Below are 57,671 nucleotides of genomic sequence, written 5' to 3' on the forward strand. Positions count from 1 at the left end.
CTGCTTCGTTGTCCGATGCTCTATATGCGCGCGTAATAGCGTTTCCGTACTCTCATCGCCCGCAGGTATATCCAGTCGGGTATGATCGATACTCATAGTGTGATTCTTATACGGCACGAGAATTTTATTATTATGCAATAAAATTTGTGCAATGAATTCAATACGGCCTGCCGGGAATACAGGTTCTGCTTTAATGATCGCGCCACAGGCAATTGTGCCATCAGGCTGGATAAATAAAATAGAATGAAATGTGTCGAAAATCTCTGATTTCCAGTCTGGTGCCGAAAATTGATTGTAATCGATCCCTTTATTTTCATCCTTATTAAAGGTGGTGACATAAAACGGGATAAAGTCATTCATAGTCAAACACAGTGCCATTAATTGCTCGTTACCCGCATTCTGGATAGTGTTTGTCAGCAGACTGAGAACATATTCTATTTGCGTATAGTCTAAGACCAGTAACAGATTTTCACCATTCTGTAATAAAAATAAGAAATTAATTCTGTCCTGCCGCTGCCTGAGCACAAAATTCGTTACGCAACGTTCAGCACTGGTGCTTTGTACCTCATCGAGAGAAATTGCTGGAACATGGGTGCTCAATGTTTGTGAGTGAGCGTTCACCTGCTCACGAATCTGGTCTGGCGATTGTTGGTAGAGCCGATGCAAAGAGCGGTAACAGCTAAACAGAGCAAACATCACCTCCTGCAACTGATTAGGTGGCAGTAAAAGTAACTGCTCGCTATCGGTAGAATCAATCACTTTCAGCGCAATTACAGGTACACCATCTGCCGAGTTGATAACTCCCGTGTTTATTCCCTTTAACATATTCATTTATCATTCTCCTTTATAGCGATGATATTTTGGAAAGATCAATAACCCTGTCTGCACAGGCAATAGTAGACGGACGGTGAGCCACAATAATGCGCGTAATATTTAATGACTCAATCGCGTTGTTAATCATTCTTTCATTATTTGCATCAAGGTGGCTGGTGGCCTCATCCATAAATAAAATATTAGGTTTCTGATAAAGTGCACGAGCGATCAATAAACGTTGTTTCTGACCACCAGAGATGCCACTGCCTAATTCACCGATAATCGTCTCGTAACCCATTGGCATGCGCATGATCTCTTCATGGATATTGCACTTTATGGCACATTCAATAATCAGTTGCCGATCGGCATTATATTCAAAGCCGGAAATATTATCGGCAATAGAACCTGAAAAAAGGCGATCTTCCTGCAATACACAGGCAGTACAAGCGCGGTAATTATTTACACCGATTTTTTTGACGTCAAAATCACCGACGAAAATATCTCCCTGATCGGGTGTAAGCAGGCCGGACATCACTTTCAGCAGAGTGGTTTTACCAATTCCGGAGGCACCCGTTAATGCCACGGATTCGCCTGCGGCGACGGTAATATTCACATTGGAAAACACCGGCCTGGTCAGTTTGTCATATTGATACGACAAATTCTGCACCTGCAGCGGGACGCCAGCGCTGTCCTCGAAAACTTTCCGCGGCGGTGATTCCGCTTCCGGTTTGCTGAAGATAATTTCTGAAATACGCTCGTTATGCAGCGACAGCATCTTGAACTGCATTGCCAGGTCAATAAGCGATGAGGCGCGCTGGGCAAACTGGCCACGATAGGCGTTAAACGCCATAAACATACCGATGGTCATGGTGTTATCCATTACCATCAATGCGCCAAGCCACAGAATGACTACCTGATCGACAGAGTTGATAAAAGTATTGATACCGCCGAATAACATATCAAAGCGCGTCTGCCTCAGGCTGGCGTTGCTGACGTCGATATTGGTATTAAGCCAGTGCTGAGAGCGGCGGTTTTTAAGGTTCAGCGATTTTATAGTCGCAATACCGTACAGCGTCTCCATAAAATGGGAACCCGAACGCGCGCGTTTAACGATCAGCTCTTCGCTGATCGTACGGTAAAATTTGTAAGTGATAATACGCATTGCCGCGTAACACACGGTAAAGCCGAGCACGACCCAGACCAACCAGCCACCGTACAGACTCATCATAATCAGCACGCCCACGGTCATAATGGAGTCGATTGTTCCCATCACAATGTTATTTGTGAAGGTGGCGCGGATGGTATCCAGAGAAGAAAATCGTGACTGGATATCGCCCAGATTGCGCTTTTCAAAAAAGGCGAGCGGCAAACTCAACAGATGATCAAAAAAGCTGGTCTTCCACTGTATATCGGTTAGCGTATTCAGCTTCAGAGATACCCATGCCCTTATCATGCTGACTGCGGTCTTGAATAGGGTAAAAAACAGCAGCCCGGCGCAGATCACCAGCAGCAGGTTGTTGTCATGGGCGGTGATAACGTGGTCGGTGACCAGCTGCGTGCCCATTGGCATGAGAAGGTTGACCGCCTCAATGACAATGGAAAGCATAAAGATTTTACTCAGCGCCGATTTCAGGCCAACAATATTGCGCATTAAATCCAGTAAGTTGAGCCGCGAGCGCTGTTTTTCCTGTGTAAAATGGCTGTCGGGCCACGCTTCGAGGGCGATGCCGCTGAAATTCTCAGACATCTCTTTCTGATGAATAACGCGCCGACCCATTGCCGGGTCGTTAATCACGAAACGTTTGCCTTTTATCGCGACCAGTACCACAAAGTGATTCAATGACCAGTGCAGGACACAAGGAAGGCGTAGCTCTTTTATTTCATCCATGTCGAGTGAGAGGGCGCGTGTTTTCAACCCTGTCGTCTGCGCAACCTGGTTAAGATCGGTTAACGTTGCCCCTTGCGCGGGCGAACCATAGCGATTGCGAAAATTAAAGAGATCGATGTTTTTACCGTAGTAACCGCAGATCATGGATAAACAAGCATTGCCGCACTCTGCCGCTTCAGACTGAATAATAACGGGTACTTTATTTCTAATGGAGAAATTGATTCTTTTAAATATAGTATCAATAATTGCTTTATTCATTTTTTGGCCCTGTCAAACTCTGTGCAACTTTATACGCGGGCGAGAACAGCCACTGATAAAGTGGTCTTTCTTCCATGAAGACAATACTTTTGGCTTTCAGGCCATTTGATAATGCTAGTTTTTTATTTTTATAAATAAATTCATTTTCTTTGATATCTATTATTGCTTTGTAAAGTGTAAGCTGTGAATTGGTGTTGGTCTGGCCTGCGCTATATTCAGACAGTTCTCGCCGTGTTGCCGGTATGGATGATATTGATTTTATCTTTCCAGAGAACTGTCCAAATTTATCTGAAGGGAATGCATCATAGCGGATATTCACAGTGTCGCCGATTTTCACATAAGGCAGGCTGTTATCGGGAAGCCATAATAATAAGTAGTACTTAATATCTGTTAATTGTTTGATCTGGGCCAGACTGCTTCCTGCATCAACCATTTGGCCAGGAGTAACAGCAATGGACTCCACTCTGCCAGCAATGGTCGATTTTACCAGAATTTTTCCATTAGCATTCGTTTCAATAAGCTGAGACTGGAAATCACTCAACTGGTTATATTGCGATGCAATCTGGTTATCCAGTTCTGCAGATTTAACCGTAATATCACTGCGCGACTGGGTGAGTTGTAGTTCAAGCTGCATTTTCTGCGTCGATAATGACTGAAAGGCATTCTGCTGCTGCACATAAAGTGAATGCTGGTTATTGTACTGATCTTTGTTAATGAGCCCTTTCTTCAGGTACTGATTATAGTTCTGAAGCGCGCTCTCCATTTTCGTTAAACCCTGCTTCGCCGTAGTTAGCAGCCCATCAGTTTCCGCAAGTGAACGCTCATAACGCTGGATTTGCCGTTTTGTTGTAGCGATAAAATCATCTTTGTTCACTTTCAGTTTATTGATGATTTCTTCGGCATTGGCAATTTTAGCCTTTATCATCGAAATATTCGTATCGGATACATTACCCGCATTGGTGCTTTTAGATACATCCAGTTCAAAAAGCATATCGCCTTTTTTAACCGTATCACCAACCTGAATAAATTGTTGAGATATAAAACCCATCTGCGGTGATGAAATATTTAATGGATGGGGGAGGGTAATCACTTCACCTACAACATCGATGCGTTGTGTGAATTTAAAGAAGCAAAGCATGACGATAAGAATCGCCATAAAAGCGATGCAGCACGCTGAAATAATAAAAGGTGATACGCCTTTAAATAAAATGACCTTGCCTTTCCAGTAACTTCGTTGGTGATCGACGGCTTCTTGTCTGAATAATTTTTGGCCCATTGGCATATTACCTGGAGGTTAAAAAAGGCCCGAACATGTCGGGCCTGGATTCAGGATTAAAACTTAATCACGGAACAAAAGTACCGCTGAAAAGACCATCCAGGAATTTTTTAGAATATTCCCAGGTTTTGTCGAAACCTACAATCGTTGCGCCAACTGCACATGAAATGCTACCGATAATACCTGCGCCAATCATACCAACACCCTGTCCGATTGAACCAATACCCAGCAGACCGCCGCCGTCACCACCATGTTTACCACCAATGGCGGCACCACCAGCAAAACCCATAGCTGCGCCCATAGCTGCGCTTGCAATGGCTTCAACAGTGTTACTAAAAATAGAAGTCCAGTTATTCCAGGAATAAGCCCCAGACACATTATTCATGTCTTGAACAGATAATGTTTTCATAGTTTACCTTAAGTGTGTTTTCAGATAATTGTAGTATTGCAAATTTTTCAACTGACAAAATTCAGCGTTCGGTAATGAGTCCCGTGCTGATAGTCGTTATTTTCAGAATGTCATATCTTAAAAACAACTTAAATTTTGTGAAATCCAGCCATTTAATATTTAATGAAGTCTCTGAAAATACTTGTTGTTAAATAACATGTGTGTTGTTTAAGACTTTAAAAAAGAGGCTAACGCTCGTTAATTGTAATAGTCATCCCTGCATTAGCCTGGCCTGGTGTAATCATGGATGAGATTTTTTTGTACCTTGCAGCGAGTGAGATATAAATTTCTGTTTCGTTGTTCAAGTGATATTTAGTTTCTTTTGCAAATTTTAATGGTACGTGGCTATAGGCATCAACAATCTCTACTGCAACACCTGTCGCCGGATTGGCAACGTTTGAATCGATGTTTAATAGACCATCACCGCTGCTGCCATGGAGCGCATCAAACTGGACATATGCAGGAACAGAATCCGCCTGGCAGGTGAGTGTTAATGTAAAAGGAACATCTTTAGATGTTGGATTTATATCACGCAAATTAAGTTTTCCCAGGTTAATCGTGCGATTATAGCTGCCATCAATAGTGCAACTTTTAAATTTTAATGTTGAACTGTAGGCAGAAACTGTCATAACAGTTACCCCGTCCATCGAATATGTTGCTACAGGACCATTGGGCATACTTCCGGAGCCAATCTTACCAACTTTAATAAAGTCAATGCGCGTGTAACTGTTACTTGTCCAGTCTGAGGTTTGTGGTGCTGTAGGCCAGGCTTTATTGGGAACAACTCTGTTAGGTTGGTAGAGATCGCTGATCTGAATACCAAGCCCCTCTACACCCGTCGAATAAATATTCCCTCTTGTATTGCTACCAATAATCGTCGAGTATGCCGGGCCCATTGATGAAATATAGGGGCGTTGTGCAGTGGAATTGCAACTCCATTTCCTTCCCGAAGTATCTATATTGCGGGTCCATAATATTTCCCCTATGGGGGCATTCGGATCAATGGCAATTAAGGGACTATTCAGACGGTACTCGAGCTTATTGCCTTCCACTCCCATGCCAGAAGCTATGGCTCTACATCCAACAGCCCAGGACGAAGCAGAATGGAATAGTGATAACATCACTACGGATGTGATAAAAATATATCTCTTCATATATTAACTTTCCTGAAATACTTACTGGCAGATAGCCTCAACTTGCTGGATGCCAGTTGGTGGCGTAGGGGTGTCACGGAAATCGTAAGAAGCTTTGCACTGTTTATTGGCTTCATTGCCCCATTTTGCGAGAAGAGAACCTTGTTCGCTCAGACCAGTTAAATAGACTTGCCCATCTTCACCCACGAAGTTGGACTCGTTATTTTCTGCGTCCTGTAGCGTTACTGTCGCACCGAAGGGGAGAATTTTTCCTGAACGGTCCAGTAATCTGATGAATCCTTTTATCCCCACTTTGCCGGCAAAACTTGAACGCACAACCGCCCCGCGCGTCGGTACAACCGTTGCAGTGTTGCTGTTCAGTTCCATGTTATCGGGAAGCGTCTCGCTGTTAAGTACAATATCGTTCAGGCGATACGGGGTAACATACGGCACCACGGTATAACCCCGGAAATCTGTCTTCACGCCGGTATGATTTGACACACTGGTTCCCGCTGCTCCCGGTGCTTCAACCAGAGCCACGCTTTCCCCAAGCGACTGACTTAACGTCAGGCCGCGTTCATGGACAACCATTCCCCCTGAAGCGCCATAGCTGAAGCGGCGTGACTGCTGGCTGTAACCATAAGAGGAAACCAGTTCGCCATACGTTCCCTGCCAGGAGAGATCGAGGTTGCCGCTGGCATTCGATTTATTCCCATAGCCCTGCTGGATGCTCCAGTTGAGGTTATTCTCTTCAAGCGCGGTACCGGCCAGACCAGCCATAAACGAGGCCTCACCAGGCCTGGCGATATTCATGTTATTAAAGGCATAGAGACTATGATTTGTGTGCAGCCACTGATCGAAAGGAAGACTAACCGTCAGGCTAATTATCTGATCATTGTACGTTTTCTCGAAATGCCCTCTGTTCTGTATGGATCGCACGTAGCTATAGTTCAGGCTGTAGCTAATGTTGTTCCAGCTATTGCTGTAGCTGGTACTGATCGATCTGTTTTGCCGGTTATTATCCCAGTAATCTTCAACGACCCCGCCTACGGAAACGTAGCCAAGGCGATCGCCAATGTTCTGGTTGATATTCATTTCGGTGCGGTTTCTGACACGATACATCTGATATCTGCGGTGATCATCGCGGTACGTATTCAGCACATCAGCGAGCGTATAGAAACCAGAGGTTGAGTATCGATAACCCGCAATAGCGAAATTAGTACCTGTCTGGGTAACATTTTTGCTATAGCGAATACGCCAGGATTGGCCATCACTTTTATCGGTATCCTGTTTTTTTGACCACGCCTGCGTCACGTCAACTGATACTGCGCCAATTTTTCCCATATTTTTCCCAATACCGGTAGCCAGAGCCTGATATTTCGACGCAGCCTGAATCCCGCCGTAGAGGGTGGCATTAAACGGTAGACCATAGCTGGCGTTGGCCTGTGTAAAGGGCGTTTTAGCAATACTGTTGTCATAGGTGCGATAAACACCAGAGGTCAGGCTGTACTTGAGACTGCCTTCCCGGCGCATGATGGGTAGCGAGGCGTAAGGCACCGTGAAGATTTGCTGACTACCATCGGACTCCTGGACGGTAACTTGTAAATCGCCATTAGAGTTCGTTTGGTACAAATCATCAATTTCAAATGCACCAGGAGAAACATAAGTTTCATAAATCTGGTAACCGTTTTGTCGAATAACAATTTTGGCATTACTTTTAGCAATACCCCGGATGATTGGAGCATAGCCAGTAACGTTTTCGGGAGACATTGTCTCGTCTGTTGCCAGTTGCATACCCGTAAAACCAACGCTGTCGAAAATATCCCCGGGTGACGTACTCTGTCCTAAAACGAGAGAGCTACGTAACGGAATAATATCGCGCTGCGCGTAGGTATAAATGTTATCCCACGAATCATTATTTCGATAATTATCGGTTGTTCTTGACCAGGTAGAATAATGACGTAAACGCCATGCTCCAATATTCAGACCTGGCCGCAGGTTCAGATGGTAACTATCCTGTCTGGCAGAGGTTTGCCTGGAACTTGTCTGGCTGGCCAGAAATTTATAATTTAGCAGAAATGCCGGAATCCCCTGATCAAATTGTTCAGGAGGAACAATATTCAGGTTTTTACGGACTAATGCGGCTTGAGGTATGCTTAAATTAAGACGTTGGTGTTCCGTATCATACTGTGCCGTAGCTTCTGGAATAAGTGAAAGAATATCACAACGCTGAGGGTCTTTTGCCAGCCATGCATTCTGCTTGATGTAATTTCCATTTAAACCTAATGAAATCAATTTTTGCAGATTAAGGCAAGGAGACAGCTCAATAGCATCGCTTGTTTCATCTTTCTGGGCCCTGAATTCAACGTCACTTGTTTCAATTGCTTTACCATTTAACCAAATGTCAACACGGTAGGTACCAGGGATCTGGCGCAATCCCATGTCAAAATAAGAGAGGTCGCCGACTTCATTTTGCTGATCGCTATTTTTTAAAAATTCAGGGTTGAAGAAGCTTTTGGCTGCGACACAATCTGAAAAAAAAAATGACACAAGAGTAACGCGAATCAACAGGCTTAACCCCGTCTTATAATTGGCGCTGAAAGACTCATCTTTCATTTTTATAACCTCATGTATTACTATAAGTTTTTCCTGTGGAGAGGGCCAGCCGAACCATAATCATTTATGATTTTCCAGCTAATTTGATTACCATTGATGGCACCAATATCAAACCAGGTATCTGTAAAAGGGGCTGCATAGTTTTTATCTTTCAGCTCAATGTCTTTATCATTGATTTTGATAAACATGAAATTCTGATAATACGGACCAGGATTTGTGACTTTTAATTTATTACCCGTTCTGCTCCAGATTAATTCCTCAGTTCGGTTCTCTGGTGTTTCTTTTTTCAAAGCTGTAGGGCGATAAATAAGTTTTAAACGATTGCGGATTGCAATCTGCAACGTGTTGCTGTCCGGCATGCCGCCTGGAATAGATTTTGCGTTAAGGAAAAAGAGCGATTCCCGGTCGACTGGGAGTTCTTTTACCAGTTTAAAAATACGTAACGCATTTTTTTTATCACCGTCAAGGCGAAATAATGGCGGAGTTACTAAAAAATCACCGGTTTTCACTCCATCCTGATTTTCAACCCAGGATTGAATGAGATAAGGCACTGACCCTTTATTTTCGATGTCGATGGAGACTTCTTTTTTCCCTTCTTCATAAATGATGCGCGTACCGCCAAGCACCACGCCAGCCTGTGCCGAAGCGCAGCAAAAAATAAGGGAAAGTGCATATGCAGATATTTTGAGCATGGTTAACATCTTTTAAAAAAGAGGCCTGTTCCCTCACGAGAACAGGCCAAAGGTGATTAGTAGTTAACGGTAAAGGTCGCAACAGAGTTAGCCGGACCGGTGGTTACCGTATTTTGAGTCTGGATGTATTTGGCGTAGAACGGCAGGGAGTTGGTGCTGCCTGCGCCAGTGTTGGTAATGGTGTACGGTGCGGAAGCTTTAGCCAGCTGGATAACATTACGATCTTTATCGTACAACTGGATGCCAACGCCGGTAGCGGAATTAGCGCCTGCGGTCAGAGCAAGTACAGTGTCGTCGCCATTTTCGTTCTGACCATCAAACTTGAAGGTTACAGACGTTATGGTAGACGGGCAGTCATCCATTTCGATGGTGAAGCCAGTGCTGCTTGCAGAACCGTCAACAGTTGAACCAACGCCTTTAAAGGAAGTTTTTACAACTTTACCCATATCAACGTCGCCAGTCGTAGCGCTTGAACCGTTAACGGAAGTGTTGCAACCTGCATCGGTAATTTCACCGGTAAAGTTAATTGTACCGTCAGCTGCACTTACAGAAGAAATAGAAGATAATGCCAGTACAACAAATGATGCCAGTGCGGTAGTTTTCAGATTTTTCATAACATAGTCCTTGTTTAATAAAGATGACGAATCTAATGATTATCATCAGGTATATAAAAGATATATTTGTGTAGCGCGTCAGAGATAATCGCAGGCTGTTTTATCATTTTTATTGTCGCATTCTTTTATGCGGCATTATGATTTGCAGCTACGATATTTTACATTTCGAAGAATCATCTCGTGATTGCAGTGAGAATTCTATATGCAGTTTTTTATATTGCAAAGATGTCTTTTCTTAGTTGTTCTATTTTTAAGAAAATTATTATCTGGTCACAATTGTCTGTATTGGTTCTTATCTAAAAAATATCTTCATTTTCAATGGCTAGATTAAGTTGTGGAGGGGGCGTGCAGGATTTTTTATACGTGTGTTTTATATTTATTTAAGGTCATTTCATAATGGTTTACGAACTAAATATTACTTTTTGTTTGGTTATTATAGTGAATGGTATTCTTTGGCGGAAAATATTAATGCACCAAATTATAGTGTCTTGCAGAAGATGATTTTTTTTTGACTGGGGTAATTTTGATTTGCGGCTATTCATAGTTTGTTAAAAAGGCAAGTGATGAAGTTCGTGTGATAACTGAAGAGGTGATAAGTGTGATTTGATTGCCTGATATAGAAGGGAGGCTGGACGAGTGCCAGGCATCCGATAAGTATTTTCATAACGGATGCTTGAGTTATTTTCTGCATTATTGACTGGCGTGCTCAACACACAACCATATTATGGACGGGGAAAAATAAGAGCAGATAATGCGTTTACGAATGATGATCTAGAGCTTTTTAACCACACGATGAAAAAGAATGCAACAGAGTAACGATAAGAATACGGTAAGAAATAACAGCGACATGAAATCAGGTGACATTTCATTCAGAGCGTAACCCTTCAGCATAATCCCTCTGACAAGGCGTAAAAAATATGTGAGCGGAAGCACTGAACCCAACAGTTGCGACCAGAAAGGCATGCCATAGAACGTGTTCATGAAACCGGAAAGCATGGTTGATAATAAAAAGTAAAATGAAGCCAGTTGCATCACCTGGAGCTGACTTTTCGTGACCGTAGAAAATATGACGCCGATTGCCAGACAGAGAATGATGAAGATCGTTAGCAGCAATGCCAGGGAAATAAACGATCCCATGATCGGAACATCCATGACATAAACCGCCATCATAACGATAAACGCAGCTTGTAACAGACCAACACAAAAATAGGGGAAAACCTTACCCAGCATGATTTCCCATGCGGTGACTGGCGAATTGATGATGTGCATGATGGAGTCTTTCTCTCTTTCACGAATGATGGAAAGACTGGTCATCAGAATCAGGATCATGGAGAGTATGACCCCCGCAAGCCCTGGTACAATATTTAGACGGGTTATTCCCTCCGGGTTATAGAGTTTATGCACTACAACATCGACCAACTGTATGTTCTCTTTTTGCAGACCCGGTAAGTTTTTCGTATCGTGTCTGAACACATCGTTAAGCAATGTTGTCAGTGCCTGTGTAGCGTTTGCTGTGGCAGCGGGATCGCTGGCATCGGTCTGGACTAACAGCTGTGGCTTCCTGGCGGCGATGAGATCTCTGGAAAACCCGGCTGGAATAATGACGACCAACTGCACTGCACCTTCACGAAATAGCTTATCGGCCTCTTGCTCACTGGTAACCCGCTGGATGGCAAAATAATCCGTATTGGTCATCCCGGTTACCAGCGTACGGCTGAAGGAAGAGACGTCGTGATCGATCAGCGCGGTGCGTACAAATTTAGGGTCAGTATTTACCGAAAAACCAATAATACAGAGGTTGATTAACGGAATCGCAAAGATCATCAGCAAGCTGACCTTATCGCGGCGTAGCTCGAAGAGCTCTTTCACGATAATTGCCATGACGCGCTCGTATATCAATTTTAATTTATTCATATTGGTACAGCCTGTTTCATCAAATGTGCGAACGAATCTTCAAGTGTGGTGGCAGTTTTTTCAACGTGGTAGTTATCGGGCAAGGCGCCAACAATAGTATTAAGTGTGTTGCTCTGTTTGCTGGTAACAAACAGCGTGTTGCTGAAGATCACTGTCTGTTCGATCTCGTCGATATCGCTGAAGCGGTATTCCAGATCGTGCAGATTCGGACCTTTAATAGCGAATGTTGTCAGCCCCTGGGATTGAATAATGCTTTCGGCCGAACCAGAAGCCAGCAAATTACCATAGGACATCCACGCCAGATGGTTACAGCGTTCAGCCTCGTCCATATAGTGCGTGCTGACCAGAATCGTCATGCCTTTGCTGGAAAGATAATGCAAAATTTTCCAGAATTCCCGGCGGGCATAGGGATCGACACCCGCCGTCGGTTCATCCAGCAATATTATCTTCGGATCGTGCAAGATGCTGGCCGAGAGCGAGACGCGTTGTTTCCAGCCGCCGGATAAATGGTGCGTCAGAACATCCCGAAAGCGCTGTAGAGCAAATTCGTTAATAAGCTCTTCGACGCGTTTTATCGGTTGGGGAATATTCCGTATTTTGGCCAGAAATAGCAGGTTTTCCCGGACCGTAAGATTTTCCCACAGTGAGAAATACTGCGTCATATAACCGATCATCGGTTTAATGGACTCTCGCTGCTTAAAAATATCGAAATCAAAACAGCTACCTGAACCGCTGTCCGGCTTCAGTAGCCCGCACATCATGCGCATTGCTGTTGTTTTCCCGCTGCCATTTGGCCCGAGAAAACCGGTGATTTTACCGGTAGGGATATTCAGCGTGAGATCTTTCACGACATGCCTGGAGCCGAATGACTTATTCACGTTCTGAAGTTTGATGCAATAATCCATCATAATATGACCTCGACGGGCTGACCCGGATGGAGCTTTTCATCCGGTTCGATCGGCATCGCTTCGATCATAAAGACCATTCGCTCTTTGTGCGCAGAGGTGAAAATAACCGGTGGCGTGAATTCGGCTTTGGGCGAAATATAGGTCACTTTTGCTGGCACCGGTTCTTCACGGCCTTCGATTTTGACTGCGATTAGCATACCCTGCGCGATTTTATAAAGCTGAGGGTTGCGGACAAAAAAGCGGATTTTAATGGTATCTTCCGGCAGTAATGAGATGAGTGGCGCGCCAGGTGAGGCCACTTCGCCAGTGTGATACATAATGTCGTAAACCTTGGCGCTACCGGTGCTGCGTAAAATGCGTTTGTTCAGCGCGATTTGGCTCTGTTTGACCTGTAATAAAGAACTTTCCACTCTGGCCTTTTGAGCCTCAATTTGATCGACGCGCGAAGGCAGGGATTTATTTTTCAGTTGGGAGGTCAATTCCTGCACTCTGTCCCATTTCATTTTGTTATCTGCCTCGGACTGCTCAAGTTCCTGCTCGGACACGTAGCCTTTGGATTGCAGCTTCTGGTAGCGGCCAAATTTCGAACGGGACACTTCGGCGTCATGCTGCGCCTGTGAGAGCTGTGCTTTCAGAATTTCCAGTTCGGTATCGCGACCGCCTTTACCCAGATCGGCCAGAGTCGAGACCTCGCTTGCATGCGTTTGATTCGCTATTTCGACCTGTTTTTTTTCATAATCATCATCCAGAACAATCAACGTTTGTCCTGCAGCTACATTTTGGCCACGCTTAACCATCACTTTTGAAATCAGCGCGGAACTTTCAGACGAAATATAGACGAATTCACCTTCAATATACCCTTGCAGATTTTTTTTATTTTCATCACGGCAACCAGTGATAAAAACCAATGCCATACAATATATGGCGGTCATTTTATGAGAAAAAAGTTTCATAGCATTAATTATTTCATAAATTCAGTAAATGTTAGGTGTATTATTCAGACTGGTAATGTTATTCGATTTTTTTCAGATGCTGCGGGCCAGTCTGAGTTATTCATCGCTTCAATTAATATAGATTCCGAATCAAGGTCGGGAGCGTGAGCGTCGATACTCAATAAAAGTGAGCCACTCTACGTTCCATCAATCCGTAACAAAGGTTGTTCGTGGGAACATAAAACCCCAGGTTGTCAGCGAAACCATCATCCGTATTATTGTCATGCTTTGTTAACATTATCAGTGTGTTATAAAATAATGCGCTGTTTCTTCTTCTCCGTGATCTTTGTAATTGAATACTCCCACAAATATCTTCCTTGTCAAATGTCAATAGGGACAAGCTCTGTTTTCGACATCAATAAAAACAGAGTAGTAACAATTTAGCTGTTGCAATACCAGGATGATATTACAGGCGGAGTAACGAGATCAATTAAATTAAACTTCATTCACAGCATTTACAGACATACTGGAATGATGCGCAGATGTTTATTATGACGTTTTTTCTATCATGATTTTATATAGTTACGAATATTTTACAAATCTAAACTGATATGATTTTTTAAATGGTTCTTAATTATTTGTCTGTAATTGGTTATGAGGTTTTAAGAACTAATAATTAAGATTTTTTCGAGCAAATGAATGGGTAATAAATACGAATATGTTGTTGACGCTTTTCTCTCTATCCTGTCATGAGCCCATTGCTGACCACAGGCCTTTGACGCGTTATCGAAACAAGGGGCGGCTGAGAGCATCTGGCGTAAACTTGTAAAAAAGTTGTATTAGATTAAGCGTATTCATAACCACCAGACAATGCCGATTTGAGCGTGATAAGCAGAGCATCTGTCACCGCGTTGATTGCCGGTGGTATTGTTTTTCATCCTTTTATACAGACGCAAGGGCAGTGAAAGATCATCTGGAGGAAGTTCATGATTTCTGAAAATCCTAAAGTGGCCCTCATTGGGCCGGGGGCCATCGGAACGACTGTGGTTGCGGCCCTGCACGAAGTAGGTCGAACTCCTGTAATTTGTGGACGTACGGCGTATCCTCAGCTCGAATTACGTTTTGACGAGGGGCGCATTATTGTGCCGGGCCCGGTGTTGACCGAGCCTGCCGAAATCAAACAGCCGTTTGATCTGGTGTTTGTCGCAGTGAAGACAACGCAACTGGACGCCACCGCGGCCTGGCTGAATGTTTTGTGCGACGAGCATACGGTGGTTTGCGTGTTACAAAATGGCGTTGAGCAGAAATTACAATTTGCCGCTTATGTTGCAGGTGCGACGATTCTGCCATCAGTGGTATGGTTTCCTGCGCAGCGAGAACCCGATGCTTCTGTCTGGCTGCGTGCTAAGCCGCGCCTGACATTGCCTGATACGCCAGCGGCCCAACGTGTGGTCGAGGTGTTGCAGGGCACGCGCTGTGAAGTCGATCTCGCTGCTGATTTCACCTCTATTGCATGGCGCAAGTTGTTGCAGAATGCGGTTGCGGGCTTGATGGTGCTGTCAGGGCGTCGCGCCGGAATGTTTTCACGCTCCGATATCACAGAGGTGGCATTAGCTTATTTACGCGAATGTCTTGCGGTGGCGCGTGCGGAAGGTGCGGTATTAAGTGATGACGTGCCGCAGGAGATCGTTGATGTTTTTCATCGTGCACCGGCGGATCTGGGTACCTCTATTCTCGCTGACCGCCAGGCCGGACGAGTGCTTGAGTGGGATATCCGTAACGGCGTTATACAGCGGTACGGGCGGAAGCAGGGTATTCCAACGCCGTTAAGCGATCTGATTGTGCCGTTGCTTGCGGCGGCCAGCGACGGGCCAGGTTGATAAAAGTCGCGTATATATAAAGGAGAAACGATGGCGCATTCTGCACCAACTCTGCATATCCTGTGCGGCAAAATTGCGTCCGGTAAATCAACGCTTGCCGCTGAGCTGGCAAAAACACCGGGCACCGTGCTCTTAAGTGAAGATCGCTGGCTGGCGTTGCTGTTTAAGGATGTGATGAGCAGCGTAGGGGACTACGTTCACTACTCGGAAAAACTCAGGAGCGCTATCGGTCCGCATACCGTTGCACTGCTTAAAGCGGGTGTCAGCGTCGTGCTGGATTTTCCTGCTAATACGCTTGCCAGTCGCCAGTGGATGATGTCTTTGATTCACACTTCGGGCGCAGCGCATTGCCTGCACTATTTGCCGGTGGCTGACGAGGAGTGCAAAGCGCGATTGCGGCGGCGGAATGCGGTGGGTAACCATGATTTTGCTGCTTCTGATGCACAGTTTGAAGCGATCACCCGCTACTTTGTTGAGCCGGGTGCTGAAGAAGGATTTCATATCTTGCGTCACGATATTCACAATCCCGTAACAAGGTTATGATGTCTTCAACACCCGATAAAAACAGCGGAGGCAATGTCGTGGATAAAGATCTACTGGACGCGGGTTATCGCGTGTATACCGGTGAAAAAATTGATGTTTACTTCAATACGGCCATTTGTAAGCACTCAGGAAACTGTGTACGCGGTAATGCGAAGCTTTTTAACCTGAAACGTAAACCGTGGATCATTCCGGACGAAGTGGATGTTGAGACGGTGATCAACGTGATTGATACCTGCCCAAGCGGTGCGCTCAAATACCGCCATAACTGAGTGAGAAAAAGATGGAAATACTGGAAGGTCACAACAAATTTTACGTCAACGACGCCCAGGGCGTTCAGGTTGCCGAGATTGTATTTGTGCCGACGGGCGAACATCTCAGTATTATTGAACACACTGATGTTGATCCCAGCCTGAAAGGGCAAGGCGTGGGTAAACAGCTTGTGGCGCGCGTGGTGGAAAAAATGCGGGCCGAGAACCGTAAAATTATTCCGCTGTGCCCGTTTGCCAAACACGAGTTTGATAACACTCGTGAATATGACGATATCCGCGCATAAAAATGTGCACCGGTGTTAGCCGGTGCACACCCTTCATCGTTACCGTCGGTAGCGAATCAGTACGGCCATTACCAGCACCAGCGCCATAAACGACACACTGTATAACGCTTGTGCTGCCCCCCATTTTTCGGACAAAAACGCCGCCGTCAGCGTTGCCAGAGCCGCACTCATCGCCTGCCAGCGCCACGCTTTTGCGCTGGCGGCAGAGACCGACTCTTCCGGGAATGTATGCAACAAACTGAAGGTTCCAAGAGCGAATACGACATTCGACGCCAGATGCGCCAGAAAGATCATCACCAGCGCAGCAGCCGTCCATGCCGATAATCCCGGCAACAGACAATAGGCGGCAAGAAAAGCCAGCAGGCAACAGAGCAGATAACGATTACTTGCGGCGTACTGTTCCAGCCGGTTGGCCTTCAGCAGTAGTGGACCGCACAGTTGCCCCAGGCTGCGGGCAAAAATTAGCGGCAGCGCCAGCCCGGCGGCGGTATCTGGCTGAATTTGCTGTATCAGCGCGGGCAAGAGTGCCATCGCAGGCGCGCCAACGGCGGCAAGAGCAGGCAACATAACCAGGCTTCGTTGCTGCAAGGTGGATAACCTGCTCCAGCTCACTTTGTGACGCATCTCTTCTGCATCCCCCGGGGGCAACCGTAAATAGCGAGAGGTGATACCTAACAGTGCGATCGCCAACACAAAACTTGTGGCATCGATGCCGAGCAGGACGAGCGGCGACATTTTGCCGAACAGCAAAACGCCAATCCCGGTTCCGAGCAGAACCTGCGCGGCGAAGATCACGGTCTCCATGCTGGTCGCCGCGGGCAGTTCCGCAGTACTTAAACCACGTTTGAACACCAGGCTCATGGCGGGCCAGGATAACCCGGCGACAAACGCTTCGATGGATTGCAAAGCCAGAAGCGCGGGGATGCTGTGTGCCAGCAGACCGTAAAGTGGTAGCAGTAAACCGGCCAGTCCCGCCAGCTCGCTTAGCAGCAGTAAACGCAGCGGTGAAACATGGCGGCATAAACGCTCGCCGAGGAGGCTGCCAAAAAAACCAGGCAGCGTCGCCAGCATATAGGTGAGCGTGAGCGTCGCTGGAGAGGCGTGCCAGCGCAGAAGCTGGCCCAGAATAATGGTCTGCGTCAGCCCATTACCGACAGAAGAGAAAATATACGCGCAGCCGAAAAGGCACAGCCAGCGGTGCAGGCGTAGTGCCTGCACTAATACCATCAATAACGTATTCATTGTTAACATCTCAGGCAAACAGAACTCTGCGTACAGCATGCGCTGCACGATGAAAAAAGTGTGTTTACAACGAGATGTCGTTACATTGGCTGGCCGGGTTGGATGTTATTGCTGATAAACGTAGCATCCCGAATGGCGAATGAGAAGGGCGGGTTATTGTGATGGGGACTTCCCTTTTCCCCTAAGTGCAAACGTCAGGCGATAAACAGGCTAAGCAGCAGCACCATGCCTAACCCGACAACCGAGTTAATCAGTTCCAGCAGCCCCCAGGTTTTAAAGGTATCTTTCATGGAGATGCCAAAGGTTTCTTTAAATAGCAGGAAGCCGCCGTCATACATCAGTGTAATGGTGTTACTGCCGCAGGCGACAGCCAGGCACATCAACGCCGGGTTTAAATGAAAAGCGCTGACCATCGGCGCGACGATGCCTGCGGAGGTAATCGCCGCAACGGCACCTTGCCCGGTCAGAATACGGATGATGGCCGTGATGATCCACGCTACGATAAACGGTGACAGCGGGACGTTACTCATAATGTCCACGATATGATTGCCAACGCCGGAAACCACAATCACCTGCTTCAGGATCCCTCCGGCGCTAATCACAAACAGGACGTTGGCAATTTTAGCAATCGCATCGCTGACGCAATGGGTTACTCCGTCCGGCGTCATGCCGCGCTTAATGCCGAGAAACCAGATTGCCGCAAGCGTTGCAAGCAGCATACTGATTTCCGCGCTGCCGAAAAAAGCACAGACCTTTACCAGCTCCGAGCCAGCGGGCATCAGACCTTTTACCAGCGAGGCCACAATCATCAGTACCGCCGGGATCAGCGGAATCAAAATACTGATGCTAAACGGCGGCAGATCCTGGGTTGTTTTTTCCTCCACGGGCTTTAGCAGTGAATTTAGCGGGATCGTTTTGATTCCCGGTAAATATTTCGGCAATAAAATACCTGCACAAAACAGCGCCGGAATAATGACCAGGATGCCATACAGATAGACCTGCACAATATCGGCATTAAACGCACTGATCAGCGCGACCGGTCCTGGCTGCGGTGGGAACAAACTGTGCCCCATGGTTGCGCCGACCACCGTTGGCACAACCAGTTTCATATAGGGGATATGGGCTTTTTTGGCGATGTTTAATACCAGCGGCATGGCAATCAGGAAGGCGACTTCATAAAACATGGCGATGCCGAAAATCACGCCAATAAACATCAAACCGACGGTGAGGAAACGTGTGCCGCAGTGCTCAATAACACTATCGGCAATCCTCTGGCTGGCACCGGATTCGGTCATAAATTTACCGATAATCGCGCCGAACAAAATAATAAGTGCAAGATGGCCGAGAATACTGCCCAGACCGTCCTGAACGACAGACACAATTTTATCGAGTGGAATACCTTCCATGATTGCGACAAATATACCTGCAATCAGTAGCGCGAAAATATTGTGAAATTTGTATTTCAGGTTCATAAGAACCAGAAGTGCAATACCTACCAGCACCCAGAATAAGGCTAACAGCGGGGACATAGAGAATACCTTACGGATTGGCTATCAAGAAAAGCCGGTGGAACCACCGGCCCGAATAAAATTAGTTTTGTTTTTCGAGTGCTTCCCAGAGCCCGTGTAAATAGGTTACGCCGAGCGCCCGATCGTAAAGACCGTAGCCTGGCCGACCGGTTTCGCCCCAGATGAAACGCCCGTGATCCGGACGGATGTAACCGTCAAACCCGTTGTCATGCAAGGCTTTCATGACCTCGTACATATCCAGCGAACCGTAGCGGGATAAGTGCGCGGATTCATAGAAATCTTTATCTTTAATCAGTTTGATATTGCGCACGTGCGCAAAGTGGATACGTTTTCGGCGTGTAAATTCGGCCAGGATTTGGCACACGTTATTTTCGGGATCCTCGGCAATCGAACCGGTACATAAAGTAATACCGTTGGCTTCAGAATCGACTGCATTACAAATCCAGTCGAGATCGTCACGATTTTTAACGATGCGCGGAAGACCAAAAATAGAATACGGCGGATCGTCCGGGTGAATCGCCATTTTAATACCGACTTCTTCACAGACCGGAATAACGCGCTCAAGGAAGTAAACCAGGTTTTCACGTAATTTCTGGTCATCAACATCTTTATATTTGGCAAACAGCTCTTGTACTTTCGCCAGACGTTCTGGTTCCCAACCTGGAAGCGCAAAGCCGTTGGAATTTTCCAGCACCTCTTTAACCACTTCATCCAGCGTTTTATCGATGCCTTTCTTTTCGAACGCCATCGTCAGCGAGCCGTCCGGCAATACGTAATTCATCTCGGTCTTCATCCAGTCAAAAACCGGCATAAAGTTGTAGCAGATGACTTTTAGCCCTACTTCTGCAAGGTTGCGGATGGTTTGCTGGTAATTGGCAATCAGCCGATCGCGGCTGGGGAGACCGATCTTAATATCGTCATGAATATTAACGCTTTCAATGACTTCCATCTTAAGCCCGGCATCACGGATTTGCCCGGCAAGCGCGTTGATTTTCTCTTTTGGCCATACTTCACCTACCGGCACATCGTACAACGCTCCTACTACTCCTTCGACGCCCGGTACCTGGCGGATATATTCCAGTGGGATTTTGTCTTCAACTGGCCCAAACCAGCGCATTGTCATTTGCATGCTCATTGCACCTCTAAAAGAAAACACTCAACTACCATACTAGTATTTATAGTAACGTTTGCCTGTGCCTGGTTTTGCGATCGGCTTCACACATAAGCCGTTTGGTTTGCGGTTGCTGGCAAGAGAGTGCCCGATGTGTTTGGTTATGTTGGTGAAAAAGGGCGCTGACAAATTTTTTAAAATTAACGCTTGCGAAATAAGTGCAGCCATGAGTTAATGCGTCGTCGGTTTGATAAATCATTATCTCCAGTAGTTCACTAAAGTCTTTCTCATCTCTAAGTACCTCCTTGCTACTTCTTTTTGGGTCTTCGCTTTACACTCTGATAAAAAATAATGTCTCAGACCATTACTGCCGTATTCGGCGAACAAAAAAGAAGGTAACAAGCATGTCTACTAAAATGAACGGTATCGTTAAATGGTTCAACGCTGAGAAAGGCTTCGGTTTCATTACTCCGAAAGATGGCAGCAAAGATGTATTCGTACATTTCTCTGCTATCCAGAGCAATGCGTACCGTACTCTTGAAGAAAATCAAGAGGTTGAATTTACTATCGAAAACGGCCCGAAAGGTCCGGCTGCGGCCAACGTGGTTCCGCGCTAAGGATTTACCATTACGAATCGTATCCATTTTCGCTGCCCGTGCTGCCACGGGTCGCAATACCGAATTTCCAGTTTTGATGTCACTGAGAAAAACCCGGTCGGTGCTAAATGTATTTTTTGCAAATCTGCAATGAACACATTTGATAATATCGCCGCGTTTTTCCAGGCCGGTTCGAATACTGTCGAATTCCGTAAATAAAAAAAAGCAGGTCAGATTTCTGATCTGCTTTTTTTATTCTGCATTATTCCGCCATTAACATAATCATTTTGATCGCGCGATTACTGGTTAATTGCCAGGTCATCTGCCGGAAATGCAGCTCCCCCTGCTGCGGATGATGAAAAACGCGTTCGCCGCCTTCGCGCACCACCACCTGCTGGCGCGACCAGAAAGTGCGAAACAGTTCGCTGTCGTTACTCAGACTCTGCACTAAATGATTCAATCCCTGATCGTGCGGATAGTGCATCGCATCGGCACGCAATTCTGCGACAATCCGGCTGGCGCGCGTCTCCCAGTCAACCACCAGCGTTTGCGCAAGGGGATGACGAAACATAAAACTCATCATATTCGGCTGGGTATCCTTATCCAGCCAGCCGCTAAATAGCGCTTCAGCGGGCGTATTCCACGCTACCATATTCCAAGTTACATCCAGCAAATAACAGGGGCACTGCACCTGATTCACCGTCGCCAGCACCGATTCTTCCACGGTAATGACATGCTCTTCCTGCGGATCGTTTTGCAGCGCCAGGTGGAACAGATACTTCCGCTCCGCCTGCGTCATTTTTAATACGCCAGCAATATTGGACAAGGTTTGCGGTGACACGACAATGTCGCGCCCCTGTTCAATCCAGGTATACCAGGTGGTGCTGATACCGCTGAGCTGCGCCACTTCTTCCCGGCGTAATCCACGGGTGCGCCGCCGACCTTGCGCCGGCAGGCCAATATCGGCCGGCGCGGTTTTTTCCCGCTGTGCACGTAAAAAGGCGCCGAGAGTTTTTGGCCCGGCAAAGAGAGTATTTTCCATGGTGGTACTCATTAATACCAGTATAAGTAGCCATATTGTACCCCTATAAAGAGGGTCGTATAGTCGGCAAAGAGCAAATTTTTGTCGTGCTAAAAAAGGAACAAGAGAATGGCGGTCAATCATCATGAATTAACGAAACAACAGTTTGGCGACCAGGCGCAGGCCTACCTCACCAGCCAGGTTCACGCGCAGGGCGCAGATTTGGTGCGGCTGGCGGAGTGGCTCAGTGAAAATCCTGCTGCCGCAGTTCTGGATCTGGGCTGCGGTGCCGGGCATGCCAGTTTTGTCGCGGCTGGCGTCGTCCGTGAAGTGACGGCTTACGATCTGTCAGAAAAAATGCTCGACGTGGTGCGCCAGGCGGCCCGCGATCGTCAACTGAGCAATATCAACACGGTACATGGCGCGGCGGAACAATTGCCCTTTGCCGATGGCGCGTTTGATGTGGTGATCAGCCGTTACTCTGCTCATCACTGGCATGATGTTGCGCTGGCGCTGCGTGAGGTGAAACGTGTGCTGAAGCCTGGTGGTAAATTTATCTTAATGGATATCGCCTCGCCGGGCCGTCCGGTGCTGGATATCTGGCTGCAAACTATCGAAGTACTGCGCGATCCGTCTCACGTGCGCAACTACTCGGCGGCGGAGTGGCTGCAAATGACGCAGCAGAGCGGGATGACGGTCGATAAGCTGTTAACCGATCGCCTGGCGCTGGAATACAACTCATGGGTTGAACGCATGAAAACGCCGGAAGTATTGCGTGCGGCAATTCGCTTTCTGCAACAGCAAACGTCGGAAGAGGTGAAGCAGCACTTCCTGATCGGCGAAGATGGCTCGTTTACGTCGGACACCATCATGTTCCAGACTCAGGCCTGACAATCTGCGCCCACGATAAGTGGGCGCACACTTTCCTTAGCCCAGCGCCTCGCCGATGACTTCGCGAATGCGTTGTGCGATGTAACCGGCATGGGTTTCCAGCGCGAAGTGGCCAGTATCGAGCAGTTCGACCACTGCGTTTGGGTTATCGCGTTTCCAGGCTTCAGCCCCCGGCGGAATAAAGAACGGATCGTGTTTGCCCCAGATAATCAGCGCTGGTGGCTGCCAGGCGCGGAAGAAAGCCTGAAATTCCGGATAACGTTTCAGGTTATTGGCATAATCCAGAAACAGATCCAACTGGATCGCTTTATTGCCGGGCCGTTCCATCAACAGGGCATCCAGTTGGTAACCTTCTGGCGCAACCTGCGCAGGATCGCTAACGCCGTGCAGATACTGCCATTTCGTGCCTTCTAAATGCAAAATCGCATCATTCACCGCCTGGCGGTTTTCGGCTGTGGGTGCATCCCAGTAAGCGCGTACTGGCGCCCATGCATCCCCTAATCCTTCCAGATAGGCATTACCGTTTTGCGAAATGAGCCCTCTGATGCGTTCGGGGTAATGCAGCGCCAGACGCAGGCCGGTCGGCGCGCCGTAATCAAAGACATACATCGCAAAACGTTGCAGATCCAGCGCATCGACAAAAGCCACCATCGTCGCAGCCAGCGTATCAAAACGGTAAACATAATTCCGTTCGGCGGCCACTTCCGTAAAACCGAAACCTGGCAGATCCGGAGCGATGATGTGGAACCGATCCGCCAGCAGCGGGATCAGCTCTCGATACTGGTGTGATGAGCTGGGAAAACCATGCAGCAGCAAAAGTACCGGGTTACCCGGCGTACCTGCTTCACGGTAGAAAACCCGGACGCCATCGGCGTCAACGAACTGATAATGAACAGGGAAATGGGTGTTGCCAGCCATATCAATACCTCACTTGAAACCGTTTAAATTGAATTTAAGGGGTTACGTCGGGATTGAGTATGGTGGATTAATGTAACTGTGTAAAATTAATTTTATCGGTTACAATGGCGAGATAAATACCTCACTGGAGTCGCAAAATGGCATCACCTTCGACAACAGGTACCGAAGGCCCGTGGTTTATCGCCGAGCAAGGCGCGCTGGACTTTATCAATACGCAGGCCTGGGCGGAGCAAGGCACGCACGACTTTTGGCAGTCCGATGAGGATGTCAAAAACTGGCTGCAACAGAGCGGGCAGGGAACACTGTCAGACACCTTTATCGCTAAACCGGGAGAGCTGCTGGCTGAAGCGCGTAAGTTGCGCGCGTTGATCCTGCAACTGGTAGAAGAGAAAAAAAACGGCCATACGCCGTCGCTGGCGCAGCTTAACGATTATCTGGCGCAGGCGCAGAGCTATTTGCAGGTGAATACTGACGCCGAAGGCGCGTTACAGATCCAGCGTTTGTATCAACAGGATACGCCGCTACGGGCGTTGGCACCGGTGGCCGAGCAGGCGGCAGAGCTAATCACTCATGGGCAATTTGAGTATGTTCGCCAGTGTGAGCATCCGGAGTGCATACTCTGGTTTTACGACCGCACCAAAGCGCATCGCCGCCGCTGGTGCAGCATGGCGCTGTGCGGCAACCGGGCGAAAGTGGCCCGTTTCCGCGCCAAAAGCTGAGAGCCAGCCAGCAAATTTTTCATCGGCAATCGTGCTGATATTGAGGTGTACGGTCAGCATCAATAACCCGGCTTACTCGCCAAACTTAGCCGACACTGCGCCCGGAGCGCGTTGCGCCTCCGGGCATTGTCTTAGCGCGGAATAATATTTTCCGCTTTCAGGCGATCGAACAGCGCGGTGAACGCATCCAGCGTGCTGCGATAACCAGTAAAGCCCGCTTTGCGGCTTTTGCTCATATCGGCGAACGCCTCCATTGGACGACCAAGATCGGCGTCGGTATGCCACCAGGAGGCAAGTTTGCTGATATCCGCTTCGCGCAAATGGTATTTCGCTGCAATCTCTGTCCACGCGGCTTGCGCATCCTGCATTCTTCCTTCCAGCGGTTGCATGCTTTCCGGGTAGGGCGCAGATTCAATGGCAAAATAAGCAGCCAGCCGCGGCCAGAGCCAGTTCCAGCGGAAAACATCGCCATTAACGGCGTTAAAATCTTCATTTGCCGCGTTTTCGCTTTGCGCCGCCCAGCTCAGCTGTTCTGCCAGCAGGCCAGCGTCCGTCACGTCCGACACGCCGTTCCACTGCTCCGGCGAGCCGGGGAAGATAAACGGCCAGCCTTTTTCACGACAAAGTGTGGCGTAAACCGCCAGCGTCAACCCCATATTCATTGCATTGCCGACGGCATAACCAATGATGCTGTGCGGGCGATGAACACTCCAGCGATAGCCATATTTTTGCGCCCCGGCGAACACTTCATCCTCCTGGGCATAATAGAAATTCTCCACATCCTGGCGGCCCTGTTCCTCGCGAAACGGCGTGACCGGAACATTGCCCTTGCCATAGGCCTCGAACGGGCCGAGGTAGTGTTTCATGCCAGTGACCAGCGCCACGTGTTTCCCGGCCAGCCGTTCACCCAGCGCTGCAATAACATTTTTCACCATCGCGCCATTGACGCGAATATTGGCTTTTTCGTTTTCCTGGCGTGCCCAGACACTGAAAAACAGCGCATCCGGCTGCTGCGTTTGAAGCGCCGCAGCCACGGCTGCCGCATCGGTCAGATCCGCCGTCAGGCTGATGCAGCCTGCGGGGACAGCGCCGCGCCCGCGTGACAATCCGCAAACCTGCCACCCTTCGCTGAGCAGTTGTTCGGCCAGTGCGCGGCCAATAACGCCGCTGATGCCGACAATTAATGCTTTCTTCTGCATATGAATGTTCTCCTCTATCGTGATGAGTACAGACTAATGAAGAATTTATTTCTTATCTCTGGTATTAATTCACACTATTACTGACCTGAATTCACGAATCTATGCGCGACCAACGTCTTAAAGATATCATCCCCTTTGTCGCCTGCGTCGAAGCAGGGAGCTTTACCGCTGCCGCCGAAAGGCTGCATCTGACGGGATCGGCGATCAGTAAAAGCATCGGCCGTCTGGAGGCCCGGCTTGGTTCGCGGCTGCTGGAGCGCACCACCCGGCGGCTGGAGTTAACCGACGCCGGGCAGGCTTATTACCAGACCTGTCTGCGCATTCTGGAAGACCTGGCGGAAGCCGAATCGGTGCTGGCGGCGCACCGCACCATCCCTTCCGGTCGTTTGCGGCTGGCGGTACCGAATACTTACGGACGGCTGGGCGTGATGCCACTGCTGATCCCTTTTTGCCAGCAGCACCCGGAGATCGAACTCAGCCTGACCTTTTCCGATCGCTTCGTCGATCTGTTTGAAGAGGGCATCGACGTTGCCGTGCGGATCGGCCAAACCTCTGAACTGCCCGCCTCGCTGGGGTGCCGACACATTGGGCGCGAAAAGATGGTGTTTTGCGCATCGCCCGATTACCTGCAACGTGAAGGCATGCCGCAGGATGAGGCACAACTGTTGCGGCATAAAGCGATCCTTTACGAGCGGGTCGATGGCAGCAGCAAACCCTGGATCTTCACCACCGCCGACGGCTATCCGGAGTGGCGCACGGTGCCCTGGCGCATGGCGCTGGGCGATGTTGATGCGCAGGTGCAGGCGATTTGCGCCGGGCTGGGCGTCGGCCAGTTGCCCACCTGGCTGGCGCATACGCAATTGCAGCGCGGCGAGCTGGTAGTGATCCTGCCACAGCATCAACCGGAGGGGCTGGCGCTGACCCTGGTGTGGCCGCGACGCAAGCAGCTACTGCCGAAGGTGGATGCGTTACTTGCGGTGTTGGGCCAACTGGATATTGCGCCATCATAAGTCCTGCATGCGCTTGACCAATGACAAGGCGGGCAACCCGTCGCGCTCTTTATAATCTGCCGGTGTCCCTTCTTACTGGTGTGAATCCATGGCTTACCAACTCAACCTGAACTGGCCGGAATTTCTTGAAAAATACTGGCAAAAGAAACCTGTCGTTCTGAAACGCGCCTTCCCGGACTTCGTTGATCCGATCACGCCTGATGAACTGGCTGGTCTGGCGATGGAACCGGAAATCGACAGCCGCATTGTCAGCCACAAAAATGGGCAATGGCAGGCGTGGCATGGTCCCTTCGAGGAGTTTGATCATCTGGGCGAAACCGACTGGTCGCTGTTGGCGCAGGCGGTAAACCACTGGCACGCACCTTCCGCCGAACTGGTGAAGCCGTTTCGCGTGTTGCCGGAGTGGCGCTTTGACGATCTGATGATCTCTTATTCCGTACCGGGCGGCGGCGTTGGTCCGCATATCGACCAGTACGATGTGTTTATCATTCAGGGGATGGGCAGCCGCCGCTGGCGCGTGGGCGATAAGTTGCCGATGCGCCAGTTTTGCCCGCATCCGGCGCTGCTGCACGTCGATCCTTTCGAGCCGATCATTGATGAAGATCTGGAGCCGGGCGATATCCTCTACATTCCGCCTGGATTCCCGCACGATGGTTTCACTCACGAAGCGGCGTTCAACTACTCGATCGGTTTTCGCGGGCCGAACGGTCGCGATCTGATCAGCAGCTTTGCCGACTACGCACTGGAAAACGATCTCGGTAACGAGCACTACAGCGATCCGGATTTAACCTGTCGTGAACATCCGGGGCGGGTGGAAGAGTATGAACTCGATCGCCTGCGCGGCATGATGATCGACATGATCAACGATCCGGTTCATTTCAAACAGTGGTTTGGCAGCTTTATTACCACGCCGCGCCATGAACTGGATGTGTCGCCCGAGCCGGACGACTACAGCGCCGACGAGATTGTTGCGGCGTTGCAGGAAGGGCAGGTGCTGACTCGCCTGAGCGGGCTGCGCGTACTCCATATCGGCGACAGCTTCTTTGTGAACAGCGAATGCCTGGAAACGACCGAGCCGCAGGCCGCCGACGCGCTGTGCCGTTATACGGTGATCGGGCAGAAAGAGCTGGGTAACGCGCTGGACAACCCGGACTTTGCCGAAGAGCTGGCCTGGCTGGTAAATCAGGGCTACTGGTTCTTCGACGAGTAAGCTACGCCCTCCGCGCCGCGCCTGGCCGCGGAGGGTTTTCTGTCAGGCGCTTTCGCCGGAGCAGACCAGATGGTCGCTCTTGATGTGGTACATCTCCAGATCTTCACGCAGGAAAAAGGCCATCTCCCACGGGTTTTTCTCGATAAACGCTTCACGAACTTGCAGAAATAATGGGCTGCCGTTGGGAATTAAAAATGCGCGGCCTTCAAAGGTGGTGTAATTCCAGTGAATGGCGTTCTCGAAAATATAATTTGCACGCTCATCCATGGCGAAAAGGCAGCGGTTATCTTTTTTCAGCACTTTCGATTTAAATGTCTCAGGGAACGTGATTAAAAATATGTCGTTATCTGAAGACGAGAGAAAAGCCAGCACCGTCGTATGCGGTTGTTCCTGCGCGTGGGTAATTAATACGCCGACTTTATTATGATGATCTTTTATTTCCAGTGGCGGTAATGACGTTAATGTAGTGAACGGGACCAGCGTATCGGCGCGCGGATCGTCCGGGTAGCGATAGCCCGTTTCTTTAATATCGATAACCTTCTTAAAGCCGTGCAGCAACTGGCATTCGCGCGGCGCCAGCACCACCCAGTCGCCATCAATGGCGATCACCCGTCCTTTGTAAGAACTACGGTATACGGAGATGTTGGCGTCAAATTCGTCAACGCCGGTACGGTTATCAAGATGGACTGTGGCAAAATCATCAACGGAGAGCTGGTGGCCGTTATGGAAAAAAACGCGTAATGAATTATCGCTGTTCGGGTAAATGGCGCAAATATTAACGGTAATCTTTTCGCCGCAATAATAAGCCAGTACCCCCAGCACCTGTTTACCCAAAATGCTTTGCAGGTTCATGTTTCTTCCTTCTGCAATGAATAATGAAATTAGAAATATCTTATCCGACGAAATTAACTCAGCAACCACAAAAAGAGGGTTTCGCTTTGTGCGATAGGCTGTGCTGAATATTTACCCTAAAAACAAAATAGCTGCCCGCAGGCAGCTATTTACAGCGAATTATCTGGCGACGATAAAACGCCTGTCGTCATCAATCCAGGTTTTCTCATCGGCGGGCGCAATGATGCTGCCGAAGTTCATCTCCGCGCGCAGTTTCCAGCTCGGCGGAATATTCCATGTCTCGCGCACATCCTGATCGATCAGCGGGTTGTAGTGTTGCAGGTTAGCGCCAATGCTTTTCTCTGCCAGCGCCAGCCAGACGGCATACTGGGCAATACCGCTGCTCTGTTCTGACCAGACAGGGAAGTTATCCGCATAGGCGATGTACTGGCGTTGCAGCGCGGTCACTATTTCCTGATCTTCAAAAAACAGCACCGAACCGGCAGCGGCGGTAAAGCCGTCGAGTTTGTCGGAAGTGGCGTGGAAACTTTCTGCCGGGATCACTTTACGCAACTGTTCGCGCACCAGCCCCCAGAAGCGATCGTGCTCCTTGCCCAGCAGGATCAGCGCGCGCGAACTTTGCGAATTGAACGCCGATGGCGCCTGGCGAATCGCCTCTTTAATGGTATCGATCACCGTCTCTTCCGCGACCGGCAGATCTTTGCCCAGCGTATAAATGGTGCGCCGTGCTTTAGCCAGCGCCAGAAAATCTTCCGCCGCGACACTGGCAGTCCAGGAAACACGCTCCGCTTCCGGCAGCGTCGGCGGCGTGGTGGTCTGCGGCACGCTCTCTGTGCGGGCGAGCGTAGACTTCAAAATTTGCTGAAACGGATCCATGAGTCACTGTTCCTGTTGTGAGCGGCAAAGGGAAAAATATCAGGTTATCAGAGCACAGGATCTCACCCATTGATGCAGCAAATAGATGGAATAAAGCGCGGTATTTGTCGGTAAAAACGCCTCGTGCGGAATCCGTTTGCCGATAACGTCATCAAGCTTGCAGATGGCGGGGATAGATTTTCACGTAAATAATGAAATAAGTGCAATAACCCTGGAGGTGAATCGATTAATGGTGTGGTTTAATTTATGGAATAAATCAAAAAGGCTATTTTAGATCGATGCTATCAATAATTGGTTGTAAAATAACCCATTGCTTTATATGATTTTTTTTAAGATTTAAGACAATCCGCATGGATCATTTTCATTTTATTCTCTATTTTAAATAATAAGCCTAAAGTATTTTCCGCACGGGTCGATGAATATAGTTTGCTACCCGCCAGGCATTGAGGAAAAAAATGAACGCTGAATCGCACGGTCACGATCTTACGTCGAGCCTGACTCCGCTTGCGGAGGAAAACACCTCGATCCCGCCGTTCGTGAAAACCATCGCAGTGCGCCTGAGCTGGGCCTGTTCGCTGGAGGAGGCCGACGTTTATCGCCAACTCTCTGCGCCCTGGTATCAGGGAGTCGTAACGGAGGAGGATAAACAGCAACTGCTGGTTCATTTTCCGTTTATGGCCCCTCTGCATGCGCCCGCCTCGGTGGCGGATTACACCATTATGCTGGTGAGCCTGTGGCTGAATATCGAAGAGATGTACCACCGGGGGACGTTATTACCGGAAGAATTAATGCAGGGGCTGATAAAAAAATCGGCAACCTCGCAGGCGCAAGATTGCCGTCATAATCGCGATTCCGTCGCCGCTTCAGCGCCGCGCCGTTAGCATTACGCCATCGCGTTATAGTCGATCAGGTAGCGCTCCATATAACGTGCGATCGCATTACGCAGAATTTCATATTTCTTACGCATTGGATCGCTGCGATGAAATATCAACACCACTTTACGTTTCGGTTCCGGGCTGACACAGCGGATATAACGAATATTTTCGTTGCTCCCTTGCTGGGTCGAGAGCAACGGGAAGAAGGACACGCCGCGATTAAACGCCACGCCGCGCCGCAGGGTTTCCAGGTGCATCGCCACAAAACGTGAATCCGGTTCCAGCTCGAACTGATAACAGTAGCGCAGCACCTGGCTGTGCAGACAGTTGCCATCGTCAATCATCAGAATCTTATTATTTTTCAAATGCCCCATATCGATTTCGTTCATGCGCGAGTAGGGGTGTTGATGGCTGACGCCCAGCACCAGCGGCTCGTCGAACAGCGGCAGTTCAACGTATTTACTGGTGTCTTTATTGGAAGTCATGATCGCGCATTTGATGGTGTCGGACTCCAGCATATACAGCAACTGGTTGGTCTGCGCTTCGTGGATCTCCAGCTCAATTTCCGGGAAATTCTCGCGGCAAACGGCATTCAAATGGGAAAAAATATAGGGTGCCAGCGTCGGAATAATGCCGACATCCAGCGTCTGCATCAGGCTCTGATAGTGGCTGCTGCTGGCCATATTTTTCAGCGCTTCAATCTCCCGCAGCACCACCTGGGTTTGCTCAACCAGCCGCAGCCCGGTTTGCGTAAAGCGGATCTTGCGCGTCGTACGTTCCAGCAGTTGTAAACCGAGTTCGTTTTCCAGTTTACGCAACTGAGCGCTTAACGTCGGTTGACTGACGTTGCAGGCTTCAGCGGCGCGCTGAAAATGTCGGTGCTTCGCCAGCGCGACAAGATACTCAAGATTACGGATGTTCATTATGGTCCCCGGGGCGCAAATTTCCGCGTAGTTGAGAGCCCACCTGTAGCAACGTGTTGTGTAAATGACGTCTTATTATTTTCAACTCTGTCATCAGGTTTCCCCCTCATGCCTGTACATGAGATTTGATGGTTTTTATTATTGCTTTCACTTTCAGCGGCATCCTGCCCGACTCCGGTGCACTCCCGCGCCGGACATTGCGTGTAATACCACTAATGCGTCTTCAACGAAGCCGCAAATAACGACAACATATGTAATGCGGACAAATAATAACCTTCACCCGAACGCAAAGACGTTTCCATCTGTGGATAGTCGCCCATGGTTAAATCACGCACCGCCAGAATGCCGCCAGACATCGGATAACTAGCCCGTTCGTTGTCTGAGACATCCACCCACGCGGGCGTGTCATTGCGAGTGTAGCCCGCCCAAAAATGACGGAAATTTTCCATCGAATGTTGCTGCGCATCGCTGAGGCTTAAATAAAGCGGAATGCGAATCGCATCGTAGCTGAATCTTGCCGGCCAGTTCGCGGCTGGCATGACTTCACCACTATTCTTAACAAAAATCCAGTCGCTGGGCAGTTGGCTCTTACCAAAACGCGCTTTATTGAGTAATTCGAGGCTCGATTTTTTCAGTTTTAACCAAATATTGTTATGCCGTTGCTGCCAGAAACTCTCCCAGGCCGGAAAGACAAAATAGGATGGGTTGAGAATATACCCATCGTCTTTGGTAAACCCAGTGAGGCCCGGCAGGAGTAATGTCCGGGAATCCTGTTCAATCACCAGGCAGTTGATAATTGCATCCTGAATATTTTCCGAGGCGGTGAGATAACTCTCATCGTGCCATTTATTGCCCGCCAGCAATAACGCCCAGGCGATCAATGTGTCGCCGTCGCTGGCGTTATTATCGTCCGTCACTTTGCGTTCGCGTGGATCGTAGCGCCAGGCAAACAGCCACAGCGATGGGCGTAATAAGGTGTTGCGCGTCCAGCGCCACACTTTTTCAAATGTGGCGGGATCGTCGTTAACGACGGCCAGTAACATGCCATATCCCTGACCTTCCGAATGGCTAATATCGCCATTTTCATGGTCGATAATGCGGCCATCCTGACTCAGGTAGTTCTGTTTAAACAGCCCCCAGTTGCTGTCCTGACAGCGGGCTGAAAAAGCGGTCATGGCCAGCGACAATAGCAGGCACGGCATGAGCCAGGTGGTTCTTAACATGAGACATCCTGTGGTGAAAATAGGGCAGTTACCGGCTCAGTCGTTATACCGCTTCGGCGATGCGTTCAACGGCGTCAGCCACGGGTTTTAACGTCAATTCGTGCTGCAACCACTGGCGGAAAGCCGGGCCGGTCGCGCCGTGACGTAAGCCGTACTCCACAAAAGCTTTCATATAGCCAATCTTGTCGCCGCAGTCGTGAGATTTACCGGTCAGGGCGTAAGCTTCCACAGGCGCGTTCTCCAGCAGCATCGCGATAGCATCGGTCAACTGGATTTCACCGCCTGCGCCGATCGGCGTTTTACGCAGCAGCGGCCAAATCGCTTTTGAAAGCACATAGCGGCCAACCACCGCCATGTCGGACGGCGCTTCGTCAACGGCCGGTTTTTCCACCATGCCTTTTACCAGACCAAAATCACCTGCCGGGAGGTTCATGCCGCCGCAATCCACCACGCCATAGCGGGAAACATCTTCGTGGTTAACGGTTTCAATCATTAACTGGCTGGCGCCCGTCGTGGTGAAGCGATCGATCATTGCCGCCAGGTTATCCTGCGACAGATCGCAACGGCTGTCGTCGATCAACACGTCCGGCAGCAGCACCACGAAGTCGTTATCGCCAATTAGCGGTTCCGCGCACAGCACCGCGTGGCCCAGACCTTTGGAGTGCCCCTGGCGCACATGCATAATGTTCATGCCTGCCGGACAGATAGTCCGCACCTCTTCCAGCAACTGATTTTTCACGCGCGATTCCAGCAGCGACTCCAGTTCAAAAGAGGTATCGAAATGGTTTTCGATGGCGTTTTTGGAAGAGTGCGTAACCAGCACGATTTCGCGGATCCCGCAGGCGTAACACTCCTGCACGATATACTGAATAAGCGGCTTATCCACGATCGGTAACATCTCTTTCGGGATAGCCTTGGTTGCCGGAAGCATACGCGTACCGAGTCCTGCCACTGGGATTACAGCCTTTAACATAATTGTTTCCTGTTATTTATTTTGCTGTTTAAAAATCAACACACAATGCTGTTGATGATGCCACCCGATTCATTTACGCCTGGAACCTGGTAGTTAATAAAATCATCACCGCCTCGCGCCTTCACTTTATAAAGGGCGGTATCAGCGGCTTTTAAAATAGAGGAAAAGTTCGGCCCGTGTTCCGGATAACTGGCAACACCAATACTCACCGATAATTCCACGGTTTGTTGCAGGTAATGCAAATACATCGGCTGGCGCGTGGCTTCGACAATTAATTGCAGCACGCCGCGACCGGCAGGTTCGTCAACGCCATCAATATAGGTGAGGGCGAATTCGTCACCACCAAGCCGGCCAAGCAGTGTGGTGCGGGAAATACACTGTTTTACCCGGCTGATAAAGCAGCGCAGCACTTCATCGCCTGCCGCATGCCCCAGATCGTCGTTAATATTTTTAAAGTTATCGAGATCCAGTATCGCCACCACAATCTGTGCGCCGCGCGCGTTAGCGGCACGGATTTTTTTGCGGCTACGAATATAGTACCCCTGGCGATTCAGGGTTTTGGTTAATGCATCATTGTGCGCACGAAAATGTAATTTCTCGCGGATCGCCATATGCCGGGTAATATCAAACCCCAACAGGATAAAGGCAAATATTTCACCCGTTTCATCGCGACGCGGCATTAAGCGGGTATCAAGCCAAAGCATCTCGCCGTTTTTTTTCTGCTGCGATATTTCGCCCTGCCAGTTATCACCGGTTTTTTTCGCAATACTAATCGCCATCGCCAGTGAAATAGCAACCGTTTCATCCGTCGACTGAAACAATACTTTGCCCAGCACCTCATCACGACTGAAACCCGTTAATTGATAGAAAAACGGACTGGCGTGAATAAGCTGGCCGGAGGTATCGAGAACCAGCGAAACAAAGGCATTATCCTCCATATAATTAACTGCCTCGATTTCAAGTTTCCTGCCTGAAACCATGATTTCATTAAACATGATGGTCACCTGATCGTTGATATAGGGTGGATATGCCTTTGCGACGTCATTCGTTAATGGCGTAGCGGAAAATCAGCACATCTTCGGTGGCGTTATCCTTCCAGCGCACCGGCACCTGATTGCCCGCGCCCTGTGACACCAGCCACTGCGAATACGCGCCTTCCAGCACATAGGCGCTGGCGCGACGCCAGCCCGCTTCGTCACGGTATTCCGGCGCATGCGGCCACGCGCAGTGCAGCAGGATCAGTTCGCGCTGGGCGGGCGCCATTTTGACAAAGCCCCAGTTGAACAGCTCCAGCACCCGGTTAATGCTCGCTTCCAGTTCGTTCACCGTGGCGGCGCCATCAATGGGATACCACTGGGCCATCATCTGGCCGATACGTCTCAGGGCTTCGGGATCTTTATCACCCCGGCCTTCGGTGTATTCGTTAAAAAACAGATACACCAGGTCATGCCAGCCAGCCTGATAATTGCGTTGTAAATAAGTGTCCTGATTGCTAAACATCATCTATCCCACGGGTTATTTGTCTTGATCGACGTAATATTTGAAATACACCAACGCCTTGCCTTCGTTATAACTGCCGAAGGTGTCGTACCCTAAGTTCGCACCGAGAGCCAGGTTGTCGCTGAGGTGGTAACGCGCATCCACGCCCAGCGTATAGCCAATGCCGTTTTTCGAAGTGGCTTTGTAGACGGCGTCCACATCGTCATCGTCGCTGGCGTAACTGTTTAATTCTGATTGCAGGCTACTGTGGCCCGGGAAGTAATCGCTTTTATCCTGCTTATAAGACTGATAACCCACTGCGCCATTGAGCGTCAGATCCCAGTCGTTAATGTGGCGCGTCAGCGTCACCGGCAGCGATACCGCCATAAAATCTTGCGGGCTGAAGTAACCGCCCTGGCCGAGGGTGTAGTAGCTCAGGTTGCGGTCAAAGTTCATATAGTTGACGTTCACCCCCACTTTCAGCTCGCTGTCGCTGGTTTTCCAGGGCCGCAGATAGCTGCCCGCCTGCGCGGTGACGGCGTGGTTGGTCGGCACATTTGTTCCGACGTAGGTATCGAAGCCCAGACGGGTATAAAGCCCGATCAGGTCGTTATCCCAGGCGTACTGCGCTGAAACACCGTTACGGGTGATGCCGCCCCAGCTTTCACCGGTGCTCTTATCCTTTACCCCAACATACGACAGCAGGCTGTCGGTGACGGCACGGCGTTCTGCTTTCAGGTTCAGCGAACTGTTCTGCGTCAGTTTCGGGTTCCACTCCACGCCGCCCACCAGACGGGTGAACTCGCCGCCGGTCGGTGTGCTGCCGACATCCAGTTTGTAGCTGTCACCGCTCAGGCTGAGGCTTGCCGCCACGCCGTTTGCCTGCTGCGAACCCTGGCTGGAGGCGTTGGTTGAAGTGGTCGTTGTGCTGGTACTGGCCGCCGCTTCTGCCAGTTTCTCCGCATGTTCCAGCGCCCCGGAACCGAAGCGGTTCGCCGCCTCACCGGACATCTCGCCAGCGTTTAGCGATGTTGGCGTGACGTTCAGGCTCAGGCGCGTGCTGTCGCCCACCGCGCCCGAAAGGATCAGCGGTGCCTGCACTTCATCCAGCGCGCCAAGACCCGATTCACCATTACGGCTACGCAATGAAACGCCGCCGCTGGTCCAGGTGGCACTTTTCTCTTGCAGATCGCGCATCATGGTGTTGATGCCGCTCATTGCAGTGAGCTGCGCCTGACGCGTTGGTGACGGCAGCGACATCACCGAACTCAGTTCATCGCTATCGTCATCGCCGCCCTGTTGCAGACGCCACTGGGCAGTGCGCAGCAGCGACATCGCCCGCTGATTTTCACCGTTGGCCGCCGCCACGCGCGCGGCCAGCAGCATATAATCGGCATCCTGGCTCGGCTCCAGCCCGGCAAAGGTTCGCCGCGCTTCGTCGTTATCGCCGCGGGCCAGCGCCATATTCACCATTCCGGTCAGCGCTTGCTTATCCCGTGGCGATTTTCGCAGCACGTACTGATAGATTTCCGTGGCTTTGTCATCCATATGATCGGCCTGGTAGACGCGCGCCACGGCCAGCAACAGATCGGTATTGGTCGGATTGTTTTGCAGTTCCGGCATTAACAGTGACCAGGCTTTGCCGATTTGCCCCTTTTCCCGCAGGCGATCGGCGCGAACGATCAAACCGCCTAAGCGGATCGCGCTCATCTCCTGCTCGCTGGCACCGTTCTGCAATACCGGCGCATTCAGCAGGCTTTCGGCTTCAGCAAACTGCCCGGCCTGGTTCAGCACGCGGATCTGCCCGGCATAATCCAGTACCGAACCGTGTAACCCCTGCGCCTGGCTGTCGCGTACCAGTTGCAGCGCGCCAGCGCTGTCGCCGCTCTGCATCAATAACTCAGCAAGACGGCCCGCATCGACCGGCGATTGCGGCGGATTACGTTGCAGAGCCAGTAACGAGTTGCGCGCCGCGGTCGCATTGCCAAGACGCAGATAGTTGCGGGCAATATCCAGTTGTTGGTTGATCTGCACGCGCGTGTACAGTGCGGTCATATCGGCGCTGTAACTGCTGCGCGGCACGCGGGCGAGCAGGCTTTGCGCGCGCGACCAGTCGCTCTCTTCGGCGGCATAGACCGCAGCGGCATACAGCGCTTCTTTATTGCTGCTGTCGCGTTGCGCCACGCCAGACATTAACGCCGAGGCCTGCTGTTTCTGGCCCGCTTTGCGCAGCGCGCGGGCGTAATCGAGTTGCAGCCAGACATTGCGCGGGTATTTGCCGGAGGCGTTTTGCAGGATCTGCATCGCCCGTGAGCTGTTTCCGGCCTGCAACGCGGCCTGCGCGGCTTTGCGTTCGTTGTCGCCGTTATCGCCAACGGCGGCGTAACGGGTACGCAGACTGGCGGGCAGGGTTTGCAGCATGGCGTCTGCTTCTGCCTGTTTATTCTGCTGCTTCAGCACCCACCACAAACCCGTTCTGATATCGGTATTCTGTGGACGCTGCGCCAGCAACTGGCGGTACTCCTCTTCGGATTGCGACAGCTTGCCCTGACGCCGCAGGATATCGGCCCGCAGCATACCCGCCGCCTGCTGCTGGTTTTCATCGTGGCTGTCGGCGCTCTGCAAACTTGCCAGCGCCTGGTCGTAGCTGCCTTTCTGGCTCAGGCTACGGGCCTGGCCCAGCGCGGCGTAGAAACGGGCGTTATCGGCATCTTTTATCCACTGCGCGCTGTTCTGGTTACTGGCATCTTCTTGCGCCGCACGACGCAGGAATTTCTCGGCATCGGCAAAGTTGTTCTGCCGCAGTGCGACATAGCCCATCCCGGCCAGCGCGTTGCCATTATTGGCGCGGGTTTGCAGCGCTTCGGAGAAGCGATCTTTGGCGCTGCCGAGATCGCCGCCGTTCAATGCATCAAAGCCCGCTTTAGTGGCATCGCCTTCCACGCTTTTACGGTAGTGATCCATTGGTGCACTGTCTTCCGGATGGCGCTGCGCCCAGGCGGTATACGCTGGCAGATCACTGGCTTTGGCATCCAGCCACAGCAGCGCTTGCTGCAAGGCTTTGTCAGCGCTTTTATCATCGGCAGCCAGCGTGCTGAGCAGGGAGATCCCTTCCCGGCGCGTGGATTCCTGATAAGTGAGCGCCATCGCCAGCGCCTTTTTCGTTGGCTCATCGTCCGGCATCACGCTGGCACGCTGACGCATGGCGGCGACCGCCTCGCCCCAACTGGCGCTGTCACCGGCCATGGTCTGGTAATACTCCAGCGCCACATCATCCGGCGGCGGATTGCCATTAAATAGCGCGCGCCAGGCGGCAATGGACTCTTTAATCTGCCCACGGCTTGCCAGCTGACGCGCCGCGTTGAGTTTATCCTGCGGGATATTGCGCAGAGTGTTGGCGCTGGTCAGCGCGCTCAGGCGCGGGTCCTGCGGCGAAATATCGGCGATTTTTTTGCGCCACACTTCCGATTGCTGCACGTTGCCTTGTTGCAGTTGATAAAGCGCCATCAGATACATGGCATCGATATTCTTATCATCCGCAGCCAGCACTTTTTGCAGCGCATCGATGGCCATATCGTCGTGCGCTTTGCTGTGCCAGTAGCTGGCCTGCGCCAGCAATTTTTTCACTGCGGCCGCATTCGCGCTGGCGTCAGCGGTATCGGCAGCAGCAGGATGGCTGGCGCCCACCAGGCACAGCAGGTAAAAAGCCTGCGTCAGTTGTTTACGCGTATTCATTTTTTTGTTTTATCCTGCAGGCGTTGTTGGGCGTGGCGCTGAAGTAGGGTGAACAGCATTGGGCCGGAAACCGCAGCAATCAGGCAGGCAAGGGCGACCAGCCAGAAAATATGCTCGCTGGCAAACCACAAAATTTTCATATAACCGGGCAGGTTGCCGCTGGTGAACTGCTCGCCCACCCGCCAGCTTTTGATCTCCCCGGCGCTGTTAACGGCGGTGAAATCGCCCCCGGCGATGGAGAGAAAGGCCGGTTTGTTCATGTCTTCCGCCAGTTGCGAAAGCTGGTGGTTGTCGGTCGCTGTCGCGACTACCACCACGCGCTGTGCGTTCCACGGCGAGCGCATGCTCAGCAAGCCGCGCCACTGATTGTTGTCGCTGAGATACTCAGCCGCATCCATATCCGTGCGCGCCTGATCGCCGCGCAGCAGCGATAACACGCGGCTTACGGCACTGGCGGTTTTCACTTCCAGCGTATTTTCATTCAACGCAAAGGCGCTGTTTTGCAGCAGCGGATTCAGCATCTCGCCGTTGCTCAGGCTGCCAATCGCCAGCACATCGCTGTCGGCCAGCTGCTGTTGCGCCTCTTCCTGTCCGGGCAGGCCGGTATAGAGGTGTAGATAGTTGGCGGTAACGCCCGTGTCGCGCCCGGATTGTGCCATCAGGTTCAGCAGCACGGTGGCGTCATCAACCGTAGGGTGCGCAGGCATCAGTACCGTGGTTTGCGCGAGGTCAGCATGGCGCGTGAACGGGAACATTGCGCCGCTGAACCACGCCAGGTTCGGCAGCTTGCCGAAGTGCCATGCGCGGCTGAAATCGAGCGTTGAATCACCGTCAATCCGGCTCTGGATGTTCTCATCCGCCATGGCGTTGCAGGGAGCGTTTTTCTGCGGTTTCAGGCCGAACCAGAAACCGAGTTGATTGCTGCCGAGAATGGCGCGCGGATCGATGTTGACCACTGCGCTCTGCTGGCGCTGCGATAAACCGAGCATCGACAGCACCGGCGCCAGCATTCCCTCTTTGCTGACCGGCAGACGTTTAAGGAACTCGCCGTTCAGGCTGACGTTGAGGAAGGAGTCCTGATCGTCAATCCAGTTTTTCTGCGCAAAGCTGTAGTTGAGGTGCAGCGGTACGGAGGAGCCATCCCACAGGAACAGATCCGGCGCGGTACGAAACGGCAGACGGTTCTCGCCGTGCCAGACGCCGTGGGCAATCAGCGCGCCCTCATCCGTCAGCAGCGAGCGCACGGCAACCGGGTGTTCAGTGTTGATCCAGCGCGGCGCATCGTAGGCGGCTCGCTGGGCGATTTTCAGCGTCGGCACATCCAGCGTGTCGCTGTCTGGCAGCGCCGGTAATGTCAGACGCCACGCCGCCTGGCGTAGCTGCATCTCGTTGTGGCCGCTAATGATCAGCAATTTCCAGGCCGGGTTTTGCGGGTTATCAATCACCTGCAACGCTGCGCCGTTGGTTTCCGGCAGGGTGATGCCGCCAATGGTCTGGCCCGGTTTGCCAATCAGAATGCCGTTGCCGACGGGCAGGGCATCGTACTGCACGTCAAAGCGGCTGGGTTTGCCGTTGCTTAATGCGCCAAACTGCGAGGCGACAATCGCTGACGCGGTCAGCACGTCCGCATCTGGCGTCGCCGGGTAAGCTATGCTGATCGCCAGATCTTTGGTCTGTTTGATATCGACGAAGGGGCGCGGGAATGTGCCCAGCGTTTTGCGAACGTTCAGCCACAATCCCTGATAGTTCAGCGACGATTCTGGCTGTAACGTCACTTTATAATCTGCGGGCAGCGGGCGCTGGCAGCTCCAGACATTATTAATAATGTCGTCGCCGGTTTTCAGCTGGAAGCTGAGGTTGTTGCTGGACGCGACCATCGAGGCCGGGACATCCAGTTGCCAGTAACCTTTATCCTGCTGCAACTGATCGAGCGGGATGGCGCCCAGCGGCTGACCATTCAGCATCAGTTGCAGGTTTTCGCCGCTGACATCGCTGCGGTTGACCTGCACATTCAGACTGATATGTGCGTCGGTGATCACCAGATCGCCCGGCAGGTTGAACGACACGCCGTTTTGCAACTGCTGACCGGAGAGCGTCAGCCCGCCGGTTGCGCCCATATCGCCAAAGCTCAGGGTGCTGGTGATATTCTGGTTGCTGGTATTCGCCGGAACCATCTGCTGCGGCTGCGCAGGCGTTGTTCCTTGCAGCGAAAGCGGTGTCGGCAGCGTCGGCGGCGCGTCGTTATCGCTTGAGAGCGCAAACGCCGGGGTATTCACCGAACAGGCAAGCAGGGTGGCAAGTGCGATAGGCTTACAGCGCATTGTTAACCTCTTCCTGCTTTTTCGCGACGACCTTCATCTGGCTGTTAAAACCGCCCGCCATTTTTTTGCGACCGAAAAACAGCTCAAACACACACTGCAAAATCCCCAGAAAGGAAGCGAGTGGGCGATCCGGCGCATGCGGCGGACGATACCAGGCATCGGCGCGGGAAAGCACCACGCGGACCAGCTTGCGGCGTTCGCTCAGCGGCAGCGTGTCAAACTCCAGACGAATATCGCCGACGCCGGTACCCGCAGAGAGAATAGGCACATGGGCAATCTCACCGCCCAGACCCAGTTCGATACGGACCGGAGTTTTGCTGCTCAGATCTTCCCCTTTCACCAGCGCCACGCGCGCGCCACCCATCGAGATATCAAAGGTACGGGTCTGCATTTGCGAGCCGTCGGAAAAGAGCACGGTCACCGGCAGGCGGGCGTAAATACGGATGGTTTTGCGGATCTGTTTGGTCTCTTTCGCCACGGCAATCGAGGCCAGCAAAATGATGGTACTGAAAGTGCCCCACGCGATATTGAACAGAATGACGCGCGGATCGATCCCGGCGTAGTCGTGCATGAAGTAGCGCACGCCCACCCAGATCATGCTGCCGACCATCAGTAGCGTGGTGATGATCAGCGGGCGTACGGTGTGAGAGTCGAAGTAGTCGCGGTCCGTCAGATCGCCTTTGTCGGTCACGTTGAATTTCCCCAGCCGCGGTGAAATCAGGCTCAGCAGTGTCGGCAGGATCAGGTGGAATGCCATCACCGTTTCGTAAATTTCGCCCCAGAACGCGTAACGATAACGCCCGGTGATGCGCGAGTTCACCATCGTGGAGAGCACCAGGTGCGGCAGCACGTAGGCAAAAATCAGCGTCGCTGAGGAGGAAATAATGTTGAGGTTGAACAACATAAACACCAACGGCGAGGTGAGGAACACCACGCGCGGCAGGCCATACTGGAAGTGCAGCATTGCATTAAGGTAACAAATGCGCTGGGTCAGCTTCAGGCCGCGCCCGAGCAGCGGGTTATCAATACGGAAAATTTGCGTCATGCCGCGCGCCCAGCGAATACGCTGGTTCACATGCAGCGCCAGCCGTTCGGTTGCCAGCCCGGCCGCCAGTGGGATATCAAGGAATGCTGTGTTCCAGCCGCGACGCTGTAATTTCAGCGCGGTGTGGGCATCTTCGGTCACCGTTTCTACCGCAAAACCGCCAACTTCATTTAACGCGCTGCGACGGATCACCGCGCAGGAACCGCAGAAGAAGGTGGCATTCCAGTTATCGTTCCCTTTCTGTACCGGGCCATAGAACAGCGCACCTTCGTGCGGAACGCGTTTTGCTGCCGTCAGGTTGCGTTCAAACGGATCGAGGGAGTAGAAGTGGTGCGGCGTCTGGATTAGCGCCAGTTTTTCATCGCGGAAAAACTCGCCGACGGTAGCCTGCAAAAAGACGCGGGTGGCAACGTGGTCGCAATCGAACACGCAAATCAGCTCACCCTGGGTGAGGGTCATGGCGTGGTTCAGGTTGCCCGCCTTCGCGTGGCTGTTATCCGGGCGGATGATGTAATGGACGCCCGCTTCGGCGGCGAAATCGCGGAATTCATCGCGTTTTCCATCGTCAAGAATATAGACTTTGACCTTGTCCTGCGGATATTCAATACACTGCGCCGCCAGCACGGTATCGCGCACGACATCGAGACTTTCATTATATGACGGCACATAAATATCGACCGTCGGCCAGGTGGATTTATCCGGCGGTAATGGCGCAATAGGGCGTTCTAATGGCCAGGCCATTTGAATATAACCGAGCAACAGAATCGTCCACGAATATATTTCTGCCGCAAACAGCAAGCTGCCGAGCAGCATTTCCAGCGTTGAATCGAAATGCAACGTTGTGGTGGCGCGCCACCAGATATAGCGCGTGGACATCAGTACCGAGAGTGTCAGCATTGCTAACACCGCTTTTTTTCCTTTCACCCGCCCAAGAATTAATACAACAGCCATCACGCTCAGGCCAAAGAGGTATTGTTTATCGCTGTTCATCGGTGTGATGACCACCAGCAGCGATAATAAAAGTAGTACCAGCGTGAAAATAAATCTGATGATTTTTTTCATGTTTATAATCTTGCACAGAATAGAATAAAGGCAGACCGGCACAAAACTGTTCCGGTGACCTGTTAAAATTCACAACCTGGCCGACTCATCTTTGTCGCACGAAATGCAGCGACATTATTGGCTGGCAGGACATGATAAATCGTGCTTTATTATTGCCACACGGCGATTTCACCTGTTGGCATTTATTTGCCAATGACCGTAAATAACATATCCAGACGAACAGGATTGCGTTCGCGAATTTCAACCTCAGCCGGGCGGCTGATGGCCGCAACGCTGTCCAGAATACCTCCGGCCGGTGTCGCGAAGGCCTCCGGCGCGGCAACGGGTACCGGTTTGCTTTTCGGCCAGGAGAGGGTGTTGGCCGGGATGTCCGCCGGAGCGCTGGCATTCCTGGTTTCCTTACGGCTTGCTGCCGGGCTGACGGCAACCGTCGATTCCTGCACTTCATTGCTGATGCCGGGTGCTACTGCTGTTGTGGTTACTGCTTGCATTGTTTCACCATCTTCAGTCATTTCCTGGAAAGAAACACCGGACATTTTCAGTTTTTCAGCCAAAGAACCTAAATCATCGTACATAGTGTTTGCCTGACCCCGATGTGTTGAATACGAACTATAATAAGCAATACGCCTTCTCTATTACCGTGCGACTGTGCAGGGCGCTAAAGCTAAATAGACGGCATCAATAAAAATTCCCGTCATGCGCTTTAAATGAGAATTTCCTTATATACTGTCGGCGGCGGTCAGTTAAGGTCAAGTGACGTTATCGATAAATGGTAATGAACTTATTTAATGTGTCTATGAATGATTTCTTTATTTATAACGGCATCGTGAAGCAAACCCAGCCTGCATGGGCATTATAGCCAGCGTAGAGGGAAAAGTTATCGCTGTGCGGAGAGTCAGTCTTTTAATTGATAATTACGAAAGGTTGCAATCTTCATTATTTATCCATAATTCACTTTTTTAAATCACTTTTTATTTGTCGGCCACCTGTGTTGTTTCTTTAACGATAAATTGCATTTTATATATAGAATTTGTCTATAAATGTCGTTGTCTATTAATATTGCGGCTGGTTGATATTGAACCTGGTTATTTTTTCAATTAGGATGTCGACGAACTCTTCTTTAAGAAAAAAAGATTATGCATTCTGAAAATGATATTTTCGGCTCTGATAATATGCTTGCCGCACTCGAAAATGTTCACGATGCTGTCGTACTACTGGATAGTATGGAAACCGTGTTTTTCTTTAATCGTGCGGCGGAGAAATTATGGGGCTACCCGCGAATTTCTGTGCTGGGATGTAAAGCCTCTGCGATTCCGTTGTTTGGCTCACTCGATGTGATGCCGACGGGCACCGAAAGTGAGCGTGCGTTAACGGTGATCTCCGCTACCGGTGAAGAGACATCACTGGCTGCGACCATTAGTTATGAAGGTAGCGGCAGCATCGGTTCTCCCTGTCGTATTGTCGTACACATCGATCAGGAGCGTGTCACGAAGCTCTCGACCTTTGATCGGCTTACCGGCCTGCCGAATCGTGGCGCGCTGCACCAGTATATTGATCAGACGCTGGCCAGCAGCGTGTGCGATCGCGCGGCGTTTTTCTTCCTCGATCTCGATCATTTTAAAGACGTCAATGATGCGCTGGGCTACGCCGCAGGGGATAACGTGCTGGTGGCGATCGCGCAACGTCTGATGACGGAGTTCTCCCGCCAGGGATTTGTCAGCCACGCCGACAGCGATGCGTTTGTGCTGGTGATCCCGGATTGCGATTACACCCGCGCCACCAGCATTGCGCAGAAGATCCAGGCGCTGTTCCGTATGCCGTTTAATGTTGCCGATCTGGCGCTGAATGTGACGGTCAGCACCGGTATCAGCCTGTACCCGGATCACGGTGTTTCGCGCGATGGTTTGCTCAAACATGCCAACCACGCTTCGCATCTGGCGAAGGCGGCAGCGTCCGGCGGTTACCTGTTCTTCAGCACCGAGATGAATCAGGTCGATCAGGAACGTTTAAAACTGGCGGCGGCGTTGAAGCTCGCCATCGCCAGCAATTTGCTGCATTTGCACTATCAACCGCAAATATGGCTGAAGAATGGTGAGCTTTATGGTGTAGAAGCGCTGGCGCGCTGGACCGATCCGGTACTGGGCGACATTCCCCCTGGAAAATTTATCACCCTGGCCGAAGAGACCGGCGAGATTGAAGCCATTGGTCGCTGGACACTCCATGAAGCTTGCCGTCAGATGGCGGAATGGCGCAGTAACGGCATTCATGTGCCGGTGGTATCGGTAAATCTTTCGCCGATCAACTTTTATAACAGCAGCCTGCCGCATTACATCTCCTATCTGCTGCGGCAATACCGCATTCCGTCGAGCTGCCTGACCATCGAGATCACCGAAGGGGTGATGATGGACAAGCGCCCGGAAACGATGGAAGTGATCTGCGCGGTGCGCGAACTGGGCGTCGGGCTGTCGATGGACGATTTTGGCACCGGTTTCTCCTGCCTGTCGCGTCTGGCGCATTTACCGATGACAGAGCTGAAAATCGACCAGAGCTTTATGCGCGATCTCAGCGAAGGCAGCAAAATGAAAGCCATCGCCACTACGGTGGTGAAAATCGGCCAAAGTCTGCATCAGACCGTGGTTGCCGAAGGGGTGGAAACCGAGCAGCAGCGTAATCAACTGCGTGATTTGCAGTGCGACATTGCCCAGGGCTATCTCTACTCCCGCGCCCTGAATGCTTCTGCGCTGGCGGGATGGTTGCAAAGCCGGTTACAACCCGAAATGCGTTATGAGTGAAATCGCAAGGTAGCAGTGGCCCAGGTCTGAAAGGAATATCAGGCCGGAATAACCCCCGGTGCGCGTCCAGTGCCGGGGGATTATTTTATTCCTTTTTTAATAATATTATCCTGCCGTCTAACTGAAGAATTTCAGTGCCACCAGAAATAAGCAGAAAAATAGCATTCCCCATGACATTTGACGATGCGCTTGCCGTGCAGGATTGGTACTGGTGGTTTTATTTTTTCTCGTGTCGATGTTCATAATGAAATATTACCCTGATCGATAATAAACCGATGCCATCCCTTGCCGGGCAGGCATGTATGAAAAACGATGAACGATGGCGCGCCAGCAAGCTGGGCGTCATTTTTTTGTTTTATAGATGATGTTTATTAATTCACTTATATATAGAGAAATACCGTTCGAAAATATTTCTTTTGCAGCTATGCTGAATAAATAAAGATAAATTATCTTACCTGTAAAAAATGAAAAATCCACGAGTAAATTTAGCTTTGGGAAAATTAATTTATAGCGATAGCTACTTTCTATTATTCAGCGTTAATAACAGTGATTGCATAAATAAATACTGCCAGCGGCGAATACGGAGCGGCGATAACGAAAAAGCCTGACGCAATGTTGCGCAACGAGGCTATGATGACTTCTCTTGCTGGACGGCGGCGCAGGTAGGGCCGCAATAGACCTGCAGGATCGGGGATCGCCGACCGCCATTACGCAAATACGTGCGAATATGATTCACTTTCCTGTGCATAGTCGGCAGTTTATGTATTACAGGTAGTTATATTATGGTGGTTCTCTTGCGACCTGGGCGCATTCTGGCAGGGTGAATATCAGGACGCAGGGATCGGCGAGAAACGCTATCTCGCTCACCAAAGAGTCGTTAAGCGCATCGCGAGTCATGCGGAACAAGATCATGAATAATGAAAAAAAAGTCGATCACCAGGATGAAGATACAAGGCACCTCTTCGAGCTGCTGAACAATAATTCGGACTGGGTTTGGGAAGTGGATGCGCAGGGACGTTATACCTGGTCTTCCGAGGTGGTCACGGAACTGCTTGGCGTGTCGCCGAAAGAGGTCATTGGCAAAACGCCCTTCGATTTTATGCCGCCGGGGGAAGCTGAGCGCGTGGCAGGCGCGTTTGGCGCGATCGTGATGGAAAAACGGGCCTTCTCCGGCCTGGTAAACCGTAACCAGCGTGCTGATGGCAGCATTGTGGTGCTTGAGACCAGCGGCGTTCCGCTGTTTGATGAGCAGGGGGAACTGCGAGGCTATCGCGGCATCGATCGCAATATCTCCAACCTTGGCGAGCGGGTTCTGCAACTGGAAACCATCTATGAAACCACGCCGGTGGCGCTGTGCATGATCGATCGCCAGGGGCGAATGGTGATGTCCAACAAAGCGATGGCGAAGTTGTTGGGGAACACTGTACCGCAGGGCTTTGAAAGCCATGTTCAGCAGTTGATGCCTGACTACTGGCCCTTTTTCCTTACCGATTTTGCCCTTGCTGACAATGGCGAAGAGTTGCCTTCGCGCGAACTCGGCTGGCGCGATCGCTGCTACGATATTCAGTCGGTGCCGGTGCGCGATGCGATGGATGCGGTCGTCGGTTTATCGGTGACCTGGGTGGATATCACCGAGCGTCGTCATGCGGAACATAAGCTCGCCAGCGCGAATAAAGTGCTGCAACAGTACGCCCAGCTCGACCATCTGACCGGTTTGTTTAACCGTCGCTACATGGATGAGTGTCTGCTGGCGGAGATTGCCCGCGCATTGCAGGAGGATTTTCCGCTGTCGGTTTGCCTGGCGGATATCGATTACTTCAAAAATTACAACGACAGCCAGGGGCATCAGGCCGGAGATGACTGCCTGCGCATCGTTGCCAAAACCCTTACCGCATCGCAACTGCGCAGCGACAATAATGTCAGCCGCTATGGCGGCGAAGAGTTTCTGATTATCTTACCTGGCACCGATTTGGCGCAGGCGATGGGGATGGCTGAAGGCGTGCGCAGTCGTGTCAGCGCGCTACAGATGCCGCATGACGCCAGCCCCATCGGCTTTATTACCATCAGCATTGGTGTGGCGACATTGCAGGCCGGGCAGCCGGAGTGTGAGGGTAAACCGCTGCATATGATTGCCAGCGGCCTAATCCATCGGGCTGATACCGCGCTCTATGCGGCGAAAAGACAGGGACGCAACCAGGTCGTTTCCGCGCGGGATACCTCTTGCAGCTAAAAGGGAGCCATCAGGCTCCCTTTTAACGTCTCAGGCCAGCGCCTGTTTCCAGTCGGCAATCAGATCCTTTTCATCTTCAATACCCACCGACAGGCGAATCAACTGTGGCGTAATGCCGTTCGCCAGCCGCTGTTCCAGCGGGATTGAAGCGTGCGTCATGCTGAATGGCTGGCTGACCAGGCTTTCGACGCCGCCCAGGCTCTCAGCCAGCGTAAACAGTGTTAATTTTTTGATGATCTCGCTTGCCCGCGCATCGTCGCCTTTCACCACCACGGAAATCATGCCGCCCGGCAGCGCCATCTGCGTGCGAGCCAGTTGATATTGCGGGTGGGATTCCAGCCACGGAAACCACACTTTTTCCACCTGCGGTTGCTGCTCCAGCCAGCGTGCAAGCGCCAGCGCGTTGCTGCTGTGGCGCTCCACGCGCAGGGAAAGGGTGCGGATACCGCGCAGCGTCAGGAAACTACTGAAGGGATCGAGCACGCCGCCGACGGCGTTTTGCAGATAACCGAGTTTTTCCGCCAGTTGCGGGTTATCACCGACGACCGCCAGACCGGCAACCACATCCGAATGGCCGTTCAGGTATTTGGTGGCGGAGTGCACCACAATATCGAAACCCAGCTCCAGCGGGCGATGGATTACCGGCGATGCGAAGGTGTTATCCGCCACGCTCAGCACGTTGTGACGTTTGGCGATGGCGGCGATAGCGGCCAGATCCGCCAGCTTCAACAGCGGGTTGGTGGGCGTTTCCACCCAGATCATTTTAGTCTCCGGGCGAATGGCCGCTTCCAGCCCGGCCAGATCGTCCGGCTTCACCCAGCTTACCTGCAACCCGGCGCTGCGGCGGCGCACGTTTTCAATCAGGCGATACGTGCCGCCATAGACATCATCAATCGCCACCAGATGGCTGTCTTTATCCAGCAGTTCCAGCACCGTGGAGATACTGGCGAGGCCGGAGGCAAAAGCATAACCGCGTGTACCGCCTTCCAGTTCGGCGATAGCTGTTTCCAGCGCGTGGCGCGTCGGGTTGCCGCTGCGCGAATATTCATAACCGGTGTGCTGGCCCGGCGCAGGCTGTGCAAAGGTGGAGGTGGCATAAATCGGCGGCATGACCGCGCCGTGTTGGTCGTTGAAGACGCCGCTATGGACGCTTTGCGTTGCCAGGTTTTTCATTTTGTTTTCCTTATTGTTCAAGACGGTTGCGCCAGGTCGTCAGCACATCGCTACGGGTTATCAGGCCGACAAAGCGGCCGTTATCGGCGATCACCGCCACCAGGCCGCGATCGAAAATGTTGCGCAGTGCGCTTTCCGGCGCATGCTTATCGAGAATTTCTACGTTACGTGTCATCGCCTGGCGAACCGGCAGGGAGAAGCGCTGGCTGTCGCCCTGCACGTGGCTTATCAAATCCCACTCATCGACGATGCCGACCAGTTGGCCGTTTTCCAGCACCGGCAGTTGCGAAATGTCATACAGCCGCATGCGCGCCAGCACGGCGGCGAGGCTGTCTTCCGGCGCGGCGGTCACGGTGGCACCTTCGTCGTGACGCAGGGCGATAAAATCCGTGAGATCGCCATTCGACGGGCGGGTCAGCAGACCTTGCTGGCGCATCCAGTCGTCATTAAACATTTTCGACAGGTATTTGTTGCCGCTATCGCAGGCGAAAGTGACCACCCGTTTTGGCGAGGTTTGCGCCTGGCAGTAACGCAGTGCGGCGCTGAGCAGGGTGCCGGTAGACGATCCCGCCAGAATACCCTCCTGTTGCAGCAATTCGCGTGCGGTGGCAAAGGCTTCACGGTCAGTGACGCGGAAGGCTTTATGCACGCCGTCGATCTGCGCCAGCGGCGGAATAAAATCCTCACCGATACCTTCAACCAGCCAGGAACCCGGCTCACCATAACGACCGGTTTCAACCTGATCGGCGAGGATCGATCCTGCCGGATCCGCCAGGACGAACTCGGTATGCGGTGAGTGTTGCGCGAACCTGGCCTGTAAACCGCCAAGCGTGCCGCCGGAACCAACGCCGACAACGATGGCGTCAATTCGCCCGTCGAGCTGGGCAAAAATTTCTGGAGCGGTCGTGGTCGCGTGCGCCAGAGGGTTGGCTTCGTTATTGAACTGATCGATGTAAAACGCTCCCGGCGTTTCTTGTGCCAGACGACGGGCGTAATCCTGGTAATAAGCCGGATGGCCTTTGTTGACGTCGGAACGCGTCAGCACCACTTTTGCACCCAGCGCGCGCAGGTGGAAAATCTTCTCGCGGCTCATTTTGTCCGGCACCACCAGGATCAGCGAATAGCCTTTTTGCGCGGCGATCAGCGCCAGCCCCAGCCCGGTATTGCCAGCCGTAGCTTCAATAATCGTACCGCCAGGCGCGAGCAGACCCAGCCGCTCGGCTTCATTGATCATCGACAACGCCACGCGGTCTTTAATCGAACCACCGGGGTTCTGGTTTTCCAGTTTGAGAAATAATTCGCAGGGGCCGCTTGCCAGTTTATGCAACTGCAACAGCGGCGTTTGGCCGATCAATTCGGTTACTGAATGGAAGACAGACATTGTGTATTCACCCGTGGAAAAAACTGATGCACGGATGATAGGTCTGTCATTTTTCGCTTTTAAAGAATCTTTATTCGGCGTTTAGAACAAACGGAAATATAAAGCTCTGTTTAGCCATCGGGAAGGAGAGCCGTATAGTCGTCCGGACGTGTTAATAGCTAAAAAACGCCTTTTTGCGCTGATTTCATGCACTTTTTGCCGCTTCTTTGCCGGAGTTATGCGTTTTTCGGTAATAGATTGCGAAAAAAATCCTTATGGCCAAATTCCGCATTCTGCCGCTTTTAGCGCTTTTGGTTATAAGCGAGTGACATTTAGTTATTTGAAATATAACTGCGGCTGATTATTATCACCTGGACATCCATACTGCTAAACCGCCAAACGGAAACACCAACGAATGATCGTGCTAAGGAATATTTCCAAAATTTTCGACCAGGGAAAGGCATCGATTACCGCCGTCGATAGCGTCAATCTGACGGTTGAGCAGGGGCAAATTTACGGAATTATTGGCTACAGCGGTGCTGGAAAAAGTACGCTGATCCGTTTACTGAATGGCCTGGAAAAGCCGACCAGCGGCAGCGTGGTGATTAACGGTCAGGACATTGCGCAAGCAAAGGGCGAAGCCCTGCGTCAGGCGCGTCTGAAGATCAGCATGGTCTTCCAGCACTTCAATTTATTGTGGTCGCGCACGGTCAGCGAAAACATCGCCTTTTCAATGCAGATTGCCGGTGCGCCAAAAGCGAAAATTCAGGCCCGCGTGGCGGAACTGATCGAGCTGGTGGGGCTGAAAGGCCGCGAGAATGCCTATCCGTCGCAGCTTAGCGGCGGGCAGAAACAGCGCGTTGGCATTGCGCGCGCGCTGGCGAATAACCCGGACGTCCTGCTGTGCGATGAAGCGACCTCGGCACTGGATCCGCAGACCACCGATCAGATCCTCGATCTGCTGCTGGATATTAATCGCCGTTTCAAACTGACCATCGTGCTGATCACCCATGAAATGCACGTGGTGCGCAAAATCTGCGATCGGGTCGCGGTAATGGAGAACGGCAAAGTAGTGGAAGAGGGCGACGTGCTGAACGTCTTTACCCATCCGCAGCAGCCGATTACCCGTCAGTTTGTGCGCCAGGTAAGCCAGTATAAAGAAGAAGAGACGTTCAACCCGGAGTTGAACAGCGATCTCGACGGCACGGTTATTAAGCTGACGTTTACCGGCCACAGTACGCACCAGCCGATCGTTGGCGAACTGACGCTGCGTTACGGTCTGCCGTTCAATATTCTGCACGGCAAGATGTCGCAGACGGCACACGGTGTTTTTGGACAATTATGGGTGCACGTGAAGGCGACCCCGGAACAACTGGACAATATCCTTGCGGATTTGCGCAACACCGATATTGCAAGCGAGGTCGTAACACATGGCTGACTCTTTCTTCCCGCATCTGAAATGGGAACAACTCTGGGCGGCGACGCAAGAGACGTTATATATGACGGCGCTCTCCGGCGCGGCAACATTCGTACTGGGTATTTTGCTGGGACTGGCGCTGTTTCTGACGGCGCGCGGCGGGCTGTTCCAGAACCGCACGCTGTATAGCGTGATTTCGATTGTGGTGAATGTTTTCCGCTCTATCCCGTTCATCATTTTGATTGTGCTGTTGATCCCTTTTACCAAAACCATCGTCGGGACCATTCTCGGCGCGAATGCCGCGCTGCCCGCGCTGATTGTCGGTGCGGCGCCGTTTTACGCGCGCTTAGTCGAGATTGCGCTGCGCGAGGTGGATAAAGGGGTGATCGAGGCGACGCGTTCAATGGGCGCGCGGCTGAGCACACTGGTCTTCCGGGTATTACTGCCTGAATCATCGCCTGCGCTGGTGTCCGGTATTACCGTGACGCTGATTGCGCTGGTGAGTTATAGCGCCATGGCCGGAGTTATTGGCGCGGGCGGGTTGGGTAATCTTGCTTATCTGGAAGGATTCCAGCGCAACCACAACGACGTCACGCTGGTGGCGACGGTGACGATTCTTATCATCGTCTTCATTATTCAGTTCTGCGGCGACGTGATCACTTCTCTGTTAGATAAACGATAATTATTGGAAACCACCATCATGAAAAAAACACTGACACTGATTGCCGCAGCAACCCTTAGCGTTCTGAGCTTCTCCTCCTGGGCGGATACACTGACCGTCGGCGCATCCAACGTGCCGCACGCGGAAATCCTTGAGCAGGCGAAACCGATTCTGGCGAAGCAGGGCATCGATCTTGAGATCAAACCGTTCCAGGATTACATTCTGCCGAACACCGCGCTGGCCAGCCGCGAACTTGATGCGAACTACTTCCAGCACATTCCGTATCTGAACAGCGTTATCAAAGATCATGCGGGCGACAAATCTTATGATTTCGTCAGCGCTGGCGCGATTCATATCGAGCCGATTGGTATCTATTCTAAAAAATACAAATCGCTGAAAGACCTGCCGGTAGGCGGCAAAGTGATCATGCGTGATGCCGTTTCTGAAGAGGGGCGTATTCTCTCCATCTTCGAAAAAGCGGGCGTGATCAAGCTGAAACCGGGCGTGGATAAAGTGACGGCGCGTATCGACGATATCGTTGAGAACCCGAAAAAGCTGAAGTTCCTGCCGAACGTGGAAGCCGCACTGCTGCCGCAGATGTATAACAACAATGAAGGCGATGCGGTGGTGATCAACGCCAACTACGCCATCGATGCGGGCCTGGATCCGGTACACGATCCGATCGCCGTTGAGAGCGGTGAAAACAACCCGTATGCCAACATCATTACCGTACACCGCGGCGACGAGAAGAAAAAAGATATCGTGGCGCTGGTGAACGTGCTGCACTCCAAAGAGATTCAGGACTGGATCCGCACCAAATATAAAGGTGCGGTGATCCCGGTTAACAACTGATCCCCTTCGCGCGCGGTTTTACCTGGCCGCGCGCCATTTCCTTCTGCCCCTTCTCTTATTCCTTGTGATTAATCTCACCAATTTTAAACATCTGCGTTAACACTCATTAACAATGCACTACTATTGCCAGGTTCAGTGACTGCGGGAGCCAGCAATGAAAGATGTCGTGATTGTGGCGGCGGTGCGTACGCCGATCGGCTGTTTTCAGGGAGCGCTGTCGCGCCATTCTGCCGTAGAACTGGGTAGCCTGGTGGTGCAGGCGCTGGTGGAACGCAGCGGCGTACAGCCACAGGATATTGATGAAGTGATTTTAGGCCAGGTGCTGACCGCCGGAGCCGGGCAAAACCCTGCCCGCCAGTCGGCCATCAAAGGCGGCCTGCCGAACACCGTTTCTGCCATTACCATCAACGACGTGTGCGGTTCCGGGCTAAAGGCGCTGCATCTGGCATCGCAAGCGATTCAGTGCGGCGAGGCGGATGTGGTGATCGCGGGCGGTCAGGAAAACATGAGCCGCGCGCCGCATGTTCTGACCGACAGCCGCACCGGGGCGCGACTGGGTAACAGCCAGTTGATTGACAGCCTGGTGCATGATGGCCTGTGGGATGCGTTCAATGATTATCATATGGGCGTTACCGCCGAGAATCTGGCGCGCGAGTATGGCATCAGCCGCGAGCGGCAGGATGAGTGGGCGTTAAGTTCGCAGCATAAAGCGCGTGCGGCGATTGATGCTGGCCGTTTTCGTGATGAAATAGTCCCGGTGAAGACGCAGAGCGCGGACGGGCAACCGCTGCTGGTGGAGACCGATGAGCAGCCGCGCACCGATCCCAGTGCGGAAGCGCTGGCGAAACTGACGCCCGCCTTTGAACAGACGGGTTCAGTCACTGCCGGAAATGCGTCGCCGCTGAACGATGGCGCTGCTGCCGTGCTGATGATGAGCGAAGGCAAAGCGGCCGAACTGAATTTACCGGTGCTGGCGCGAATTCGCGCCTTTGCCAGCGTTGGCGTCGATCCGGCGTTGATGGGGATCGCGCCGGTTTATGCCATGCGTCGCTGTCTGGAGCGCGCAGGCTGGCAGCTTGACGATGTCGATCTGATCGAAGCCAACGAAGCTTATGCGGCGCAGGCGCTGTCGGTGGGGAAAATCCTCGAATGGGATGAGAAGCGCGTTAACGTCAACGGCGGCGCTATTGCGCTGGGCCATCCGATTGGCGCTTCCGGTTGCCGAATTCTGGTTTCGTTGCTGCATGAGATGCAAAAGCGCAATGTCCGCAAAGGGCTGGCGACACTTTGTATCGGCGGCGGGCAGGGCGTGGCGTTGGCCGTTGAACGCGATTAATCTCTTCCTTATTGCGAATAAAGCCTTCCATCCGGAAGGCTTTATTATTTGTGACACCCATCGCAAGTGTTGTTTCAATTAAAATAAAACTTCTCTTTCTCGCGCTAATAACATGCTCGATTTAATTAAATCATTTATTTAAATCTCTATATCTATATTATCCCCCGCGTTACAATTTGAAATGATCAAGATAAGCTGGCTTATTATTAGTCGGTTTTGGTTGTAGCTCTATGTTTTGCATTGTGTTTTTTATTTGTATTTAACTATGTAAGATAACCGTTAATAGAAAAATGGTGTGATCTTGACCCTGTTTGTTACTGCTTTTAACTGCAATTTATTGATATTCATCACGCCGTTATACATAGTTCCGCCGCAGACAAATATTTACGATCGCGATCACTAAAATAAAGTTCTCATAAAAATAAAATAGAATTCCATAAAAATGGAACATAATTTTAATTTATTGGGGTAACTCATGTTTAAAAAATCTCTGGCTCTTGCTTCACTCCTTGGCGCATCCTTCGCTTCACAAGCGGTCACTGTAGACTTACGTCATGAATACATCGATAGCGGTTCAAACGCCGATCGCGTTGCGGTTTCTCACCGCTTTGAAAATGGCGTTGGTTTTGGTGTGGAAGCGAAATGGAAATCGGGCGGCGACGATGCGGATAAACCGCTAACGGAAATCGTCGGTAACGGTCACGAAGAATCCATTAACTGGCGCTGGGCAGCGACCAAAAATATTGCGTTAACACCAGGCTTTAATATCGAAAGTAAAGATACCAACTCTATCTATAAACCCTATATTCATGCGCAGTACAGCTTCGATAACGGCGTTTATATTGCCGGCCGTTACCGCTATGAATACACACGTAACCCGGATTCCAGCACCGTTGATAACAAGGTCAACAAATTCGATGCATGGCTCGGCTGGGCGATGGGCGATTATCGCGTTGAGCTGAACTATGTTTACGCCAAAAGCACCGAAGATGTTATTCGCGAAAACAACAAAACCTATTCCAACGAATACAACGCTAAAGTGGCCTATAAACTGGATAAAAACTGGTCTCCGTATGTGGAAGTCGGCAACGTTGGCGTGAAAACCACTGACGAACGCCAGACCCGTTTCCGCGTCGGTGTCGCGTACTCTTTCTGATTGTCTGCATTACCCTCAATAAATTCCCCGGAGCTTTTGGCCGGGGATTTTTATGCCCGTCATATGCCCGTCATACTTCACGCTGCAGGTGCGTTGCATGCCGGATGGCGCGAACGCGTATCCGGCCTACAACAAGACGGTCTTTTTATGTTCTCGTGAATGTATGCCTTAAATAATTCGCGTTGCAGGAAGGCGGCGACGCAGCGAATCCCCAGGAGCTTACTGAAGTAAGTGACTGGGGTTCGCGAGGAAAGCCAACGCATCTGCAACGCGAAGTATGACGGGCATAGGGCATAGGGAGGTAAAAAAAAGCCCTCCGGGGAGGGCAAGGCCAGTTACAGAAACACTTACTCAAAATCTATGCTTGCAACAAGGTGCGTTGTTCCGGAAGTTTCGCGATATAGAGCGCCGGTTTGCCGTCTTTATCCGAACTAAACAAAATCGCGCTGTCGTCCGGTGTGAACGACGGATGTGGATGGGTTACCTGGCGGCTGTTGGCAAACGTCGCCCATGAGGTGTCGTGTCGCGCCACGCGGAAATAGCCTTTTTGCGCCACGTCGAAAACGTACAAATAAGGATCGTTATCGATGGTGTAACCGCTGGTATCTTTCACATCTACCGGCGTACCGGAACCATCACCAACCAGCAGCGTGCCGTCGAAATTACTCATCAGATGCGAGCAGGCAGGCATGGGCATTACAGCTTCATTGACGCCGGTATCCGGGTTGAAACGGTAAATCATACGGCCCTGTTCTCCCTTCAGATACGAGACATACACCAGCGCGGAACCGTTCGGCACCCAGAATTCGTGCGTGCAGCTTTCGCCTTCAGCGTGATCTTTCACTTTGCGCACGTTGCTGCCGTCTTCATTCACCAGCCACATCCGCGCATCCACCAGATCGTGTGGGCCTTCATGGCAGAACGCGACGGTATTGTCATCGAACGGACGGTAAATGGGATGTCCGAGCCAGTTTTTCTCTTCATGGATTACGCTGCTTGCGCCGCTTTTCAGATCGACACGCAGCAGGCGGCAGTGCGGCCCTTTGTGGAAGAAATCATGGAACAGTTTCCAGTCATTCAGCGGCGTCCAGTCGCTGGCGGCAATCTCGATCCCCACCAGTTTGCTGCAATCGCTATTGGCAACCCAGGTGCCGTAACCGACCCACTCATCCGGCACGCGATAAACTTCACGCTCTGCCAGCGTCTGCAAATTCACTTCGCGCAGGGTGCGATCGTTTTTCACATAGTAGAGCGCGCTGTCATCCGGAGAGAGAAAACCACCGAAGGTGTTGTCGCCCGCGCCTTCCGTTAACTGAATGGCTTCGGCTTTGGCGATATCCAGCAGGTAGTAGTTCCAGTGTCCGTCAAATTCACCGGCGAATAACAGATGGCTGCCATCATTAAAGAAACACTTTT

The 57,671-nt window shown here is 51.3% G+C and carries 49 protein-coding genes (1 of these 49 running past the window's edge); 18 read left to right on the forward strand and 31 right to left on the reverse strand.

The window, feature by feature from the left end; all coding sequences use genetic code 11:
* The 11 genes from yjeJ to DK872_RS11635 all read right to left on the reverse strand — a co-directional run.
* Positions 1-831, reverse strand: an 831-nt coding sequence (gene yjeJ, locus DK872_RS11585) for a YjeJ family protein (RefSeq protein WP_161518376.1), incomplete at its 3' end; no start/stop codon positions are given.
* Positions 832-844: 13 nt separating this feature from the next.
* On the reverse strand, positions 845-2,959 hold the full coding sequence (locus DK872_RS11590) for a peptidase domain-containing ABC transporter (RefSeq protein ID WP_071921383.1): 2,115 nt from the start codon (positions 2,957-2,959) through the stop codon (positions 845-847).
* Positions 2,952-4,235, reverse strand: a complete 1,284-nt coding sequence (locus DK872_RS11595) for an HlyD family secretion protein (protein WP_035889616.1) — start codon at positions 4,233-4,235, stop codon at positions 2,952-2,954. Before DK872_RS11595 ends, DK872_RS11590 begins: the two co-directional genes overlap by 8 nt.
* Positions 4,236-4,302: 67 nt before the next feature.
* On the reverse strand, positions 4,303-4,644 hold the full coding sequence (locus tag DK872_RS11600; protein ID WP_035889618.1) for a hypothetical protein: 342 nt from the start codon (positions 4,642-4,644) through the stop codon (positions 4,303-4,305).
* Between the two features lie 227 nt (positions 4,645-4,871).
* The gene (locus DK872_RS11605) at positions 4,872-5,837 is read right to left on the reverse strand and encodes a fimbrial protein (RefSeq protein WP_007370275.1); all 966 of its coding nucleotides are present in this window, start codon (positions 5,835-5,837) and stop codon (positions 4,872-4,874) included.
* A 21-nt stretch (positions 5,838-5,858) separates the two neighbouring features.
* A complete protein-coding gene (locus DK872_RS11610) occupies positions 5,859-8,432 on the reverse strand; it encodes a fimbria/pilus outer membrane usher protein (protein ID WP_161518377.1) in 2,574 nt (857 codons plus the stop codon).
* Between the two features lie 20 nt (positions 8,433-8,452).
* Positions 8,453-9,124 (reverse strand): molecular chaperone, encoded by a 672-nt coding sequence (locus DK872_RS11615; protein ID WP_107147143.1) that lies wholly within the window; start codon positions 9,122-9,124, stop codon positions 8,453-8,455.
* Between the two features lie 56 nt (positions 9,125-9,180).
* Entirely contained in the window at positions 9,181-9,738 is a 558-nt protein-coding gene (locus tag DK872_RS11620; protein WP_007370279.1) for a fimbrial protein, read from the reverse strand.
* A gap of 771 nt (positions 9,739-10,509) precedes the next feature.
* On the reverse strand, positions 10,510-11,652 hold the full coding sequence (locus DK872_RS11625) for an ABC transporter permease (RefSeq protein WP_071921381.1): 1,143 nt from the start codon (positions 11,650-11,652) through the stop codon (positions 10,510-10,512).
* A complete protein-coding gene (locus DK872_RS11630) occupies positions 11,649-12,560 on the reverse strand; it encodes an ABC transporter ATP-binding protein (RefSeq protein ID WP_007370281.1) in 912 nt (303 codons plus the stop codon). Before DK872_RS11630 ends, DK872_RS11625 begins: the two co-directional genes overlap by 4 nt.
* Positions 12,557-13,513 carry an HlyD family secretion protein gene (locus DK872_RS11635; RefSeq protein ID WP_083566031.1) on the reverse strand — a complete coding sequence of 319 codons (957 nt, stop codon included), beginning with the start codon at positions 13,511-13,513 and terminating at the stop codon, positions 12,557-12,559. Before DK872_RS11635 ends, DK872_RS11630 begins: the two co-directional genes overlap by 4 nt.
* A gap of 965 nt (positions 13,514-14,478) precedes the next feature.
* Here DK872_RS11635 and DK872_RS11640 point away from each other — a divergent pair.
* The 4 genes from DK872_RS11640 to DK872_RS11655 are packed head-to-tail and all read left to right on the forward strand — an operon-like array spanning position 14,479 to position 16,468.
* Complete coding sequence (locus tag DK872_RS11640; protein WP_007370284.1) at positions 14,479-15,372, forward strand: oxidoreductase; 894 nt, start codon at positions 14,479-14,481, stop codon at positions 15,370-15,372.
* Positions 15,373-15,402: 30 nt separating this feature from the next.
* Entirely contained in the window at positions 15,403-15,915 is a 513-nt protein-coding gene (locus DK872_RS11645) for an ATP-binding protein (RefSeq protein ID WP_035887586.1), read from the forward strand.
* Positions 15,916-15,953: 38 nt separating this feature from the next.
* Positions 15,954-16,184, forward strand: a complete 231-nt coding sequence (gene yjdI, locus DK872_RS11650; RefSeq protein ID WP_007370286.1) for a 4Fe-4S mono-cluster protein YjdI — start codon at positions 15,954-15,956, stop codon at positions 16,182-16,184.
* 11 nt (positions 16,185-16,195) lie between these two features.
* On the forward strand, positions 16,196-16,468 hold the full coding sequence (locus DK872_RS11655) for a GNAT family N-acetyltransferase (RefSeq protein ID WP_007370287.1): 273 nt from the start codon (positions 16,196-16,198) through the stop codon (positions 16,466-16,468).
* Positions 16,469-16,507: 39 nt separating this feature from the next.
* On the opposite strand, the gene DK872_RS11660 is transcribed toward DK872_RS11655, so the two are convergent.
* The 3 genes from DK872_RS11660 to uxuA all read right to left on the reverse strand — a co-directional run bounded on the left by DK872_RS11660 (position 16,508) and on the right by uxuA (position 20,368).
* Positions 16,508-17,710 carry an MFS transporter gene (locus DK872_RS11660; RefSeq protein ID WP_079517388.1) on the reverse strand — a complete coding sequence of 401 codons (1,203 nt, stop codon included), beginning with the start codon at positions 17,708-17,710 and terminating at the stop codon, positions 16,508-16,510.
* A 194-nt stretch (positions 17,711-17,904) separates the two neighbouring features.
* Positions 17,905-19,239 (reverse strand): gluconate:H+ symporter, encoded by a 1,335-nt coding sequence (locus tag DK872_RS11665; protein ID WP_161518378.1) that lies wholly within the window; start codon positions 19,237-19,239, stop codon positions 17,905-17,907.
* Positions 19,240-19,300: 61 nt separating this feature from the next.
* Positions 19,301-20,368, reverse strand: coding sequence for a mannonate dehydratase (gene uxuA / locus DK872_RS11670; protein WP_072439262.1), 1,068 nt, complete (start codon positions 20,366-20,368; stop codon positions 19,301-19,303).
* Positions 20,369-20,754: 386 nt separating this feature from the next.
* Between uxuA and cspA the strand changes: the two genes are divergently transcribed.
* Entirely contained in the window at positions 20,755-20,967 is a 213-nt protein-coding gene (cspA, locus tag DK872_RS11675) for an RNA chaperone/antiterminator CspA (RefSeq protein WP_035887590.1), read from the forward strand.
* Between the two features lie 9 nt (positions 20,968-20,976).
* Positions 20,977-21,165, forward strand: a complete 189-nt coding sequence (locus DK872_RS27330) for a cold-shock protein (protein WP_071532013.1) — start codon at positions 20,977-20,979, stop codon at positions 21,163-21,165.
* 43 nt (positions 21,166-21,208) lie between these two features.
* Here DK872_RS27330 and DK872_RS11680 read toward each other — a convergent pair whose 3' ends face one another.
* Entirely contained in the window at positions 21,209-21,988 is a 780-nt protein-coding gene (locus DK872_RS11680; protein ID WP_007370293.1) for a helix-turn-helix transcriptional regulator, read from the reverse strand.
* Between the two features lie 108 nt (positions 21,989-22,096).
* On the opposite strand from DK872_RS11680, the gene DK872_RS11685 reads away from it, so the two are divergent.
* On the forward strand, positions 22,097-22,858 hold the full coding sequence (locus DK872_RS11685; protein WP_007370294.1) for a class I SAM-dependent methyltransferase: 762 nt from the start codon (positions 22,097-22,099) through the stop codon (positions 22,856-22,858).
* Positions 22,859-22,894: 36 nt separating this feature from the next.
* Here DK872_RS11685 and DK872_RS11690 read toward each other — a convergent pair whose 3' ends face one another.
* Complete coding sequence (locus DK872_RS11690) at positions 22,895-23,776, reverse strand: alpha/beta fold hydrolase (protein ID WP_161518379.1); 882 nt, start codon at positions 23,774-23,776, stop codon at positions 22,895-22,897.
* 137 nt (positions 23,777-23,913) lie between these two features.
* On the opposite strand from DK872_RS11690, the gene DK872_RS11695 reads away from it, so the two are divergent.
* Entirely contained in the window at positions 23,914-24,495 is a 582-nt protein-coding gene (locus DK872_RS11695) for an ABATE domain-containing protein (RefSeq protein WP_107147114.1), read from the forward strand.
* A 131-nt stretch (positions 24,496-24,626) separates the two neighbouring features.
* Here the strand turns inward: DK872_RS11695 and DK872_RS11700 are convergent, their stop codons facing one another.
* Positions 24,627-25,694, reverse strand: a complete 1,068-nt coding sequence (locus DK872_RS11700; protein WP_007370297.1) for an SDR family oxidoreductase — start codon at positions 25,692-25,694, stop codon at positions 24,627-24,629.
* A gap of 101 nt (positions 25,695-25,795) precedes the next feature.
* On the opposite strand from DK872_RS11700, the gene DK872_RS11705 reads away from it, so the two are divergent.
* Both DK872_RS11705 and DK872_RS11710 read left to right on the forward strand, forming a co-directional pair.
* Positions 25,796-26,704 carry a LysR family transcriptional regulator gene (locus tag DK872_RS11705; protein ID WP_161518380.1) on the forward strand — a complete coding sequence of 303 codons (909 nt, stop codon included), beginning with the start codon at positions 25,796-25,798 and terminating at the stop codon, positions 26,702-26,704.
* 88 nt (positions 26,705-26,792) lie between these two features.
* Positions 26,793-27,914: a cupin domain-containing protein gene (locus tag DK872_RS11710; protein ID WP_007370299.1), complete on the forward strand. Its 1,122-nt coding sequence runs from the start codon at positions 26,793-26,795 to the stop codon at positions 27,912-27,914.
* A 42-nt stretch (positions 27,915-27,956) separates the two neighbouring features.
* Here the strand turns inward: DK872_RS11710 and DK872_RS11715 are convergent, their stop codons facing one another.
* Together DK872_RS11715 and DK872_RS11720 are read right to left on the reverse strand one after the other, a co-directional pair.
* The gene (locus DK872_RS11715) at positions 27,957-28,766 is read right to left on the reverse strand and encodes a hypothetical protein (protein WP_161518381.1); all 810 of its coding nucleotides are present in this window, start codon (positions 28,764-28,766) and stop codon (positions 27,957-27,959) included.
* Positions 28,767-28,925: 159 nt separating this feature from the next.
* Positions 28,926-29,642, reverse strand: a complete 717-nt coding sequence (locus DK872_RS11720; protein ID WP_079517392.1) for a nitroreductase family protein — start codon at positions 29,640-29,642, stop codon at positions 28,926-28,928.
* A gap of 455 nt (positions 29,643-30,097) precedes the next feature.
* Between DK872_RS11720 and DK872_RS11725 the strand changes: the two genes are divergently transcribed.
* On the forward strand, positions 30,098-30,523 hold the full coding sequence (locus DK872_RS11725; protein WP_007370303.1) for a hypothetical protein: 426 nt from the start codon (positions 30,098-30,100) through the stop codon (positions 30,521-30,523).
* A 2-nt stretch (positions 30,524-30,525) separates the two neighbouring features.
* Here the strand turns inward: DK872_RS11725 and oxyR are convergent, their stop codons facing one another.
* From oxyR to DK872_RS11770, 9 genes are all read right to left on the reverse strand, one after another.
* Complete coding sequence (gene oxyR, locus DK872_RS11730; RefSeq protein WP_007370304.1) at positions 30,526-31,440, reverse strand: DNA-binding transcriptional regulator OxyR; 915 nt, start codon at positions 31,438-31,440, stop codon at positions 30,526-30,528.
* 212 nt (positions 31,441-31,652) lie between these two features.
* Positions 31,653-32,663: a glycosyl hydrolase family 8 gene (locus DK872_RS11735; RefSeq protein ID WP_007370305.1), complete on the reverse strand. Its 1,011-nt coding sequence runs from the start codon at positions 32,661-32,663 to the stop codon at positions 31,653-31,655.
* Positions 32,664-32,706: 43 nt separating this feature from the next.
* Positions 32,707-33,636, reverse strand: a complete 930-nt coding sequence (galU, locus tag DK872_RS11740; RefSeq protein WP_079517393.1) for a UTP--glucose-1-phosphate uridylyltransferase GalU — start codon at positions 33,634-33,636, stop codon at positions 32,707-32,709.
* A gap of 35 nt (positions 33,637-33,671) precedes the next feature.
* Positions 33,672-34,631 carry a sensor domain-containing diguanylate cyclase gene (locus DK872_RS11745; protein ID WP_007370307.1) on the reverse strand — a complete coding sequence of 320 codons (960 nt, stop codon included), beginning with the start codon at positions 34,629-34,631 and terminating at the stop codon, positions 33,672-33,674.
* A 46-nt stretch (positions 34,632-34,677) separates the two neighbouring features.
* A complete protein-coding gene (gene bcsD, locus DK872_RS11750; protein ID WP_035887601.1) occupies positions 34,678-35,139 on the reverse strand; it encodes a cellulose biosynthesis protein BcsD in 462 nt (153 codons plus the stop codon).
* A 12-nt stretch (positions 35,140-35,151) separates the two neighbouring features.
* Entirely contained in the window at positions 35,152-38,850 is a 3,699-nt protein-coding gene (locus DK872_RS11755; protein ID WP_161518382.1) for a cellulose biosynthesis protein BcsC, read from the reverse strand.
* The gene (gene bcsB / locus DK872_RS11760; RefSeq protein ID WP_007370310.1) at positions 38,847-41,171 is read right to left on the reverse strand and encodes a cellulose biosynthesis cyclic di-GMP-binding regulatory protein BcsB; all 2,325 of its coding nucleotides are present in this window, start codon (positions 41,169-41,171) and stop codon (positions 38,847-38,849) included. The genes DK872_RS11755 and bcsB overlap by 4 nt, the downstream gene beginning before the upstream one ends.
* Positions 41,161-43,278, reverse strand: coding sequence for a UDP-forming cellulose synthase catalytic subunit (gene bcsA, locus DK872_RS11765; RefSeq protein WP_007370311.1), 2,118 nt, complete (start codon positions 43,276-43,278; stop codon positions 41,161-41,163). Before bcsA ends, bcsB begins: the two co-directional genes overlap by 11 nt.
* 182 nt (positions 43,279-43,460) lie before the next feature.
* On the reverse strand, positions 43,461-43,853 hold the full coding sequence (locus DK872_RS11770) for a hypothetical protein (RefSeq protein ID WP_035887606.1): 393 nt from the start codon (positions 43,851-43,853) through the stop codon (positions 43,461-43,463).
* A 561-nt stretch (positions 43,854-44,414) separates the two neighbouring features.
* Between DK872_RS11770 and DK872_RS11775 the strand changes: the two genes are divergently transcribed.
* Entirely contained in the window at positions 44,415-46,070 is a 1,656-nt protein-coding gene (locus DK872_RS11775; protein ID WP_107147117.1) for an EAL domain-containing protein, read from the forward strand.
* Between the two features lie 910 nt (positions 46,071-46,980).
* Positions 46,981-48,300, forward strand: coding sequence for a sensor domain-containing diguanylate cyclase (locus DK872_RS11780; protein WP_035887610.1), 1,320 nt, complete (start codon positions 46,981-46,983; stop codon positions 48,298-48,300).
* Positions 48,301-48,330: 30 nt separating this feature from the next.
* On the opposite strand, the gene DK872_RS11785 is transcribed toward DK872_RS11780, so the two are convergent.
* Complete coding sequence (locus DK872_RS11785; RefSeq protein ID WP_007370319.1) at positions 48,331-49,473, reverse strand: PLP-dependent aspartate aminotransferase family protein; 1,143 nt, start codon at positions 49,471-49,473, stop codon at positions 48,331-48,333.
* Positions 49,474-49,483: 10 nt separating this feature from the next.
* The gene (locus DK872_RS11790) at positions 49,484-50,854 is read right to left on the reverse strand and encodes a cystathionine beta-synthase (RefSeq protein WP_161518383.1); all 1,371 of its coding nucleotides are present in this window, start codon (positions 50,852-50,854) and stop codon (positions 49,484-49,486) included.
* Between the two features lie 394 nt (positions 50,855-51,248).
* Here DK872_RS11790 and DK872_RS11795 point away from each other — a divergent pair, with 394 nt between their 5' ends.
* The 5 genes from DK872_RS11795 (at position 51,249) to DK872_RS11815 (ending at position 56,255) form a co-directional block, all read left to right on the forward strand.
* Positions 51,249-52,271, forward strand: a complete 1,023-nt coding sequence (locus DK872_RS11795) for a methionine ABC transporter ATP-binding protein (RefSeq protein ID WP_007370322.1) — start codon at positions 51,249-51,251, stop codon at positions 52,269-52,271.
* Entirely contained in the window at positions 52,264-52,932 is a 669-nt protein-coding gene (locus tag DK872_RS11800; protein ID WP_007370323.1) for a methionine ABC transporter permease, read from the forward strand. Before DK872_RS11795 ends, DK872_RS11800 begins: the two co-directional genes overlap by 8 nt.
* Positions 52,933-52,950: 18 nt before the next feature.
* On the forward strand, positions 52,951-53,763 hold the full coding sequence (locus DK872_RS11805; protein ID WP_007370324.1) for a MetQ/NlpA family ABC transporter substrate-binding protein: 813 nt from the start codon (positions 52,951-52,953) through the stop codon (positions 53,761-53,763).
* A gap of 154 nt (positions 53,764-53,917) precedes the next feature.
* The gene (locus tag DK872_RS11810; RefSeq protein ID WP_007370325.1) at positions 53,918-55,099 is read left to right on the forward strand and encodes an acetyl-CoA C-acetyltransferase; all 1,182 of its coding nucleotides are present in this window, start codon (positions 53,918-53,920) and stop codon (positions 55,097-55,099) included.
* Positions 55,100-55,574: 475 nt separating this feature from the next.
* Positions 55,575-56,255 (forward strand): porin, encoded by a 681-nt coding sequence (locus DK872_RS11815; RefSeq protein WP_007370326.1) that lies wholly within the window; start codon positions 55,575-55,577, stop codon positions 56,253-56,255.
* A gap of 358 nt (positions 56,256-56,613) precedes the next feature.
* Here DK872_RS11815 and DK872_RS11820 read toward each other — a convergent pair whose 3' ends face one another.
* Positions 56,614-57,671, reverse strand: partial view of an oligogalacturonate lyase family protein gene (locus DK872_RS11820; RefSeq protein WP_007370327.1) — the 3' portion only. The gene runs 118 nt beyond the window's last position; the window shows 1,058 of its 1,176 coding nt (coding positions 119-1,176); its start codon lies beyond the right edge, outside the window — the gene reads right to left on this strand; it ends in the stop codon at positions 56,614-56,616.

Source organism: Kosakonia sp. MH5 (assembly GCF_009935945.1).
In the GTDB taxonomy this organism is placed as follows: domain Bacteria; phylum Pseudomonadota; class Gammaproteobacteria; order Enterobacterales; family Enterobacteriaceae; genus Kosakonia; species Kosakonia radicincitans.

What these genes read in the sequence shown, in the direction of transcription:
- DK872_RS11590 (WP_071921383.1), bottom strand. Translation starts at nt 2,959, where the DNA reads ATGAATAAAGCAATTATTGATACTATATTTAAAAGAATCAATTTCTCC.
- DK872_RS11595 (WP_035889616.1), bottom strand. Translation starts at nt 4,235, where the DNA reads ATGGGCCAAAAATTATTCAGACAAGAAGCCGTCGATCACCAACGAAGT.
- DK872_RS11600 (WP_035889618.1), bottom strand. Translation starts at nt 4,644, where the DNA reads ATGAAAACATTATCTGTTCAAGACATGAATAATGTGTCTGGGGCTTAT.
- DK872_RS11605 (WP_007370275.1), bottom strand. Translation starts at nt 5,837, where the DNA reads ATGAAGAGATATATTTTTATCACATCCGTAGTGATGTTATCACTATTC.
- DK872_RS11610 (WP_161518377.1), bottom strand. Translation starts at nt 8,432, where the DNA reads ATGAAAGATGAGTCTTTCAGCGCCAATTATAAGACGGGGTTAAGCCTG.
- DK872_RS11615 (WP_107147143.1), bottom strand. Translation starts at nt 9,124, where the DNA reads ATGCTCAAAATATCTGCATATGCACTTTCCCTTATTTTTTGCTGCGCT.
- DK872_RS11620 (WP_007370279.1), bottom strand. Translation starts at nt 9,738, where the DNA reads ATGAAAAATCTGAAAACTACCGCACTGGCATCATTTGTTGTACTGGCA.
- DK872_RS11625 (WP_071921381.1), bottom strand. Translation starts at nt 11,652, where the DNA reads ATGAATAAATTAAAATTGATATACGAGCGCGTCATGGCAATTATCGTG.
- DK872_RS11630 (WP_007370281.1), bottom strand. Translation starts at nt 12,560, where the DNA reads ATGATGGATTATTGCATCAAACTTCAGAACGTGAATAAGTCATTCGGC.
- DK872_RS11635 (WP_083566031.1), bottom strand. Translation starts at nt 13,513, where the DNA reads ATGAAACTTTTTTCTCATAAAATGACCGCCATATATTGTATGGCATTG.
- DK872_RS11640 (WP_007370284.1), top strand. Translation starts at nt 14,479, where the DNA reads ATGATTTCTGAAAATCCTAAAGTGGCCCTCATTGGGCCGGGGGCCATC.
- DK872_RS11645 (WP_035887586.1), top strand. Translation starts at nt 15,403, where the DNA reads ATGGCGCATTCTGCACCAACTCTGCATATCCTGTGCGGCAAAATTGCG.
- DK872_RS11655 (WP_007370287.1), top strand. Translation starts at nt 16,196, where the DNA reads ATGGAAATACTGGAAGGTCACAACAAATTTTACGTCAACGACGCCCAG.
- DK872_RS11660 (WP_079517388.1), bottom strand. Translation starts at nt 17,710, where the DNA reads ATGAATACGTTATTGATGGTATTAGTGCAGGCACTACGCCTGCACCGC.
- DK872_RS11665 (WP_161518378.1), bottom strand. Translation starts at nt 19,239, where the DNA reads ATGTCCCCGCTGTTAGCCTTATTCTGGGTGCTGGTAGGTATTGCACTT.
- uxuA (WP_072439262.1), bottom strand. Translation starts at nt 20,368, where the DNA reads ATGCAAATGACAATGCGCTGGTTTGGGCCAGTTGAAGACAAAATCCCA.
- cspA (WP_035887590.1), top strand. Translation starts at nt 20,755, where the DNA reads ATGTCTACTAAAATGAACGGTATCGTTAAATGGTTCAACGCTGAGAAA.
- DK872_RS11680 (WP_007370293.1), bottom strand. Translation starts at nt 21,988, where the DNA reads ATGGAAAATACTCTCTTTGCCGGGCCAAAAACTCTCGGCGCCTTTTTA.
- DK872_RS11685 (WP_007370294.1), top strand. Translation starts at nt 22,097, where the DNA reads ATGGCGGTCAATCATCATGAATTAACGAAACAACAGTTTGGCGACCAG.
- DK872_RS11690 (WP_161518379.1), bottom strand. Translation starts at nt 23,776, where the DNA reads ATGGCTGGCAACACCCATTTCCCTGTTCATTATCAGTTCGTTGACGCC.
- DK872_RS11695 (WP_107147114.1), top strand. Translation starts at nt 23,914, where the DNA reads ATGGCATCACCTTCGACAACAGGTACCGAAGGCCCGTGGTTTATCGCC.
- DK872_RS11700 (WP_007370297.1), bottom strand. Translation starts at nt 25,694, where the DNA reads ATGCAGAAGAAAGCATTAATTGTCGGCATCAGCGGCGTTATTGGCCGC.
- DK872_RS11705 (WP_161518380.1), top strand. Translation starts at nt 25,796, where the DNA reads ATGCGCGACCAACGTCTTAAAGATATCATCCCCTTTGTCGCCTGCGTC.
- DK872_RS11710 (WP_007370299.1), top strand. Translation starts at nt 26,793, where the DNA reads ATGGCTTACCAACTCAACCTGAACTGGCCGGAATTTCTTGAAAAATAC.
- DK872_RS11715 (WP_161518381.1), bottom strand. Translation starts at nt 28,766, where the DNA reads ATGAACCTGCAAAGCATTTTGGGTAAACAGGTGCTGGGGGTACTGGCT.
- DK872_RS11720 (WP_079517392.1), bottom strand. Translation starts at nt 29,642, where the DNA reads ATGGATCCGTTTCAGCAAATTTTGAAGTCTACGCTCGCCCGCACAGAG.
- DK872_RS11725 (WP_007370303.1), top strand. Translation starts at nt 30,098, where the DNA reads ATGAACGCTGAATCGCACGGTCACGATCTTACGTCGAGCCTGACTCCG.
- oxyR (WP_007370304.1), bottom strand. Translation starts at nt 31,440, where the DNA reads ATGAACATCCGTAATCTTGAGTATCTTGTCGCGCTGGCGAAGCACCGA.
- DK872_RS11735 (WP_007370305.1), bottom strand. Translation starts at nt 32,663, where the DNA reads ATGTTAAGAACCACCTGGCTCATGCCGTGCCTGCTATTGTCGCTGGCC.
- galU (WP_079517393.1), bottom strand. Translation starts at nt 33,636, where the DNA reads ATGTTAAAGGCTGTAATCCCAGTGGCAGGACTCGGTACGCGTATGCTT.
- DK872_RS11745 (WP_007370307.1), bottom strand. Translation starts at nt 34,631, where the DNA reads ATGTTTAATGAAATCATGGTTTCAGGCAGGAAACTTGAAATCGAGGCA.
- bcsD (WP_035887601.1), bottom strand. Translation starts at nt 35,139, where the DNA reads ATGATGTTTAGCAATCAGGACACTTATTTACAACGCAATTATCAGGCT.
- DK872_RS11755 (WP_161518382.1), bottom strand. Translation starts at nt 38,850, where the DNA reads ATGAATACGCGTAAACAACTGACGCAGGCTTTTTACCTGCTGTGCCTG.
- bcsB (WP_007370310.1), bottom strand. Translation starts at nt 41,171, where the DNA reads ATGCGCTGTAAGCCTATCGCACTTGCCACCCTGCTTGCCTGTTCGGTG.
- bcsA (WP_007370311.1), bottom strand. Translation starts at nt 43,278, where the DNA reads ATGAAAAAAATCATCAGATTTATTTTCACGCTGGTACTACTTTTATTA.
- DK872_RS11770 (WP_035887606.1), bottom strand. Translation starts at nt 43,853, where the DNA reads ATGTACGATGATTTAGGTTCTTTGGCTGAAAAACTGAAAATGTCCGGT.
- DK872_RS11775 (WP_107147117.1), top strand. Translation starts at nt 44,415, where the DNA reads ATGCATTCTGAAAATGATATTTTCGGCTCTGATAATATGCTTGCCGCA.
- DK872_RS11780 (WP_035887610.1), top strand. Translation starts at nt 46,981, where the DNA reads ATGAATAATGAAAAAAAAGTCGATCACCAGGATGAAGATACAAGGCAC.
- DK872_RS11785 (WP_007370319.1), bottom strand. Translation starts at nt 49,473, where the DNA reads ATGAAAAACCTGGCAACGCAAAGCGTCCATAGCGGCGTCTTCAACGAC.
- DK872_RS11790 (WP_161518383.1), bottom strand. Translation starts at nt 50,854, where the DNA reads ATGTCTGTCTTCCATTCAGTAACCGAATTGATCGGCCAAACGCCGCTG.
- DK872_RS11795 (WP_007370322.1), top strand. Translation starts at nt 51,249, where the DNA reads ATGATCGTGCTAAGGAATATTTCCAAAATTTTCGACCAGGGAAAGGCA.
- DK872_RS11800 (WP_007370323.1), top strand. Translation starts at nt 52,264, where the DNA reads ATGGCTGACTCTTTCTTCCCGCATCTGAAATGGGAACAACTCTGGGCG.
- DK872_RS11805 (WP_007370324.1), top strand. Translation starts at nt 52,951, where the DNA reads ATGAAAAAAACACTGACACTGATTGCCGCAGCAACCCTTAGCGTTCTG.
- DK872_RS11810 (WP_007370325.1), top strand. Translation starts at nt 53,918, where the DNA reads ATGAAAGATGTCGTGATTGTGGCGGCGGTGCGTACGCCGATCGGCTGT.
- DK872_RS11815 (WP_007370326.1), top strand. Translation starts at nt 55,575, where the DNA reads ATGTTTAAAAAATCTCTGGCTCTTGCTTCACTCCTTGGCGCATCCTTC.